Below are 57,671 nucleotides of genomic sequence, written 5' to 3'. Positions count from 1 at the left end.
GTGGCACGTTTAATGGTTACTAAAGATGCTGCAGGTAAAAAGGAGTACCAGTGGCAATATGACCAAGCATGCGCCGATAATGGTTACCAGCACTCTCAAACGGAAATGGCGTTTTCCCAACAAGCGAATGGTCAATATCAATGCTTTTGCCCGATCCCGGTAGAAGAACACTTTTCCGCAGAGCTGTGTTTAATCCTCAATAAAGATCCTGAACCTTATCGCATGTTGATCAACGGATTTGCGAAAATTTACCGTAATTACACGGTGATTTTGCATGAGAGTGAACGCGATAAGCTGACCGGATTACTCAATCGTCGAACGTTAGAAGACCGATTGCGCCACACCTTTGCCATCAATCCCTCGACAGAAGAGAATCACAAACTCTGGATCGCGATGTTGGATATTGACCATTTTAAAGCGATCAATGATCACTTCGGACACATGATTGGTGATGAAATTCTGCTTATGTTCGCTCAGCAGATGCAGCACTATTTCGGACCGTCTTCTCAACTATTTCGCTTTGGTGGTGAAGAGTTCGTGATTATTTTTTCAAGCGGTAATGAGCCACAAATCAAGCAACAGTTGGATGGCTTCCGTCAACAGATCCGACGCCATAACTTCCCGAGAATCGGTGAACTGAGCTTCAGCGCTGGTTTTTGCTCACTCAGGCCGGGTGACTATTTACCTACCATTCTCGACCATGCCGATAAAGCGCTGTATTACGCCAAAGAGCATGGTCGAAATCAGGTGCACTGCTATGAACAGTTGTGTGAGAACGGTAAAATTGCCAGCGCGCAACGGCCATTTTCTGATGACGTTGAACTTTTCTAAAGCGGTGTTTCCCTTCTTAATCTTAACTACCACTCCACACCATTAGATTGTTTGCACCCGAGCTTGCCATGGCCGAATCAGTAGCACAAAGACGCCTAGAGCGTATAGCATTGACCAGCCTAAACAGAGAAACACTCCAGCACACAAAACCAGAGCTAAGCCAGCAAGGTGTTTACTCCACCCCGTCAGGAGTTTGAATGCGGCTAACATCGCCAATAAGTAAACCAACACAAAAATGCCATTCGCCAGTTTGAGGAAGAATTCGAGATCAAGCCCAGTCAAATGGCCAATAAAGCAAGAAGCAAACAGCACCACTCCGACGAGTAACGTTGCGTGGGCAGGAACCCCCCGAATCGAGACGCGAGCGATCGCACTTTCAGGACGATATTCTCGTGCTTGTGCCCACACCATGCGTGCTAAGCTTTGGGTATAAAGGTTCAGACTGGCAAAACAGGCTAAAAAGCCAATCACACTGATCATGATTGCCCAGCGAGTGCCAAACAGTTGGTCACTGAGCCAAGGAATCGCGCCACTATCAAATTGAGGAGTGCCAAAGGCACCAAATTTCAGTACGACGACGGAACACGCCCAGTAGGTCAATCCAGCGACAAAACTGCCGATCAAAATCGCCAATGGAAAATCGCGTTGCGGATTACGAAACTCTTCTCCCATATGGGCAAAAGCCTCAATGCCGACAAAACACCAGAACATGACTGCCAGCGCGGCTCCAATCGAGCTCCATCCTTCCTGTGTTAATGCAGGCATGACCAAATCTTGCGTGGTTACTTCACCACGCCACCAAAAAGCAATCACCAAACTGAAAATGGCCAACGCGATGAGGGTTTGTAAACGGCCTGATGACTTAGTACCCGCCAAATTAACCCCAACTAAGAGCAATATAGTTAGAGTTTGGGTCAGCAGTGGGTTAGCCAAAGGCGCTGGGAGTAAGGCTTGCAGAAAACTTGCGGCGAGCGTGACTGCCGCAGGAACGCCCACAGGAATAACGCTGAGAAACAACCATGCCACTGCACGTTCAAGGCGTGGATTAAATGCTTGGCGCACAAAGTAAGCGGTGCCTCCCGCATTGGGGTAACGTTTACCTAATTGCGCAAAGGTCAAGGCGATCGGGCAAATCGCAACAAACAGCAGCAACCATGCCCAGAGTGAGAATACACCGGCGATCCCTGCGGCAATCGCTGGAACCATAAACAGCCCGGTCCCCATTAACGTCGTGGAAAGTTGAGCAATTCCTGCTCCCAGAGAAATATCCTTTTTCAGTTGATTCACTTTACGCCACCTGCACAGAATTTGAGCTTTAGCATACCGACTTTATGAGCGGCTTTCATCTTCGCGAGACACATTTATATTGGCCGCTGAAAGCACGCGTAGAATCACAGTTACACTATGAAATCGCGACAATAGTTTGAAGTTGTGCCCAAATACTTGACGAAAATGACTTCATCAACCAAACCTTTAATTAGTGATAGCTAAATTAAAGGCAGGTGCATATGTCTCAGCAGACAACGTCATCGTCTCGACGTCAATTCTTAAAACTCGGTGTTACTGCTGGCATGCTGTCAGTGGCTCCGTTCTCTCTTTCAGCACAAACGCTTAATACTACTGCGCATGTCGTGATTATGGGTGTCGGCGCAGCTGGGACAGCAATGGCTAACCGCCTAAGAAAGCGGTTAACCGGAAATAAAATTACGTTGATTGGAGCGCGCAAGGAGCATCTTTATCAACCCGGTTACACAATGATTGCATCTGGTTTATGGGCTCCAGAACGAGTGGTGAGTCAGACTCAGGATTGGTTGCCTAATGGAGTCGATTGGGTGGCTCAAGATGTCAAAGCCGTCAATGCTGAAACCAAAAGCGTCACGTTGGAAGATGGCACTGCACTGAGTTTTGATGTTCTCGTTGTGGCCACAGGCTGTCAGCTGAATTATGACCAGATTGAAGGGTTAACCCCTGACATGATTGGTAGCAATGGTATTGGCAGTGTGTATGCGGGGCCGCAGGGGGCACTTAAAACCAGCCAGCAAATTGATGCTTGGCTGGATAGTGGGAAAGGTCGAGGAATTTTTACCCTGCCCAACACGTTTTTAAAATGCGCGGGCGCGCCGCTGAAGATGACCTTTACTACTTTATCGCGCGTTGAAAAAAGGCCTGAGCCGAATGCCTTCAAAGTAGAATTTTTTACCCCCTACAAAGACCGTGTTTTTTCTGTCCCGCTGTACAATCAATTTGTCGTTGAACGTTGGCAGCAGCAAGGTGTCGATTTGCACTACAGCCGCATTCTTAAAGCCATGGATGTGGCCGCCAAGAAAGCTTATTTCCAACAAGAAGATGGCAGCTTAGTCGAAGAAGCGTACGATTTTATCCATGTTGTGCCCCCGATGTCAGCGCCGACGGCGATCTTAGAATCGGATCTGGTTTGGCAAGAAGGACCCTTTGCTAACAATTGGTTAGAAGTGGATCAGTTCACCCTGCAACATCGCCGTTTCCCCAATATTTTTGGTATTGGAGATGTGATTGGTGTGCCGCTTGGTAAAACCGCCGCCAGTGTTAAGCTGCAAGCACCAGTGATTGAAGCTAACTTGATGGCTTTTCTCAAAGGAGATGAGTTAAAAGCCTCCTACAACGGCTATACCTCCTGCCCACTGATCACCGGAATCGGAAAAGCGATCTTGGCGGAATTTGGTTACAACAATGTGCTATTGCCATCCTTTAGTTTCATTGACCCGACAGAAGAGTCATGGGCGGTTTGGGTAATGGAAGAACAAATGTTGCAGCCGGCGTATAACGCTATGTTGTCTGGTCGAGTTTAGGGGGGCCTATGGATATTCTCAGTATTGCAACGGTGCTTTGGTACACAGTTCAGCCTTATCTCTGGTTGGTGATCCTACTTTTAGCGATTTTTGTGGTGAGTTTATGGGTAGGTAAAGAGAGACCCGCAGCCGATGGTAAAGCGTTGCTCTTAGCGATCGTTATCGGTGTTGCGGTCATGTTGCTTGCACCGACCATAACGGGATCATCGTTGGGGTATGTGGCAACCACCTTTGATATCGTGACTCTAGTGGGCATTGGTGTTGGTGCCACACTTTATACTTGGCTGGTTGTGCGCAAGTGGTTAAGTCATTGAGTTTGAACCGCTATCCAACCTGATTCTTCTTATCATTGTCCTACTTGAAGCAGCAGCGATGTTGGCGTCGTTCACCCCAATGACATAGTGTGTCTATGCTCATTGGGGGCACTCAGTTGCCGCCAACTTGCTAGATTGGCTCGATAAGACCACGTCATTCATCTTCTCTTCCAACCTTTCTTATTCTCGCGGTCGTTTTGAGAATTGTTGTGATTTCGACTGTATTTCCCCTTCATTTGCTTATATTGTTGCTCGCTCAGTCTTTGGTTTTAGGAGCTTGCATGACACTGACAGTGTGGTTATCGCTATTTACGATTTGTATTTTAGGGGCGATGTCGCCGGGGCCGAGTTTGGCAATGGTGGCTAAACACAGTTTGGCAGGGGGACGTAAGAACGGCTTTGCCGCTGCTTGGGCTCATGCGTTCGGGATTGGGGTGTATGCCTTTATTACCCTGATCGGATTGGCCGTCGTACTGCATCAATCTCCTGTGCTGTTTAAAACCATTAGCTATGCGGGTGCCGCCTATCTTGCCTACTTGGGCTGGAACGCTCTGCGTTCAAAAGGTGGGGTCGCGGCTAAGTTAGAGTCGGGCGAGTCGGTCAGCGTATGGCAATCAGCCAGAGAAGGGCTACTGATTTCTCTGCTCAGTCCTAAGATTGCGCTGTTTTTTATCGCGTTATTTAGTCAATACGTCGCGGTAGGCTCGGATTTGACCAGTAAGGCTGCGATTGTCATCACTCCCTTAGTGGTTGATGGTCTTTGGTATAGCTTCATTACTCTGATTTTATCTTCGCCTCGTTTACTCGATAAATTGCGCGCCCGCGCCGTGCTCATCGACAGGCTGTCTGGCCTGGTGCTGATTGCGTTAGCGATCCGAGTGTTGTGGACGGTGTAACTCATTTCATTAGGGTTTGAGCTGACCTCAAACCCTCTCGTCATCTTGTTAACGGCGTGGCGAGATCTCTTCACATTCCCCTTCAATCACATTGGCATGAGGCTGATAAGTCGCGGAAGATTTGAATTGAAACGCGCGTGCTTTGAGCTGTTTTTCTAAACGTTTGCCCGTAATTAACGTTGCGATAGTCAATGGAATCGCGAGCAGCAGACTAAAGATCAAAGCGAACACACCAGTAATCAGTGACAGTAAGGTGATCAGGAATCGGTTCATAATGGTTCCTCCAAGTAACAGAGCCACCTTACCCTGGACCAGATTAATCGAAAATGAACAATGTTCATTTTCACCATAACAGGACAAACTTGACGTATTTCTGACCTAAAGCGGGTGAGTCGATACAAAAAAGCCGCCCACATCAGTTAGGCGGCAAGCTTGAGGGAGAGGTCGGTGTTGCTCATCGCGAAGCGATCAGCGCAGCACGACTTATGGTTGTTATTGTTTGACCCATTCCACCTGTCACGAGACTATCGAGCTTCGCTGCACGCAGTTTGGGTCTGTTGTGGAGACGGTGATTTATTGAGCGGGATAGGTCGGGTAACGCACACCCATCATCTGTTCCATGCAATGTACCACTTGGCAGCTATAGCCAAATTCATTGTCATACCAAACATACAGAACACAACGGCTATCTTGTGCAATCGTTGCTGTGGCATCGACCACACCCGCATAACGTGAACCCACCAGATCGCTGGAAACAATTTCAGTCGACTCGGTGTAATCAATTTGTCCTGAGAGTGGAGAATGGGTAGCCATTTCTCGCAAGTAAGCATTCAGCTCTTGCTTAGTCGTGGCATGAGCTAAATTGAGATTGGCTATCGCCATCGACACATTCGGAGTCGGGACGCGAATCGAATTACCCGTCAGTTTGCCAGTTAACTCAGGAAGCGCTTTAGCAACGGCTTTAGCCGCGCCTGTCTCAGTAAGCACCATATTGAGTGATGCCGCTCGACCACGACGCTCACCTTTGTGGAAGTTATCGATCAGGTTTTGATCATTGGTAAAAGAGTGGACGGTTTCGATGTGTCCAGAAGTAATGCCGAAACGGTCATTCACCGCTTTTAACACCGGAGTAATCGCGTTTGTGGTGCAACTTGCCGCTGAAATAATGGTGTCTTCCGGCTGAATCACCGATTCATTGACCCCAAACACCACGTTTTTAATATCGCCTTTACCCGGCGCAGTAAGCAGAACCTTACTCGCTCCCGGAGAGGCAAGGTGCTGGCTTAAGCCTTCACTGTCGCGCCATACGCCCGTGTTATCCACCACCAAAGCGTTATGAATGCCGTAAGCGGTATAATCGACATCTTGTGGGGAATTCGCATAAATGACGTGGATGAAGTTCCCGTTTGCGATCAGTGCCTTACGCTCTTTATCTATAGTAATACTGCCGTTGAATTGACCATGAACCGAGTCTCGACGGAGTAGACTGGCACGTTTTTCAAGATCGCCCTCTTTTCCACCACGCACAACAATCGCCCGTAGACGCAGCGGATAACCTGCGCCGCTCTTTTCAATCAGTAAGCGGGCGAGTAGACGGCCAATTCGGCCAAATCCATACAGCACCACATCTTTGGGCTCAATAGCCTGAGCGGGTTGGAGTGCGGCGTCTAATGCGGTGTGCAGAAAATCATTCAAACCATGCTCATCGTCATGTTGCTGCCAATACTGGCTGGCAAGTTGGCCAATATCAATTCGGCAGGGGGCTAACTCAAGCGTCGATAACTGCTGCACTAAGGGTAAGGTCTTATCGAGTGCCAAAGGCTCACTTAAATAGCGCCGAGCGACACGGTGAGTCTTAATGATGTCGATCGTGGTCGCATTAATCAGGGTTTTACCGCACAACACGGCTTCAACCCCTTTCTGGCGATAGAGTTGACCAATTAAGGGAGACAGGGTTTCTGCAAGGGTTTGGCTTTTTTGCCAGTCTAGAAAGTAGTTCTCTGGACTCATGGTTGACTTGGGACCTTTCACGTTAGAGTTAATTCCCTCGCTGGGCATCGCCACAGTTTTGGGAGAGTGTTGATACAGATTATTTTTATACACACTTAAGTAGGGGGAGTGTGCACCATCCTATAATGTTTTCTATTCGAAGCCGCAGCAGCATGGGCTAGATTCATTGACCCTGAGCATAGCGTTTATCTATACCCGTTTATCTATCCCCATAGTGATGAACTCACCTGCTGCTTATCTGCAACGCCAAGTGGTTTGGGATATCCGATTTCGGCATACCCAAGCGGATGGTTGTTATTTTTATGTGGCGCGATTGTAAAGTTGTGATCGTTTTTCTGCTAGGAAAAATAATGCATTGATATATCACGTAATAGTAGTGATTTTGATGAGTGTTTGGTCGATTTACTAAGGTTTAGTCAGGGTTGACATTGGCAGAGTTGGCGACTTATTTCGTTCCGATAATGACTAAGTTCAAAGTTTTTTCAGTGAGTAAATTTGCGTTTTGCAATTCAATGCGCAGTGCTTCGCGAAAATTGGCAGAATAAAGTGCTGGAAGGCGATCTTTGTCATCTGCGCATAAGAGAGAAAAAACAGCGGATAACGTGGAAGCGGTGCGCTGCTACAAAAATCAAAAATGGGACAGCGGTGTCCCATTTATAAGTACGATGGTTGCTGGTTATCCCCTTACTACTTGAAGCTTCAGCGGTGTTGGCTGTAACTCCAAGTTGTTTGGGTATATCGCTTCCGTTTATGGATTGCTCGATTCTGAAGGCAGCTCAATCGTATTGATGTGCTTCAGTTCAACCAAAGGTAGCCAATGCACTTTAACCCCAGCTTGTAAGAACATGTCTTGGCTGACTTTGATCTTATCGCCCCAGCGTGACAGAAAATCTTCGGATTGCTCAGGACAATGTACGGCAGAGATCCCAGTTTGGATAATCTTGGCCGCGCAGTTAGGGCAAGGGAAGTGGGTGACGTAAATCTCACAGCCATCCAAATCACGCTTGGCAAACAAAATCGCATTTTCTTCCGCGTGCAGCGTTTTCAAATACTTCATATCACGGTCATCGGTGCTGGCACTGTCAGAGATACCGTGTGGGTAGCCATTGAAGCCAACGGAGACAATCCGGTTTTGTTTGGTGATCACAGCGCCTACCTGCGTGGAAGGATCTTTACTCCACGAGCCAACTAATTCAGCCATTTGGAAAAAACGTTGCGCCCATTTTGAAATCATGTCGTTGTTCCTCATTCATTCGCGACATTGGTCAAGCCATCGAGTACGTAAGCCCAATACATTACTCTCGCTGATACTATCCTGATTTTTGTGATAAGAGTCTATAGCCTTTCTCTACTTGAAGCATTTGTGGTCTTTGCTAGGCAAAGTCGTTTGGAGATCTCTCTGTTGTGAACACGGAGCTTTTCTTGGTTTGAATGAGTGGGAAAACTCTTGCGAGCGGCATCACAGAGTGTGCGAAGGGCGAAAAAGCAGAACCTTCTTGTTTTAGGATTTATCTTGTGCGAGATCTCTTACGTCTGATGTAAGAGATTTTAGCTTTTGATTGCAGACTTTAAATTTGTTTTGTTTTTATGTTATTGATTTATTTTGTTTTCTGTTTGAATTTGCCTATCGACCAGTAATAAAAATGCTCAACAGCGCTTGCTGAAATACGCTCATATCGTAAAGTCAATTCGTCAGCAGGAAGCGGACACGGAACAGGAAAGACCCAAGGATTGGTCATCTTCAGGACGAAGATTTCGATTGTTCAGGATGAATGGTCGGCAAGGAGAGCAAAGGACGTTAGCTGGACGCTTAATAACTAGGATGGTTATAAACGGAGAGTTAATGGACAACTTAAAGGACTAAGCGAGTTCTGTCAGGATGACAGAGGAAGGGACACCGCTAGGAAGGCGATGAAACGGATTGCGCTGAAGGACACAGCAGACTATCAAGGAATAGATGCAGGGAGCACCTATTAGTAGCGGGATTGCTGCGAGTGAGAACTGAACCCCACTAAGCTTAGGCTTAGTGGGGTTTTCTTTTTTAGCTTCGCTTTTGTCTCTTGGCATCTTTCCGTATGCCACTGTGCTAACATACTGGCGGTCATTTACTTTAGTGGGGTTCCGTTATGCAAGCGCAAGTCAAATGGGTTGAAGATTTTCGTTTTATTGGGTTATCTAACTCCGGTCATTCGATTGTAATGGATGGGAACGGTGGAGCGAGTGCTCCAAGTCCAATGGAAATGGTGTTGATGGCCGCAGGTGGATGCAGCTCTGTCGATGTTGTGGATGGCATGAAAAAAGCGGGACAAAAAATCCATGGTTGTACCGCGCAATTGTCTGCTGAGCGTCGTGATACCGCGCCGAAACTGTTCACTCAAGTCAATATCCATTTTGTCGTCAGTGGTGAAGATCTGGATCAAGAGATCGTAGCGCGCGTCACCGCTGATTCTCTAGAGAAATACTGCTCAGTATGTTTAATGCTCGGGAAAGGTGTTGATATGACTCATTCGTGGGAAATCCGCACCGAGTAATCCTTTTCCTGCTTGACGTTGCAGTATGCCTCTCTATCCGTCTCGTGTTCGTCTATGCTGAACGAGGCGGATAAAGAGGTGTTTATCTCTCGCTTATCTTCTCTGTTACTCGTGTTTTAAGCCGTTTGGTTTTATTGATTTTGGGTGTACACCTATGAGTTTTTTCGAAAACATCTCGATCATCATGGCGCTGATTGCTGCCAGTTGTTTCTTTTCTATGTCAGAAATTTCTTTGGCTGCGGCGCGCAAAATTCGTTTGCGGCAGATGGCCGATGAAGGCGATGAGCGTGCCGAGCGGGTGTTAGAGCTGCAAGCTCGGCCAGGCAATTTTTTCACTGTGGTGCAAATTGGCCTCAATGCGGTTGCCATTATGGGCGGTATTGTGGGGGAATCGGCGTTTACTCCTTACATCAGAGCGCTGCTAGAAGGATTGATTCCAGCCAATCTCCTATCACAAGCGAGTTTTGTGCTCTCCTTTATGCTCGTAACCAGTATGTTTATTTTGATTGCGGATTTGATGCCAAAGCGGATTGCGATGGCGATGCCAGAGCGAATTGCCACCAGTTTGGTGGGAGGCATGCTGATTTGCATTACTTTGTTAAAACCGTTTGTTTGGTTCTTCAATGGATTGGCGAACTTGCTGTTTCGCGCCCTCAGTGTACCGACCGAGCGTAATGATGAGATCACCTCTGACGACATTTATGCCGTGATGGATGCTGGCGCAGAAGCGGGCGTGCTGGATAAAGGTGAGCAACAGATGATGGAAAGCGTGTTTGAAATGCAGAGCATTCCAGTGACATCGGCCATGACGGCGCGCGAAAGTTTGGTGTTTCTTAACCTCAGCGACAGTGAGGAAGTGATCAAGCAGAAAATTTCTCAGCATCCGCACAACAAATTCTTGGTCTGTGATGGGCAGTTGGATCAGATTAAAGGTTACGTTGACTCGAAGGCCTTGTTAATTCGAGTAATTAATGGCCAAGGAATGAATCTCAAAGAGAGCAATGTGGTCATTGGATGCCCGATTATTCCCGATACGTTAAGCCTTTCGGAAGCGTTGGAGTACTTCAAAATTAACCGCGTTGATTTTGCGGTGGTGATGAACGAATACGCGCTTGTCGTAGGCGTTGTGACGTTCAACGACTTACAAAGCGCAGTCATGGGCACTTGGGTGCTTGCCGAAGGGGAAGAGCAAATCGTCGCGCGTGATGGCAACTCATGGCTAGTAGACGGGGTGACACCGATCACCGACGTGATGCGCTCCTTTGCGATTGAAGAGTTTCCTCAGCAACAAAACTACGAAACGATCGCAGGATTTATGATGTATATGCTGCGTAAGATCCCGCGTCGTACGGATTCAGTGGTCTATGCCGGCTATAAATTTGAAGTGGTGGACATCGATAATTACAAAGTCGATCAGCTTCTGGTGAGTCGCGTTGAACCTCTCGAACCAATCGTCAAAGAAGAATAGAGGAAACCGATTTGCTCTTATTTGCACTTTTCATTTACTGATGAGTGATTAACCATGTTATCCCCTTACGACTGGAGGCTGTATCGCCAACTGGTTGGGGGATAGCTGAGTAATGGACGTTCATAAATCACGGGGGAATGAAGATGAGCGAATTAGAAAAAATGCTCAAAGGTGAACACTTTGACGGCGCATCCGCGGAAATTGAGGCACTGCGCAGCCAAGCGGGAAGGCTCAAGCTCGAGATCAACCAAAGTCTTGATGAAGCGGAGCGCTATGCACTGCAACGTGAGCTGTTTGGTCATCTCGGTCATAAAAGTTGTGTACAGCCTCCTTTTCACTGTGAGTTTGGCAAAACCATTCGTATTGGCGATCACACCTTCATCAACATGAACGTGGTGATGTTGGATGGTGCCCCCATCACGATTGGCGATCACGTATTAATCGGCCCTAGTACTCAATTTTACACCGCATCGCACTCTTTAGATTATCGTCGTCGCCAAGCGTGGGAAACCATCTGCAAACCGATTGTGATTGAAGATGATGTCTGGATTGGCGGAAATGTCGTCATTAATCAAGGGGTCACGATTGGTGCTCGTTCTGTCGTAGCGGCGAATTCCGTGGTCAATCAGGATGTTCCACCGGATACGTTAGTCGGTGGCACTCCTGCGCGTATTTTGCGCTCACTGAAAGATCCTGCCGAATCAATGGCAGAATGATCGCACGGCTTGGCGTTTTATCCCTCAACTGCTTGACGTGATAGGTAGGGAAGGGGTTACCACTTTGAGGTTTACTGTGAAACAGCAATTCATCACTCATAAACACACCTTGTATGGTGTCGCGGCCATTTTGCTTTGGGGAAGCCTGATGGCATTAACGCGTCGTGTTGCTGAGGAGTTTTCACCGATTGGCGGCGCGGCGCTCATCTACACAGTGAGTACGCTGTTTTTGCTGTTTGCGATGGGGATGCCTCGACTCAAAGCGGGATCGAGTCGCTATATTCTGATTGGCGGTGCGCTGTTCGTGAGTTACGAAATTTGCCTTGCCTTAGCACTCGGTATGGCGAGCGATCGCTTACAAGCGATAGAAATGTCGGTGATTAACTACCTTTGGCCAGCCTTAACCGTATTGATCGCGGTGTTGCTCAGTCAGCGTGCGGTTAGCTTTTGGGTTTACCCGAGCGTGGGTTTGGCTTTCGCTGGTGTCGCGTGGACTATTGTCGCCGAACAAGGCATTTCGCTCGCCGATTTTTCAGCTCGCATCGCTACCAATCCAGCGGTTTATGCTATGGCATTAACGGGCGCTTTTATCTGGGCGATTTACTGCAATGTAACCCAACGTTTAGCACGAGGGCAGAATGCCATCGTACTGTTTTTTGCCGCGACCGCTGCCACACTCTGGCTCCAATACGCTTTGAGTAATGAGCCGGCACTCTCTTTTACTGGGTCGAGCATGGTGACGCTGTTATTAACGGGCATTGTGATGGGAAGTGGTTATGCACTGTGGAATGTGGCCATTTTGCGGGGGAACATGTTGCTGCTGGCAACGCTTTCTTACTTTACGCCGGTTATCTCAACCTTATTTTCATCGCTGATTTTAGGGGTGGTCCTCGGGTTAAGTTTCTGGCAGGGAGTGATCATGGTGACATTCGGTTCGCTGATCTGCTGGTGGGTGACTCGCGAGTCGAGTTCATCAACAGGGGAAGAGCCTGAAACGCCTCCGCCGCTTAAAGAACAAAGTTAACATTCAGCCCGCGAAAGCGGGCTGAGATGAGTTAGCGGGCAACGCTCACCGTGAGCTGTAATTGGTAAGGTAATGCCGCCAAGCTTTGCTGCAAGTGGTTTTCGATACGCTGAATATCTTCTACCTCAACCGAATCATCCTCGGCCGTTTTTAACGCCACTTCGACCCACAGTTCACGTCCGACTTTAGCCACACCGTAAAGCTCAAGTGGTTGTTCGGCGTGCTCTTGCGTGGCTTGAACACTGTGTGATACGGCTTGCTGTATATCGTGGCTTGGAGCCATCAACAATATTTCACGCAGAGCGGATTTCAGCATCCCAAGTGGAAGTTTTATAAAGTAAAACGACATCAACAGCATCATCATCGGATCGGCGTAGACCGAATAATGCGCCCAAGGGGTTAGGTTGATTAACCAAGCGGCAATAAAGCCAACCATGACCACTAAACTCAGCAAGGTATCCATCTGCCACTGTTTGACTTCTGCCGCAATCAGCCCGGAAGGGTGACGTCGGCTTAAGCCTGCCATTTTCCACCAAGCTAAAGCACAACCGGTGACGCTAAACACACCAAATAAGGTGGCGATAGAAGGATCCACTTCGCGTCCGCCACTGAGGAGAGCGGTGAGCGAGGAGTAGAGTGAATAGCTGACAATCAGCAAGATCACTAAGCCTTTTATCGCGATAACCAGGGGTTCTAACACTGCGCGCCCAAAAGGGAAGCGAGCGTCAGACGGTTTTTGAATAAAACGTGATACCGCCAGCGACAATAATGTTAACAGTAAACTCACCAGCGAATAGACACCATCAAAGACAATGACCATAGAGCCGACGAGTAGACCGACTAGCAAACCACTGCCAGCAAAGCCTGATGCGATAAGGGCAGAAAGCGTTAAAACACGCTTTTCATTAAAATTGGATTGAGAACACATCGTTAATTTCCTCGTAGGTTTCGCCGCACATTCTGGCGATTCATGGGGGAATCGCAATGTCGATTTACGTCGATAAGAGGAAGATAAATTTCTATTTTAAAATAAATATAATTAAAACAGATGCTTAATTAACTTTTCCTGTGTCAGTATTTTTGACGCTGAGTGCGGACATGCCTAGAAAGGAGGGGGATGTCTAGAAATCAAACAGATAATCACTCACCTTATCACTGAGCCAGAGAATGGCAGGGTTATCATGCATTCCGATAGGTTGGAATAAGCAGAAGTCTTCTTGCGTGAGACCGTACGTATGTTTAATCACGGTCAGTTGCTGCTCGCGTAAATAGTGACGAATCAATGGCTCAGGCAATACGCCCCATGCATTCTCACTCAAAATTGTATTGAGCATATATTCAAAGCTTGAGAAGCCGATATAGCGACGGGAGAAAGGCTGCAGGTTCGGGTTATCTTTTTCATTAAGATAGACCATGACGGCTTGCATGAATTTACGCAGTTCCTCATCGCTAACTCGTTTTTGTTTAACCAAAGGATGCTGGCTATTACACACCGACATGAGGCGGATTTTACCCAAAGGTTGGTAAGTGATGCGTGGATCGTCCAAGCGCTCATAATCGACGCCGAAAGCGCAGTTGACTTGTTGTGTCGCGACCAAGTTGGCTAAATCGCCACTGGAGGCCAAAACCATATTAAAAGAGGTGTTGGGAAAGAGTTTGTGCAATTGGCTGGCGATATCTTGCCAAAAATGGTCTGGGAGTGAATCATCACGCGCGATCCACATCTCGGCGGCAAATTCACTGCACGCTTGAGCGCAAGTCTGGCGGATACGTGATGCCGTGATGAGTAAACTCTCGCAATCTTTGTAAACGGCTTTGCCCGCTTCGGAAAGGGTTAAGTAGTTACCCGCTCTCACAAACAGCGCCACATTGAGTTCTTTTTCCAGCGCTTTGATCGCCATGCTTAATTTAGTACGATTGCAATCGAGTTGACGCGCGGCTTCAGAGACGGAGCCTGTATTGGCGATAGTGCAAAAAGCTTCGATTTGTGACAGGTTCATAGCAGACCCAAGTGGTTCAAACTTTTGGGATAATAAACAAAATTCAATGTGCTGCCTATCGGCATAAATTCTCGACAAATGAGGTCGAAATGGATTTTCTTAACAAAGAATGCGTTGTAACTCTATGAACTTGACTTCATTTTGGTTTACTCTTGGCAGCATTGCCCGAATACAAGAAGTAATACGGAGGCCATGATGGCACACGACTGGGATGAGTACGCAGCAAATTGGGAAAAAGACCCAGCGACCCATGCTTTTGCGCAAAGCGTATTTGAACATCTGACAAAAATCCTCTCTTTGCAGGGAAAGCATATTTTGGATTTTGGCTGTGGTACAGGCTTGCTAAGTCAGCGGATGTCGCCGCTTGCTCGTGATATTGTTGCGCTGGACTCATCAGAAGCCATGATTGAGGAGCTGGATCGCAAAGAACTACGCAACGTTGAGCCTGTGGTGGATTGCTTAACCCGTGGTTTGGTTGCTCAACATCCAGCCTTTCGTAAACAGTTTGATTTGGTCGTTGCCTCATCGGTATGCGCTTTCTTACCGAATCTTCAAGATGTGACCGATATTATTTTCACGCTAGTGGATGAAGGCGGGTATTTTGTGCATTTTGATTGGTTAGCCGATGGCAAATCGGAAATAGGTTTGAGCACAACTGAGATTGAATCTGTGCTGCGTAATGCGGGGTTCTCTGCCGTGGAGACTCGGGTCGTGTTTGATGTCACCACCGCACAAGGCACACAACCTGTTGTGGTTGGAATTGCTCGTAAGTGATTCATTGATTCATAGAGTTTGTTATAGCCGCTACTTGTACAGCGGCTTTATTTTTTCGCTTTTTGCTATCCCCCTTCCTACTTGAAGCTGCAGCGGTGTTGGCTACGTTCGTTCACCCCAATCACATCGTTTATCTATGCTCATGGGGACTCTCTCACTTGCCGCCTACCTGTAACTCCAAGTTGTTTGGGGATAAATCTTACCGACACTGTTTAATTCATTGGGTTATTACATATCAATTTCGTTAACAATGTGATTTGCATATCTTTTCCAAATCGTAAATTGACCATTTACTTCTTTTCACTAACAAAAATTCAACCTTGCACCTAAACTAATGATTGAATAATCAAAGACGAGACTCAGTTCCCCGAGTACACGTCTCAGTTTCTGTTTATTGACTGACAACTCATGGCTAGGGTTATTAACAAAAATCAAAAACAGAGCAACAAAGGAAAGGGTCAGCGTTTGCTGACCCTTTCCTTTTTCACCCATTTTCATCTCAAGTTAACTGGCTGTTCAGTTGCTGGCATAGCCACCGAATAGCTCGGTCATTCATGCTGGGTTTGTTCCAGACTAAGCTATAAGCCACCTTGCCATATTCAAAGGGTAGGGTTTTTTGCACCAAGCCTTGAGCTTGCATTGCGTGATCCGCCCACATCTTTGAACAGGTGAGCAGCAAGTGTGTCTGCCGACACAAGATGGCTGCTGCACCAAAGTCAGGAGTGGCAACAGCAATACGTCGAGTTTCGTGTTGCTGAGTCAGGTACTTCTCAAAATACGGCTCATTGAGCTCATTATCGAGAATGCCGATGTGCTTATAAGCAAGGTAGGCTTCGACACTGAGTTCAGTGTGAGCGAGAGGATGATCAGCGCTCATCAAACAGACCAGCTCATCCGATTCGATTACCTGCCAAACTAAGTCTTGGGCAAAGGTTGGTGGCTGGCTGATGTCATGTGGCAGAAGAATGCAATCAATCAAGCCACTCTGCAAAGCCTCAAACCCATAATGTTCTTTGGAGTGAATCGTCATGGAGAGCTCGGATGAGCAAGCGGCGAGAATCGCAGTGACTTTGGACGCAAATAGCTCAAATGTACTTTCACGCATCGCTAAACGATAGTGGCCTTGGTATGCCTGAGGATCGAATTCGGTGCAGTGCAATAAGCCATTCATACTGGACAGAACATGATGCACTGTTGGCCCCATTTGCTGTACATAAGGGGTCGGGATCAACTGATTTCCATCCCGGTAAAAAAGGTCGTCATTAAGCAGTTCACGCAATTGAGCGAGTATTTTACTGATACTGGATGGACTTACACACAGTCGAGCGGCGGTTTGGGTAACACTGCGCGTGTTGAGCATGACATGCAGGGCTGTCAGGTGTTTTAAGCTAAATCGGGAGAGGTGAATATAATCCATAAAAAGTCTATGCAGAGAACAGCTGAGCCAAGAATACCACTGTGGCACGAAAATCAAACCGATAAATGTGCCAAGATAACTCGGATTATGCCGTGTAATCAGTTTGTTATCGTATTTTCCGAGTCATGGTTTATGCCGTAAGTAATCTTTCTATTTCCGCTAACACTTGTGGATTGGCGATAGCCCCAAGGTTTTTCACTTCGTCACCATGACACACTTGTTTGACGGCCAGTTCGACCAGCTTGCCCGATTTCGTACGCGGGATTTCGCTGATGGCATAAATGTGAGCAGGAACATGGCGTGGAGAGCAGCGTTCGCGCAGTAAGCTGCGGATTTTCTGCTGCAGCTCCTCATTAAAGGGGACGTTTTGCGCGAGTTGAACGAACAAAATCACCTGTTCATCGCGGTCAATCTGGCGGCCAATGGCAATCGAATCGTGGATCTCAGGTAATGCATTGACTTGCTGATAAATTTCAGCCGTGCCAATCCGAACACCACCCGGGTTCAGAACGGTATCGCTGCGACCGAAGAATAATACACCTCCTTGGTCGGTGATTTCGATTTCATCGCCATGATGCCAAACTCCCGGGTATTTATCCCAATAAGCTTGGTGATAACGGCTGCCATCATCATGCCAAAATCCAATCGGTTGATTGGGGAAACTGTTTCGGCATACCAGCTCTCCACGCTCAGCGACGATGGCCTCTCCATGCTGATTGTAAGCCACGACATCCAAACCTAAGCCCGCACTTTGGCATTCGCCCTGATAAACCGGAGAAATAGGGTTACCAAGCACAAAGCAGCCGCAAATATCCGTGCCACCAGAAATAGAAGCCAGATGCAGATCGGATTTGACATGCTCATACACATAGTCAAATTGCTCAGGATAGAGCACCGAACCGGTCGAACACAGGGTCTTTAAGTGGCTTAATGAGTAAAAATCGCATGGAGAAAACTGATTTTTTTTCAGTGTTTCTAGGTACTTGGCAGAGGTGCCAAACAAGCTGACTTTGGCTTCGTCAACCAGAGCCCATAACGCTCCCGCTTGTGGGTAGAGTGGATGCCCATCATAAATCACTAAGGTTGCGCCACTGGCGAGTGCAGACACATGCCAGTTCCACATCATCCAACCTGTTGTGGTGTAATAGAACACGCGATCTTGTGGCTGGATATCACAGTGTAACTGATGCTCTTTCAAATGGTTGAGTAGCGTACCGCCAACGGAGTGCGTGATGCATTTCGGTTTGCCCGTTGTTCCAGAGGAATACAAAACAAATAGTGGATCGTTAAAACCAATCCGGCGGTATTCGACTCCTCGCGGTTGATAACTGGCGAAAATCGATTGCCAGTCAGAAAAGCTATCATTGAAATTCGGTGTGAAGTTGCGATCTTGCAGATATTCAATTTGACAGGTGTTGACCAGGCTCGGTAGGGCGCTCGCTATCTGAGCATTACGCTCTTGCATGGGAAACGATTTACCGTTAAACGTGTAGCCATTACAACAAAACAGAATTTTCGGTTGAACTTGACCAAAGCGTTCAATCACACTTTCCACGCCAAAATCCGGTGACGTCGAAGTCCAGATTGCCCCCAAACTGGTGGCGGCTAACATGGCAATCACGGTTTCGGGTAAGTGGGGAAGATAGCCAGCCACGACATCACCCTCTCCAACGCCATTTTGTGCCAACCACTGTTGAACGACGGAAACATGATCACACAACTGCTGCCAACTGAATTTCTTGGTATGGCCATTTTCATTTTTAAACCAGAGGGCGATCCCATCGGGATTTTGGAATGCGTATGAGAGTAGGTTTTCTGCGTAGTTGAGCTGAGCTTGTGGAAACCAGATCGAATCACGAGCGGGAACCATGGTTTTACCAAAACGAGGTAGTCCCTCACCAATAATGCAGTTTCCGCGATAGCCGATCACATCGCAAAATTGCCACACCTCAAGCCAGAATTGTCGTGTTTCAGCAACAGACCACTGATGCAACGAAGAATAACTGTCGATCGCTTCACCTTGCATGTTCACATGTGCGATGAACTGTTGCAGGTTAGAAGCGGAAATGCGCTCGTGGCTTGGCGTCCACAATGGTGTAGTCGATGACATAATATTCCCTGTCTAAAAATCAATTCTGACGTGATCACTGTGAACAAGTTTTGTCCTCGCAAGTTCGAAAGTCAACTTGACTGGTCAGGATCAGGCCTATGAAAAATAACTAAAAAGTGCACAATTGTAAAATTATTGTTACATCAGTATTGTCTTAATTGAGCAAGGTCCCATTGGCAGTTCAGATTGGGCTAGGTAGGCTTAATGTAATGAATTTGTTAAGGAGTAGGGCGATGACTCAGTATCACTCTAAACCCATTAGTGAGCATGGTCATATTGATTGGGATCAGGATGAGCATGCTGTTTGGCATGAGCTGATCACTCGCCAGCAAGAGGTGGTGAAAACCAGAGCCTGCCAAGCTTATTTAGATGGTTTGAATATGCTTAATTTGCCGACAGATCGCCTGCCACAATTGCCGGAAATAAACCGAGTATTGCAAACAGAAACCGGTTGGCAAGTTGAGCCTGTTCCGGCATTGATCAGTTTTGATCGCTTCTTTGCCTTACTCGCCGATAAGAAGTTTCCAGTGGCCACGTTTTTGCGGCGTCGAGAGGAGTTTGATTATCTCCAAGAGCCGGATTTCTTCCATGAAGTGTATGGTCACTGCGCTATGCTCACGCACCCTGATTTCGCCGCTTTTACTCATGTTTATGGCCAGTTAGGTGCTAAAGCGACCCCCAAAGAGCGTAGCTACTTAGCGCGTTTGTACTGGTTTACGGTTGAGTTCGGCTTAGTCCAAGAACAGGGACAAACCAAAATTTATGGCGGGGGCATTTTGTCGTCACCGGGTGAAACGCTTTACGCTTCAGAAAGCACAATCCCAAAACGTGAGCCGTTCGATATTATGCAAGTGCTACGCACTCCTTACCGCATTGATATCATGCAGCCGATTTATTATGTGTTGCCGGATCTCAGTCAACTGTATCAACTCAGTCAACGCGATGTGATGGGCTTGGTGTGGCAAGCTATGCAAGACGGGTTACTCCCGCCTCTTTTTCAACCAAAGGAACAACAACATGCTGGATGAATTACGTTGTGAAGCGTGCAGTGCAGACGCTATCGGTTTGACATCAGAAGAGCAGCAACAGCTGCTCAGTGAACTGGATGGTTGGGCATTAATTCACCGAGACGGTATTGCCCAACTTGAAAAGCGGTATCGCTTCAAAAACTTTAAACAAGCGTGGGCATTCTCTAATCAAATTGCTGAATTGGCAGAACAAGAATTTCATCATCCGGCCATTTTATTAGAATGGGGCAACGTGACCGTGACTTGGTGGAGTCATTCCATCAAAGGTCTACACAAAAATGATTTTATCTGTGCTGCGAAGTGTGACGCCTTAACATAATCGTTGGAAAACGCCTTCACACCTTGAATGTTGCAGGCTAAATGGTTTTTAGTTGTTCAGGGATTAAAAAGAAAAAAGCCAATCACAAAAGGGTGATTGGCTGATAAAACAAATGTGAACAATTTCATTCACTAACAACGTCAGTTGGCTAGGTGACCCTCGGCTTAATTAAGGGTCATTCCTATAAATGCACTATCTGTGCCAAGTTTAATAGGCACGTATTTGTGTGGTTTTTGTGCATTTCTTGCGGAGTTGCTGTTCATTTGGTTGCATTGTGCAATTGCAAAATGCAACGGCTCGCAATCCGCTTCAAACCTCTGCTAAATCCATCCCCGTATGGGCCGAAAGATCGAAAATAGCCATTTCTTACGTGAAGCGGTAGCCGTGCTGGCCGCATTCGTTCACACCAATCACACCGTGTATCTGAGCTCTTCGTCATTTGCCCCTACCTGCAACGTCAAGTCGTTTGGGTGTTAATCCGCGAGTTAGCACTGGCTGCCTATCAATTTCATCGGTATTTTAAAATTCATTTTATGTTTCAGTTCAAAGCATTTTTATTCCTTACAAAGGGATTTTTGAGCTTTGGATAGACATTTATTGTGATTAAAGCTTGAAATATCTGCTTGTCCTGCTAGGGTGAAAATAAACATTTGATTTGAACACAAAGGAAACTGTTGTGATGTTTACCGCTACGCCTTGGATGATTTATCCGCAAATCATGCACAAACCTGCGCTGCCGTGGGTATTTCGTCGGCCAACACAGGAAGATGGTTTGTCGATTCATGAGCTCATCGCGCAGTGTGCGCCGCTCGATCAGAATTCAGCTTATTGCAACTTTCTGCAGTCCAGTCATTTTCAAACAACATGTTTGATGGCTGAACAGCAAGAGTTGTTGGTCGGATTTGTTTCTGCGTATCGCAAGCCGGAACAGCAGAACGAGTTGTTTATTTGGCAAGTGGCGGTGCACCCCAGTGCACGCGGTAAAGGTTTAGCCTATCAGATGCTCAAACATCTGCTGGCGCGCGAGGATTTAGCCGACATCACGGTTCTTGAAACCACCATTACGCGCTCCAATCAAGCGTCTTGGCGGCTGTTTCAAAAGCTCGATAGAGAGCAGGGAGAGCAAGGCAGTGTATCCACTTTTTTGGATAAAACCTGTCATTTTGAAGGAGAACACGACACGGAATATCTCTATCGCATACCTCTTCAATCATCGAACTGACCTAAAGGATAACAAATCTGGTTATGGATATTTTTAAACACCACGAATCTCAAGTGCAGTCTTATGCGAATCATTTTCCAGTGCTATTTGGCAATGCCAAAGGCAGTTGGCTTTACAGCCAGCAAGGCGACGCTTATCTGGATTTTCTCTCCGGCGCGGGCGCGCTGAATTATGGCCACAATAATGCTGTCCTCAAACAAGCTCTCCTTGAGTACATCGAACGTGATGGCTTAACTCACGGATTGGATATGCATTCTGAAGCCAAAGCGCAGTTTATTGAGGCGCTGCAAACGCACATTCTTGAGCCGCGTGGATTGAACTACAAACTGCAGTTTACTGGCCCAACCGGAACCAATGCGGTCGAAGCGGCGTTAAAGTTGGCGCGCAAAGTGACGGGCCGTCATAACGTCGTGACATTTACGAATGGTTTCCACGGTTGTTCACTCGGGGCACTTGCCGCGACGGGCAATCAGCATCATCGTCAAGGCGCGGGTTTAGCACTCTCAGGCGTTTATCGTGTGCCTTATGATGGCTACGCGGGCGTTGATGGACTCACTTTGTTTGAAACCATGCTGCAAGATAACTCGTCCGGTTTAGATAAGCCTGCCGCGGTATTACTGGAAACAGTACAAGGCGAGGGAGGTTTGAACGTTGCTTCGGACGCTTGGTTACAACGTTTACAGGCGATCTGCCGTGCTCAGCAAATTTTGTTGATTGTGGATGATATTCAAGCGGGTTGTGGCCGTACGGGGACGTTCTTTAGTTTCGAGCCAAGCGGCATCGAGCCGGATATGGTGACCTTATCGAAATCGCTCAGCGGTTACGGACTACCCATGGCATTAGTGCTGTTTAAGCCCGAGTGGGATCAATGGAAACCGGGAGAGCACAACGGGACTTTTCGTGGCAATAACCATGCTTTTGTCACCGCTACTCGCGCGCTAGAAGCCTACTGGGCGAATGAGGATTTTCAAACCCATATCGCCGCACGCAGTGAGCAAGTGACTCAGGCATTGCAGCAGTGTTTGAGTCGTTATCCGACGTTATTTTCTGGCTTAAAAGGACGCGGCTTAATGCAAGGTCTGGCTTGCCATAATGGGGACATTGCCCGCGATATTGCCGCGCTCTGTTTTCAAAAAGGGTTGATTATTGAAACTGCGGGTGCAGAAGATGAGGTGCTGAAAGTGTTTTGTCCCCTCACCATAACCGAAGCGGATCTCGCGCACGGATTGACCATTATTGAGCGTAGTGCTGCTCGAATAGCACCGCGTGGATTGCAGCAAGCCTCCTGACTCATCCGAAACAAGCACAAAAATAAGGAGAAAACATGATTGTTAGAACGCTAGAGCAGTGCCGCCAAAGTGAACGTCGAGTGGTGGCAGAAAACTGGGAAAGTGTGCGTATGTTATTGAAAGATGACCATATGGGGTTCTCTTTTCATATCACGACCCTCTACGCAAACACCCAGACGCATATTCACTACCGCAACCACCTCGAATCGGTGTACTGCATGTCGGGTGAAGGCGAAATTGAGGTTGTGGGTGGTAAAACGTATCCGATCCAACCAGGAACCTTGTACATCCTAGATCAACATGATGAACACTACTTGCGCGCCTTTTCTAGCGAGATGGTGATGGCGTGCGTCTTTAATCCGCCACTCACTGGACACGAAATTCATGATGCGGAAGGTGTCTATCCGCTGGATAAAAGTGAATTGATATCACAATGTCATAAGGAGAAATGATGTCTTACACCGTAGAGAAAATCGGTGGTACTTCGATGACCGCTTTTGATGCGGTATTGGAAAATATTTTACTCAGGCCCGAGCAGCTCTATGGTCGAGTATTTGTGGTCTCGGCTTATTCGGGCATGACCGATGCCTTACTGGAATGCAAACGCACTGGTGCGCCTGGGATTTACCAAAAAATAGCCAAGCATGATGAGAGTTGGCGTGATGCGGTTTACGCCCTAGAACAGCGCATGCTGCTGATTAACGAAAATATGTTTGCAGATGCAATGACGCGTTTACGCGCGGATAAATTTATTCGTGCTCGTTTAGCCGAAGCCATAGCCTGCATCCAGAACATTTTGCAAACCTGCCAATATGGACAGTTTTCGCTGCGCCAATACTTACCGCAAATACGCGAGTTTCTTGCCTCGCTCGGTGAATCGCACAGCGCTTATAACACAGCACTCAAGCTCAACACACTAGGTGTTAACGCCCGCTTTGTCGATTTGTCTGGTTGGTGCGAAGCGACACAAGGCAACCTCGATCAGGTGATTGAAGAAGCGTTTCGCGATATTGATGTGACGAGTGAGTTGCCGATCGTCACTGGCTACGCTTCTTGCCAAGAAGGGTTGATGCGCACGTATGATCGCGGTTACAGCGAAATGACATTTAGTCGAATTGCGGTGGTCACGGGCGCTCAGCAAGCCATCATCCACAAAGAGTATCACTTGAGCTCGGCCGATCCGCGCCTGGTCGGCGCAGAAAAAGTGCGCCCGATTGGCTTAACCAATTTCGATGTGGCGGATCAACTGGCCAATCTCGGTATGGAGGCGATCCACCCCAACGCGGCAGCAGGGTTAAGACAAAGTAATATCGATTTGCGGATCAAAAATACCTTTGAACCTGACCATTCTGGCACGTTAATTACAGCCTCACATCAGCCGCAGCAAGATAGAGTGGAGATCATTGCAGGACGAGATAAAGTGTTTGCGTTGCATCTGTTTGACCAAAGCATGGTCGGGATGATGGATAAAGTCAGCCATGAATTGATTGAATGGATCCACGCAGCGAAAGTGCAGTTGATTGGTAAAGAGATGAACGCCAACTCAGTCACTTATTATCTGAGTGGCAGCAGCGAGCCACTCAATCACATTCGCTATCAAGCGGAGAAGCGTTATCCGCAAGCGAAAGTCTCAGGGCGAATGGTTGCGCTGATCTCAGCGATCGGTGCGCACATGGAAACCAACAAAGTGCTCGCCCAAGGATTACAAGCGTTACTGGAACGCCAGTTGCAACCCATGGCCGCGCACTCTTCGATGCGTAATGTGAATGTGCAGTTTGTGGTGGATGATGCGGATTACGCAAACGGGGTGTGCGTGCTGCACCAAGCGTTAATGCCCTTTGCACAACCATCGTCAGCGAGAAAAGTGGCGTAAACTCCGTACTTGTTGAATAAAAAGTCGAGCAATAAAAAAGAGGCAGAAAAATCTGCCTCTTAGACCAAGTTCAGCAATCATCAGTGCAAGGTCGGGCTAGGTTGCTGCTGAGCCTGATTGATGTAAACCACCAATACCACAGTAGGGAAAACGCTACGATAAGGTGGCATCAGCACCCTGTCTTGGCAGCGCTGCGGAAAGCTCATACTCATAGGCCAAGCATTGGCCGGATGAGTCTTTGGCTGCGTTTCAACAACACTCAACTGTAAATGAGGCAGTTTCGTCATTTCGCCCTCCTTGCCCTGTTCACCTTACCTACCACTCGCCGATATAAATAGGGTAAGAAAATCGAAGTTCAAGAGGGGAAATAAAAATTTTTTCTAGGGTTTGATGGCGGCTACAACATCACCAAACTGGCGGTGCCGAGGAAGGCAAAAAAGCCGACTACATCGGTCACGGTGGTGAGAATAACCGAACCTGCCAGCGCGGGATCGAGCTTGAATTTGTCCAAAATTATCGGGATCAACACCCCAAATAATGCTGCGGTAATAATGTTGACCACAATTGCCAGCGCAATGGTTGCGCCGATCACCGGCTCTTGGAACCAAAGTGCCGCCATGCCACCGATGATCAGCGCCCAGACTAGGCCGTTGATTGAGCCAATGCCGAGCTCATTTTTCAGTAAGGCAAAACGGTTACCCACGGTGATCTGATTAAGTGCCATCGCGCGTACCATCAAAGTCAAGGTTTGGCTTCCCGCAATGCCACCCATCGAAGCGACAATCGGCATCAGCACCGCTAAAGCGACAACTTGCGAAATTACATTCTCAAATAAGCCAATGGTGATGGAGGCAAGAATGGCGGTCAGAAGGTTAATGCCGAGCCACAACCCGCGTTTTTTCGAGCTTTTGATGACTGGCGCGAACAGATCATCACCTTCATCCATACCGGTACCGGCCATCAGACGTGCTTCATACATTTCACGTTGCACGCTGAGCGCAAAATGCCAGTCAATTTCACCAATCAAGGTTTCATCGTCACTCAGCACTGGCACAATTGGCAAAGTGGTGTGTTCGAGGGCATCCACCGCGTCTGATAAGGTTTGCTGCGCATTGAGCGTCACCAGTTCTTCCATACGCAAGTTTTTGAGCTGAGTTGTTTCTTCGGCTTGCAATACATCACTAAAGCTTACTAAACCACGGAACTTTTTGGCTTTGTTGATGAGGTAAATATATTGAGGGGAGTCGTAGTGATATTTATCCAACAAGACTTTGGCGCGGCGAACACTGATGCTAAAAGGCAAGGTATAAACTTTTCGATCCGCCCAGTGGCCAATTTCGTCATCCGCAAACTCGTTGGCTTGATCGTATAGCTCAAGTTCATCACGGTTAATAAGGCTTAATGCTTCACTGATGATGTCATCGGGTAGCGAGTCTTCCCACTCGATCAGTGACAGGTTATCGAGCTTAGCCAGCGTCAGTTTGAGTTCAATTTCCGACAGCGCGTTAATGACCGAAATCCGCACCTCGGCGCGCATCTCGGTCAGCACATCTATGTGCATCTCCAGTGGCAAACTGCGCCATAAACGTACCCGTTGTTCCACGGGAAACGCTTCTAAAATCAGAGCGATCGAGCCTTCATCTAAGCCATTTTCCACCATCTCACCGAGTAGATGGGTTTGCTCGGATTCTTCGGCGGTGGCAATCAATTCAATTTGTTGAGATAACTCTTGGTATTCGCTCAAAATTACAATCCCTTGGGTAGCTGTTTTCTTTCTGGTTTTTTGACCGCTTTCTCGGGTGCCTTTTGTAAGACAATCACAGGGCGAACAATAAATAAGTTGTTAGGGTAGAGCACGCGGTTGCCTTCAAGGGTTTCCAATTCAACATTCAGCAGCGCCATGTCAATGATCTTGCCTTCAATAAAGTTTGCGCCATCGACGATGCGAACCCAGCAGCCGATCCGACACTGATTTTGCACAAACAGAATTAAGAATGCGGTGACATTACTCAGCAGTGACCAACCGGCAAACAAACCCACCCCGAGCAAGGCAAATAGGGATGAGCCGACCACCAGTAGACCCCGTAACTCAATGCCCCACAAAATCAAGGTCGTAAACAGCATCACGAGAAAGAGTAAGGTGCGGATCAGCCAACGCGCGCGTTTCAAACGGTGAATGTCCACCCGTCCGGTCAGCATACTTTCGAACAGGCGTAAGGTTATCCGTGAAATATGCGGATATAAGACGATGATGAGTATTGTCATCAACCATTTATAGTGGGTTTGTAATAAAGCTAGGTATTCCATCGTGTATCTCACCGTTATGCTCAAATCACCTTAACGGAATTGTATGTAATTACAAAGAACAACCAAGTGAAAACCCGAGTTAACCAGACGAGTTGGTTGAATTGTGCCCATTGTCATAAACAGCACTATACAGAGAATGAATTGATGCGTTCTATTTGTTTGTTTCAGTCTATAAATCTCCCTATTCAATGACATTTTTATTGCAAAGAATCGATGACCGCTTTGCGGCTATGCCTTGTGGCATCAAGGGCGTACAGAAAAATATGAATGAAATGAAGACATTTATGCAAGTTTATGTGTGATAACTAACAGTTGTCCTAACGATAAATTATTATCATTAGACACACCCTGGCTTTTCACCGATAAAGCGCGTGACATCTAGGGTGTCAGGTGTGATTTCAACCGATGAAATCATTGTAATCCTCTCTGTTTTTGTGAGATACGATGTGGAACAACCATCCAAATTAGACCGCGTTCGCGCTGACTACAATGTGCATTACTGGAGCCAAGGCTTTTTTGGCATTGACGATCAAGGCGAAGTGTATGTGTCGCCGAGAAAAGACAAGGCTCATCAAACGCAATTAAGCTCAATTGTTAAACAGCTCGAAGCGCGCGATTTAAATTTGCCTGTGCTTGTACGCTTCCCGCAGATCCTGCATCAACGCGTGCACAACATTTGTGACGCTTTCAATCAGGCGATTGAAGAGTACGACTACCCAAATAAATACCTGCTGGTTTATCCCATCAAAGTGAACCAACAAAAAGAGGTAGTAGATGAAATTCTGGCCAGTCAGGCCGAATTAGAACACAAACAACTCGGCTTAGAAGCGGGCAGTAAGCCTGAACTTCTGGCGGTGTTGGCTATGGCTCAGCAAGCCAGTTCAGTGATTGTATGTAATGGTTACAAAGACAGAGAGTACATTCGTCTGGCACTGATCGGTGAAAAACTGGGTCACAAAGTTTTCATCGTTCTGGAAAAACTGTCAGAGCTGGATCTGGTCCTGAAAGAAGCGAAAAGCCTTGGCGTGAAACCACGTCTGGGTCTGCGTATTCGTCTTGCTTCTCAGGGTGCTGGCAAATGGCAATCGAGCGGCGGTGAAAAATCGAAGTTCGGCCTAGCTGCATCACAAGTGCTCACCGTGATTAACCGCTTGAAAGCGGAAGATCAACTGGAAGCGCTGCAGTTGGTGCATTTCCACCTAGGTTCACAAATGGCGAACATTCGTGATGTGCGTAATGGTGTGAACGAAGCGGTGCGTTTCTACTGTGAACTGCGTGAGCTGGGTGCGCACATCGATTTCTTCGACGTGGGTGGCGGCTTGGCTGTCGACTACGATGGTACTCGTAGCCAGTCATCCAACTCGATGAACTACGGTCTGCACGAATACGCGCGTAACATCGTGAGCACAGTGAGCGATGTGTGTAACCTGTACGGTCAGCCTCGTCCTGTGATCATTTCTGAATCGGGTCGTTCGATCACGGCGCACCATGCGGTATTGATCACCAACGTTATCGGTACGGAAGCCTACTCGCCGGAAGAGATCCCAGCACCGGGTGCGGATGCGCCAATGCTACTGAAAAACATGTGGCGTGGGTTTGAAGAAGTGCAACACGGTACTGATGACCGCGCACTGATTGAAATTTACAACGACACACAGAGCGATCTTTCTGAAGCGCATAGCCAGTTTGCAACGGGTGTATTAAACCTTGAGCACCGTGCATGGGCAGAGCAGTTGTCACTGCGTATCTACCATGAACTGCGTCAGAAGATGAGCAACAAAAACCGCTTCCATCGCCCGATTCTGGATGAGCTGCAAGAGCGTTTAGCAGACAAGTTCTTCGTGAACTTCTCACTGTTCCAGTCGCTGCCGGATGCTTGGGGTATCGATCAAGTGTTCCCAGTGCTGCCGCTTTCTGGTTTGGAAGAGATGAACGATCGCCGCGCAGTAATGCTCGACATCACCTGTGACTCAGACGGTGCGGTTGAACAGTACGTTGAAGGCCAAGGTATTGAAAGTACACTGCCTGTGCCAGCATGGACGAGTGACAAGCCATACCTAATGGGCTTTTTCCTTGTCGGTGCATACCAAGAAATCTTGGGCGATATGCACAACCTGTTTGGTGACACACACAGCGCGGTTGTGAATATTAATGATAATGGCGAGTCTGAAATTGCCTTTATCAATGAAGGTGACACGGTTGAAGATATGATGCGCTACGTTCACATCGATGTAGATAAAATTCGCACCAACTATCGTCAACTGGTTTCTCAACGTGTTGCCAAAGAAGAACAAGAGACCGTTTTGGCGGAACTTGAATTAGGCCTGAGCGGCTATACTTACTTAGAGGATTTCTAAATGAATGATTTGTTTACTAAAACTGATTATTCACTCTACTCAAACGCGATGACGTTTGTCCGTCGTCCCTATGTGCGTAACCCAGTAGATACTAATGCTGATGTCGTGGTGCTTGGCGTGCCTTTGGATATGGCGACGTCCGGTCGTCCGGGGGCTCGTATGGGGCCTGACGCGATTCGTCGTGCTTCGGTTAACCTCGCTTGGGAAGGTAAGAAATTCCCTTGGGATTTCAACCTGTTCAAAAAGATCAACGTGATTGATGCGGGCGATTTGGTTTTTGATTGCGGTGATGCTGAAGATTTCACTTACCGCCTAGAAGCCGCGACCAGCGAAATCCTGAAAAGTGGCAAAACCATGCTGGCACTGGGTGGTGACCACTTCATCACTCTGCCAATCCTGCGTGCTTACGCTAAGCACTTCGGTGAAATGGCGCTGATCCACTTTGATGCACACACGGACACTTACGCGAACGGCAGTGCGTATGACCATGGCACTATGTTCTACCATGCGCCAAAAGAAGGTCTGATCTCGGCTAAGCATTCGGTGCAAGTGGGTATTCGTACGGAATACAAACAAGAAGGCCACGGCTTCAACGTGATTAACGCGATGCAAGCCAACGACATGTCTGTCGAAGAGATTGTGGCGCAAATTCGCCACATCGTGGGTGACAAGCCGGTTTACCTGACTTTCGACATTGACTGTCTGGATCCTGCTTTCGCACCGGGTACGGGTACCCCAGTTTGTGGCGGTTTGAGCTCAGACAAGATCCTGAAAATCATCCGCGCGCTGAAAGGCATTAACCTGATCGGTATGGATGTGGTAGAAGTGTCACCTCCTTACGATCAAAGCGACCTGACTTCACTGGCGGGTGCGACGATCGCTCTGGAACTGCTCTACGTTTGGGCATCCAACAAGAAAGATGAAGAGTAATCTGAGTTAAGCAATGTAAAGGCCTGAGAGATCAGGCCTTTTTTCTATACCCGTCCTACTTGAAGTTGCGGCGGTGCTGGCTACGTTCGTTCACCCCAATCACATAGTCTATCTATGCTCATGAGGATTCACTCACTTGCCTTCGACCAGCAACTCCAAGTTGTTTGGTGATATCGCTTTTCCCAAGCTACTGAGTTGAGGCTTTTAACGCTACATCATTGTAGTTGGTGTAACCGTCCAGCATCACATGGTAAATACCGGGTTGTGCGTTGTTGAATGAGCACGTTTCTCGGTTACCATTTTGGTAAGGGCGACAGTCCCAGTTCGATTTTGAGGGAGCGGAGCCATATTTTACGTACAGATCAACATCGCCTGAACCACCATAAGTTTGAATGGTGAGCGGTTTGTTTTGGGAGAGCTCAAAAGTAAAGCGCTTCTGAGTGCCTCGTGCACCGCTGAGATTGATTTTCGCCGTCCCATCTTGCAAGACAGAATCATCGGGAACTTGAGGTGAGCCTGCATTGGCCATCTCAATGACATAAGCGAGCCCGAGTTTGGTGAATTTAACCGCATGATTACCCGTGGGATCAGAATTCGCTAGAGTATCTTGCGAAGTGTGGATCTTGGGGTTGTAGTCTTTGAATTTAGATTCAAAAGGCATGGCCGCTGAGAAGCCGGCTTTATGCCAAGAGGCATGGTCTGAGCATGCATAGCCGCAGCGATCGTAGCCATAAGTTAGCTCAGGGAGGTATTCATCAATCAGCGTTGTGAGGAACTGGGTTAAATTGCTGTCGGTATAATCGGTAATAAAGACTATATCCTCCGCTGAACCTCGGTAGTTGGTCATATCAAGTTGCAGGACCGATACGACTTTTTTGCCTTGTGCTTTGTATTGATTCGCAAGGTCCTGTGAGCCTCGCAAACCGACCTCTTCCGCCGCATAGGCCATCAATGCAACGGAGCGTTTGGGCCTGAAATTGTTATCACGTAAGACACGAATGATCTCACTCAAACTGGCAATGCCGGAGGCATCATCATCCGCACCGGGGGCAATCGATTGTTCATTGGTGTGTGAGCCTAAAGTTGAATCTAAGTGACCGCCGACAATGACCCATTCATCGGGTTTTTCGCTGCCTTGAATCGTCAAAACGACCGATTTTTGGTTATAACCAGAGTGCTTGATCTGCTCAATCCGGCTCCCCGGTAATGACGAGATGAGAGAGCGCCACTCATTGGCCAGCCAATCAGAGGCCTGTGCCCCCGAGGTGGTGGTATAAAAGCGGTTATTAAAACTGGATAACGCACGGATAGTATTGGTGATTTGGTCTGCACTCACTTGTGGCAGCCAAGCATTGACCAGATCTTGCTGTGAAGGTGCGGGGATCGTGAAATTGGCGATGCTTTCCGGCATCATCAGCGCCGCCATCGCACCTTGTGCTGAGGTGTGTACCATGTAGCCACCGCAGCGATTATGTTGCTCATGCATCGTATGTGAAAGCTCGGCAAGCTCGTCGATAGCGACTTCGCCTATCCATACCTGAGAGCCACTGGCGAATGAATGAGGTAATAAGGATTCGCTCAGCGCAGGATTTAAACTTCCGACGGCATCTGCGCCCATCGAGATCCAGACTTTGTCTTCAGCATTGGCGCTCAACGCTGCCGACATCAAAGCCATGACGAATAGTTTGTTCATAAGATTTTCCCCTCTCCGTGGGTGTGAAGAATCGTTATTGTTTTTCAGTCGCAGTGAGTGTGACCCCAGCAAAACTGCGATACGCACGCAGCATGATGTAGAGATCCTCATTCACTAAGGGCGCAACACAGGTTTCGTTATTTGTCGATTGATAAGGTCGGCAATCGTAGAGGCTTTGGGTTGGTGGCTGGCCCGTTTTTACGTAGAGGTCTGCGTCACCGCTCCCTGAACTTATCGAAATGGTTAAGTTGGTCTTTCGGTTTGAAGCTTTTACCATCAGCAACATCTCTTCACCTTGGGATAGGGCGAGATTATTGAGCGGTTGGTTTGGAATGAGCTCTCTCACTTGAGGTGGCGTTTGGCTAACGGAGCCATTGGGTAAGGTGTGATTAAAAAACGTCGCCACTTTAGGCCAGATCTTACTGATTTTTACCCCTTGATTTTCACACCCGCCGAAATGATGTAACGCAATGGCTTTGTTATCAGAGGTGTTGAGGACGGGGGAGCCCGAAGAGCCGCCAATGGTGTCGCAGAAGTAGCCAGTGTCCGTGTGAGTGCCTCGACCATTGGTTGATGCGATATCTATCTGACATAAGCCAGATCCATTCTTATCACTCTCGATGGCGAGTTCTTTAGGATTGCCAGCCCCATGCTGGGGAATGTATATCTCACTGCCAAAAACAGGCTCTGTGTTGTCCAGCCCTAAGTAACCAAAAGAGGCGATCTTATTGAAATCATCGACCGTGAAGAGGGTATAGTCCAAGGTGTAATCGGTGCTCAATAATTCATTACCCATCACTTTGACGGTCGTGGCGAGTGACCCATTACACGTTGTTCGCTGATAATTGAACCACACTTCCGTTTGCTTGAGTTCAGAGGCTGTGCTGACACAATGATTGTTGGTGAACAGTCGGTTATCAGGGCCTACACGCCAAGCTGTACAAAGGCTGCGTCCATTAATCAATAACCGTGCTACTGGGCTAGACCAAGAGACTTTCTCTGGATGGGAGTCCTGCCAACAGGCGACATCTTTGCGTTCATTGATCCCACAAGTGGACAACAGCTCTGACTCGGCAAGGCTCTCATTTCCGGCCATATAATAGTCGATTTCAAATTGTCCGATTTCACCCTTGGCATTGGGGATTAACTCAATCAACACTTGGTCACCAAAGAGCGATTGAGCAAACCATGACTGCTGACTTTCTGTATATTGCACCACTTCAGTGCCATCTCGAGAGGTCAGTCTGATGGCACTGCCTTGGGGTAAATTCAGCGATTTGAAATGTAATTTAATAAAATCGGCCTTGGGATGTTCTAAGACGGCGCGAGGGGAGGTTAAGGTTTCGGAGGAGAGAGTAAAGATCACCTCATCGGCAATGGTTGGAGCGGTACTCTGAGCGTAACTGAACGATGGGGATAGACAACATAAAGCCAGTGTGGCGGTCACTATTTTACTTTTCATCATGATTCTTTCTGAAAGAACGGTTGTTAATAAAAAGTAAATGCAATTAACCGGTATGCAACAAATTGGATTGATTCGATAAGTAAATAAATTTGAACATAAAACTATAAATAAAGTGCCGCAGACTCGATTCTCTCAGAGGTTTCTCAACGACGCTGGAGTTGTATGTAGGTGGTAAAGTAAGAGGCAAATTAGTATGGATCTAGCCCATAGCGCAGCTGCTTCAAATAGGAAGTGTAAAGCACGAAGAAAGAATGGAGAGGTAACCACTGGGGAATAAAAAATCCCCCAGCGTGAGCTGAGGGATGATGGGTGTCAGAGGGAGGATAACTTAACGTTTATCCCACGCCATTTCCCAATGACTGCCAGTACCCGGTTGGTATTGAGTAGCGTTACTTGTCCATTGCTGGCAGTAGCCAGAGTATGGCCATGGCTTACATTGGTAGATTGCGCCATCACTAGCGAGCACTTTGGTGCCAGCCACGTACTCTTTCAGGCCATTCGGGAACACAAAGTCGTAGTCACCCGGTGTTGGTGGTGTTTGCGGTTCAACCAGCATGAAATCGAGAGTTTGTTGATCTTGCAGATTGCCATCGCGATCTTTGATGCGAGAAACCAGCATGTGGTGTCCAGCTTTGGCTTCACTCAGTTCTAAGGTTACTGATTTCAGCTCGCCATCCGTCATCGCTTGTGACCAACTTGCCAGCGGCTTTTGGTGGTGGTTATAAACCGTCAGCTCTGCGCTCATTTCACCTTGCGCTTCTAAAGTCAGGTCAAGCTGAATCGGTTGCTCGCCAATCTCATACTCTTGCGCTAGACCAGAAACCGTCAGTGAATACTCAGGCTGTGGCGCTTCAATTTGGTAGCCAATTTCAACACTCTTCAAGCCGCTGCCTTCTTTCAGATAAATCGGGTTGGTGCCGTAAACGGGAACAAATTGATCGCCGTTAATCTGACCTGCGCGCAGTTGACTTTGTGTTTGGTTAATCTTAGTTGCTAATGCGTAAGACCATTGATTGGCTTGGGTTAGCGTCTCAGAGTCAATTTTCAGCTCAGTGCGATAAGCTGGGTTTTCCCTCTCGTTATCAAACACGCGAGTGTACACGGTATCGCCAATGCTGAGATCCATACTTGGAATGATTTGACCTGCTGGGTTCCAATCGGGTAACACTGGGCCGTTACCGTCAAATTTCACGTCGATCACGTTGTAGAAGGAAGCTGCGGTATCGCCCACATCCCATACGGCGAGGATGACCTGATACCCTTCGCGCTCAGGCACGATACATTCGTGGCTGACACGTTTTGGTGGCTGCACCATATTTCCTTCAACGACACAGAACGGATTGAGGTCAAATGCATCACGCGACAATGGCTGGTTTGGGTTCCAGTTTGGTTTGGTAATGTAGTATTTCCAATCCTTTGTGACGTGGTTGGCGGTAAACGTCCACTCGAAGGTTTGCGGACCAGCTTGAATTGGGCGTTTTACCCAACGGTCGGCGGTTTGCTCATCCAGCGCTGCCGCCAGTGCCGATTCCGCACTGGCAATTTTGCCATCGCGAGGGCCAGTGACCGGGAAGCCATCTGGGCCTTCGACACTTTGTGGTTCGTATTGAATCGCGCCACAGTGAGTGTTTTTCTCTCCAGTGCCGTTAGCGGCAAATTTACACAAGGTGACACGTCCTTCGGCGACACCGTTTTCCACTGCGGAAACGTAGCCGTGTCCATACGCTAATCCACTGATACCAGAGAGGATCAGGGCAATAGCGGTCATTTTAGGTTGTTTTTTCATCACAGACTCTTCTTTGTTAGCTGACATAGTTTGTCTGGCAAAGCGCCAGACGCAGTTCAGAGTGAATCTGAACTTCAGCACCTTCAGCAACGCATAAGACAAAACGGCATAAACCGAATTGGTAACCCCGCTATCCTAGGTGTAAGAGGACTTTATGAGCTTTCTTGACCGACAGACCGGAGGCTTTGCGTCCCATTTTTCCAAAGGGTTTGCCAAAGTGTGACCGAGAGCAAATTTACTTAAGACCAAGAGAGAAAGCGAAGTCATTACTCAATATGTGGAATCAAGCTCTCACGCTTATTTTTTAGAGTTAAATAACTAATATCTTCATGAAATATATGATGTTTATTCAATATGAAAGGTTGATGCTTTACTCGGTTTCTACCGTGTCAATACAGGTTAACCACTGATCGGAGAGCGGTTTTAAACGTATACCCAAAGTATGAATGGAAGATAATGCATTCTTCTGTCGCGGTATTGATTAAGGAGCACTATGCGCTATTCCGTTGTGCGATTGATATTGGGTGACCAACTCAACCATGCTCATTCTTGGTTTTCTGAGCATAGGGATGATGTTTTATACCTGATTGCAGAGCTGCATCAGGAGCAGGAGTACGTTCGCCATCACATTCAAAAGCAGTGTGCATTTTTTGCGGCCATGCAAGCTTTTGCTGATTATTTAAGTGCAGAAGGGCATCACGTATGGCATCTGGATCTGGATGCCAGCGCGCAATATAACGATTTACCCGATCTGATCGCGCAGATTTGCCAGCAAGTTCAGGCCGATGCTTTCCAATACCAAAGACCTGACGAGTATCGACTGCTTGAGCAAATGGCCAATTTGCGCCTATCCGGCATCACAATAGGGTGCGTTGATACTGAGCACTTCTTGCTACCGTTTGCAGAGATCCCAGAGCAATTTCCCGCAAGCAAAGCCGTGCTGATGGAACACTTTTATCGACGAATGCGTAAGCGTTTTGGTTATTTGATGACGGCGGATGGTAAACCTGAAGGTGGACAGTGGAATTTTGATGCCGACAATCGTAATAAACTGAAAGCGCCAGATCTTCTTCAGTTGCCGACGCCACTCTGTTTTGATAATCCCGTTGCGTCCATCAAGGCGCGATTAGAACGTCATCGGATTCCGTCTATCGGACAAATCGGAGAGTCACTGCTGTGGCCTATCAATCGTGCCCAAGCGATTTCCTTATTGGCGCATTTTTGCCAAATTTGCCTGCCTAATTTTGGTCGCTTTCAAGATGCGATGACGGCGCAGCATCCCCATCGCTGGAGCCTGTATCACAGCCGACTTTCATTTGCGCTCAATAGTAAGCTACTTTCACCTCGCGAAGTGATTGAAGCCACTATTAGTGCTTATCGTGCAGCTCAAGGGCAGATCTCGTTAGCTCAAGTGGAAGGATTTGTGCGACAAATTCTCGGTTGGCGTGAATATGTGCGCGGCATGTATTGGAGCAATATGCCTCACTACCAAACACGCAATCATTTAGGAGCGCAGCGGCCGTTACCAAGCTATTTCTGGAATGGACAAACCAAGATGCGTTGCTTGCAGCAGGCGATCACTCAGTCACTGGATTTTGGCTACGCGCATCATATTCAACGCTTGATGGTGACAGGGAATTTTGCCTTGCTCACCGAGTGTGACCCTGATCAAGTCGATGCCTGGTATTTAGGTATCTATATCGATGCGATTGAATGGGTCGAACTTCCCAATACGCGAGGTATGGCTCTGTTTGCGGATGGCGGATTGATCGCCACCAAACCCTATTCAGCCAGTGGTTCCTACATCAATAAAATGAGTGACTACTGCGCCTCTTGTGCTTATCAAGTGAAACTCAAATCTGGTGAGAAAGCGTGCCCGCTAAATTCGCTTTACTGGCGGTTTATGCTTAAACATCGTGATCGACTCGCCAACAATCCTCGCATCGGAATGCTATACAAAACGTGGGACAAGATGACGAGCGATTCTCAGCAAGCGATCCTGAGCACGGCTGATGCGTATCTGAGCCAGATTGAAAGTTTATAAATGAGGGTTAGAAAGTACCGATTTGGTGCAATATTTGCTTGGCATTCTACAATCCTTCGCAAGTTGCCGATGAGCTTGCTTGGCTAACGTAGCGCAAAAGGATGGAAATAAATGGTGTGTTTGCTCTAATTGTTCAAAAGCTAATAAAATAATGTTTTATTGATAATGCTTTGTTTTTAAACATTTTTGTTGGTTACGGATTACGCATGTACGCCCGAAAGTGATTGCAGCTTACTGTGAAGTACTTCAAAATTAGGTCGTTTCCATTTCTTCTTGGTTAAGAATGAGGTTTTGATGAGAGTCGCTGAGCTTCTGAAGCATCGAGCTGAAAACTTGGTTAAGCACACTGAATTTAAGCAGTGGATGTCTCCGTCTGTGCGCGAGTACTGGGATGATATTTTAAACAAGACCCAAAGCCGCCCACTGTTTGGGTGGGTAAAAGATCTGCATCTGCCTGCCAATGAAGATACGCCGATCCCTGAGCCGATTGAACTCAAACCCGAGGCTCAAGCACTGTATGACGAGTTGCAAACCCAGGTGGGTGAAGTGATCCATACGGGAGATTGGTTACTGGTTGATCAAGAGCGAATCAATCAATTCGGTGCAGTCACTGAAGATATGCAGTGGATTCATACCAATCCGGATCGTGCGGCGTTGGAATCGCCATTCAAAACGACGATTGCGCATGGATTTTTAACACTGGCATTGCTGCCAAAGTTAACCGACAGCGTTGATGAAGAGAAAACCTTGTTTCCAACCGCGAAAATGGTGGTCAATATTGGTTTGAACTCGGTACGTTTCCCTTATCCAGTAAAAGCGGGTAATCGAGTTCGTGCCGTGAGCACTTTGTCGAAAGTTACCCCGATTAAGAAGGGACTTGAGATTGAGCGTGAAATCAAGGTTGAGATTGAGGGCGTTCGTCGTCCGGGTTGTGTTGTAGTGTCAGTGATCCAACTGCACTTCTAACCCATTGTGTCATCAGCATAAATCAACAAGGAGAGCCTATTTGCTCTCCTTGTTCGTTTCTGAAGCACACTGTCTGTGGTAAACCATGAAGAACTATGGTGCAACCATGCAGAAACTCATGCGGTAAGAGTGGTGCTCTTGCGGTTTATTCCACATCACTTGGCATAATGTAGCCGTATTCCACAATCAATTTTTTAGCGCTTTCAGACTTTAAGAAGGCGATGAACTCTTTGGTCTGTTCGTCTGCGTTATCTGAGTAGTGCAAAATTAAGAACGGGCGCGATAATTGGTAAGTGTGCTTAGCTATGTTGTCAGAAGTGGGATCCGTTTTTTCAAACTGAATCGCTTTGACGGATTTATCGACCGAGCCAATAGAGATAAAGCCAACCGCTTGAGTATTGTGGTTGACTAACGTTTTCATCATGCTGTTGCTATTGACGACAAGCGCGGTCGGCGCAACATCAGAAACCTCACGATCTTTGACGGTTTTGGTCAATCCCATCAAGCTTTCAAAGCTGTAGCGAGTACCCGATGAGGCTTCGCGAGTCACGACCGCGATTTTTTGATCGTTACCGCCCACCTGTTTCCAGTTGGTGATTTGGCCTTTGTAAATGCCGTATAACTGCTCTCGCGTAAGATTGGTGACTGGATTGGCTTGGTTGACCACAATCGCTAAACCATCAAAAGCCAGCGTAAAAGTGTGTAGGGTGTTTTGCGCTTCACTTTCCGTGAGATAGCGTGAGGTCATAGCGATATCCGCGACGCCTTTTTTCAAAAGAGAAATCCCAGCGGTAGAACCCACACCTTGAACTGCGACATAAGTCTCGGGGTGTTGTTGGTTATATTTTTCAGCCAGTACGTCCATAATTCTGGCCACTGAGGTGGAACCTGAAATGGTAATTTCACTTGCTTGCACAAAGGGTGTCATCGTTGTGATGGAAAAAAGAAGTGCGCAAACGGCGGCAAGTGCCATCCTGATCATAAATTAGCTCCCATATTGTCAAAAAAATCTTACGCAGTATGCCTGAAACGTATGACAAAAATGTGAAGGCAGCTCTAGGTTAGTGAGTTGATTGGTGAAATTCACTGAGCTTGCACCCATTGCTTATACTCAAATGATGTGGAGATCATGGAATTGCATCGCTCAGATAGCCATACTGAGCAGACTCAGACACCGATGAGGTTAAAAATGATTGTCAATCTTCTCCAGAGACAGCTTGAACGCCGTGCAGAATTGCTTTGCATGAGCCGCAACCAGAGCTTACCTGCTGAGCTGGGCAAGTCGAGCTTTGAGCCCATCGAGCACGGGGTGCAGTTTATTCTGTGCCACTACAAACTCGACTCAACCCGTTGTGACTACGAAAGTTTGGTTGCAAAAATCGTCTGGGAAGAAGCGTCTAAACAGTGGGCGCTCTACGCCTACGATCAACAAAAAGCGCAGAGTGAAGCTTGGATCCCTTATCCATTTTTGGCGCGTAGCGAGGATTTAACTGCCATCATCCGCGAAGTGGAGAAAGATCCGAAAGCGTATTTTTGGGTATAGGCTTGGCACGCTTATGGGGTTATTCGCCAGACGAGAAAAACAAAAGGCATTCCGAAGAATGCCTTTTGAATGATGGAGACTCAAACCAAGCGAATTAAACTTGTGGCTCGTTATTTTCTGCGCCCTCAGCAGGTTGCTCCGCACTGGTTTGCGTTTCTGAAACCAGATCAGCAAACACTTGCGTTGGTTTACCCACTAAGCTGCGGTTTTCTTGATTGACTTCTGTCAGGACGATTTCCAGCACATCACCAAGTTTGTACACCACTTCTTTATCGATCAGAACCGTGCCGTCTTCACCATTACACTCGATACGCTCTTTGTTATCGAGGATCAGAGCTCCCGGAATAAAGGCCATTGCGCCATTTTCGAGTAAGCGAACACGCATGCCCGGACGGTTGATATCAAAGATCTCAGCTTGGAAGCGGGTTTCTTTCGCAGGCTCATCAGCCAGCGTGCGTGCATAGAGCCAATCTGCCACATTACGTTCAGCAATTTTGTGGTGCTTACGGTGCAGAGCCAGTTCTTCACCAACTGTCTCATCCGGCGTTTGCACCGGGGCTTTGCCGAGAATGTGCGCTTTCAGCAGACGGTGGTTAATCATGTCGCCGTATTTACGAATCGGCGAAGTCCATGTTGCGTACACATCAAGGCCCATCGCGAAGTGGGGGAGAGGCTGGTTGCCAATCTCACTGTAGCTTTGGTATTTACGAATACGATTATCGAGGTAGCTGGTTTCTTGCGTGGCTAGCCAGCGGCGCAGAGCGGCAAAGCCTTCTACGGTTGCCAGCGTTTCTGCATCCGCATTGGGTGCGCCGTTGACCGCCATGAGTTCTACTACATCGGCCATTTTTTCAGCTTTAAAACCCGCGTGGGTATTGAATACACCAAAACCAAATGTGGTTTGCAGCGTTTTACCCGCACAGATGTTCGCAGTGATCATCGATTCTTCAACCAAGCGGTTTGCCGTACGGCGCATGTCCGCATGGATCGCCACGACATCGTTATCGGCACTCAGTTCGAAGCGGTAGTCTGGACGATCTGGGAACACTACGGCATGAGTCTCACGCCAGTTCGCACGTGCTTGTGAGAAAGCGTAGAGGTCGCGCACCACTTGGGCGATTTCTTCGCTTGGTTGCCATTGTTCCGAGCTGCCAGTCTCCAACCAGTCAGAAACATGGTCATAAACTAGGCGTGCATGAGATTTGATGTTGGCTGCGAAGAAACGAATATCATCGCCAATCACGCCATCTTTACGGATAGTGACTGAGCAGCATAGCGCTGGACGAACTTGGTTTTCCATCAGAGAGCAAAGCTCATCAGCCAGATCGCGTGGCAACATAGGAATGTTGCGACCCGGCAAATAAATGGTGAAGCCACGCTCACGAGCAACTTTGTCCATTTCATCTTCTGGGGTGATGTAAGCGGTTGGGTCGGCAATCGCGATAGTCAGCGCAAAATCACCGTTTGGCAGTTGCTGAGCGTAAAGCGCGTCGTCCATATCTTTGGTGGATTCACCATCGATGGTCACAAAAGGCAGCGCGGTCAGATCTTCACGAACCAGGTCTGCATCATCTTTCAGTTGCCAATCGTCAATGCCCGCTGGCTCGCTGTTGGGCAGATCGTTTTCTGCTAATGTCACCCACCAAGGGGCAATTTTGTCATTGGCATCGGTGATTTTGTGTGAAATCTGCACAAAGAAACCATCGTCACCTTTCAGCGGGTGGCGCACAAGATGAGCGACCACCCAGTCACCCTCTTGGAAGTCAGCTTCGTTGAGGCCTTTCTTGGTTTTTGCCTTCAGCGACAGCTTTTTCAGTTGTGGATGATCGGGCGCGACGTTGAGTTTGCCTTTAAATAGCTTTACGCGACCAATGAAGCGAGTCAGCGATTGCTCGATGAGTTCAGAAGGCTCAGCCACTTCGCGTTCATTTTCGGTGCGGATGAAAGCCACGACTTTGTCGCCATGTATACACTTCTTCATATAAGGAGGCGGAACAAAGTAGCTGGTTTTGCTATCGACTTCGAGGAAGCCAAAACCTTTGTCACTGGCTTTGATGGTGCCTTCTTTTTTAGGCAGGTTTTCTTGGATTTTTTGCTTAAGCTGCGCGAGGAGCGGATTGTCTTGGAACATCTTTTTTATCTAACCGTTTAAGTTGGGCACACTATAATCATTGAGGGGCTGGATTACTACCGAAAACGTGAGATTGAGCGCCGTTGGCTGTTTATTTATTCGCTGAAATTGTCAGCAATTTTGGTGTTTTAACGGGGTTTTCCGGTCAATGAGACGTCATTTTTCCTTTGCTAAGAAATTTTTGTGATGAAATTCAATTTTTCCTAGCTTTTTTTATGCTTTTAGGGAATAATCCGCGTCCCTTATATGTCCCTAGCGGCTTGATGCGTTTTAATACTTATCCGCATCTGAACGGACTCAGCAATTCATTGGATTGGTTGGAAATGGTAAAGCACGTGGGACCTTGGTTATTTCTTCATTTAGTGGGATCCCCATGCAAGATACTGCAATTCAATTCAGTGATTTAGCACTGAACAGCGCCATCCTTTCTGCCCTAACTGAAATGGGCTTCGTATCACCAACTCCTATCCAAGCAGCAGCAATTCCTGTTCTGCTTGAAGGCCGTGATGCACTGGGTAAAGCGCAAACAGGTACAGGTAAAACAGCGGCATTCTCTTTGCCTCTGCTCAACAAACTTAATCTATCTCAGTACAAGCCACAAGCTATCGTTATGGCGCCAACACGTGAGCTGGCGATTCAGGTAGCAGCTGAGATCAAAAACCTTGGCCAAAACATCAAAGGCCTCAAGGTTCTTGAGATCTACGGTGGTGCTTCAATTCTTGATCAAATGCGCGCTCTGAAATCTGGCGCTCACATCGTTGTGGGTACGCCGGGTCGTGTAAAAGATCTGATCACTCGTGATCGTCTACACCTAGACGAATGTCATACTTTCATCCTTGATGAAGCAGACGAAATGCTGAAAATGGGCTTCGTTGATGACGTAACTTGGATCATGGAACAAGCGCCAGAGTCTGCACAACGCGTATTGTTCTCAGCCACTATGCCGCCAATGGTTAAAGAAATCGTTGAGCGTTTCCTACGTGATCCAGAGTGTGTTGACGTAGCGGGCTCTAACCAAACGGTCGCGAAAGTTGAGCAACAATACTGGGTAGTAAAAGGTGTAGAGAAAGATGAAGCGATGGCTCGTCTGCTTGAAACCGAAGAAACCGATGCTTCTATCGTATTCGTACGTACTCGTCAGGATACTGAGCGTCTAGCGGATTGGCTGTGCGCGCGTGGCTTCAAAGCTGCGGCTCTGCACGGTGATATCCCTCAGTCTCTGCGTGAGCGTACTGTTGATCATATCAAACAAGGTGTGATTGATATTCTGGTTGCGACCGACGTTGTCGCACGTGGTCTGGACGTTCCTCGTATCACTCACGTATACAACTACGATATCCCATTTGATGTGGAATCTTACATCCACCGTATCGGCCGTACTGGTCGTGCTGGACGTAAAGGTAAGGCGATCCTGCTGGTTCGTACTAACCAAATCCGCATGCTACGCACTATCGAGCGTGTCACTCGTTCTTCAATGGAAGAGATCCAACTACCGCACCGCGATAAAGTGGCTGAATCTCGTCTGACTAAGCTGGGTCAAGAACTGGCAGCAGATAAAGAGTTCAGCTCGCTGGAACGTTTTGCTGATTTGGTTGAAAAACTGCAAGCGTCACTGGAAATCGATGCAACGACTCTGGCTGCAATCCTGCTGAAACGTCAGCAAGGCAAGCGTCCACTATTTTATGTTGGCGCTGATCCAATGATCGAAGCGATGGAGCGTGAAAAATCACGTCGTCGTGAGCGTCGTGATGACCGCCGCGATGGTGATCGTCCTGCTCGTCGTGAATTCGGTGGCCGCGATCAAGAAAACCACGATTGGGATACTTACCAACTGCAAGTTGGCCGTGACCAAGGCGTTCAAGTGAAAGACATCGTTGGTGCTCTCGCAAACGAACTGGGTCTGACTAAAGGTTCTATAGGTGCGATCAAACTGGCTCAAGGCCATACGTTTGTTCAGCTACCAAAAGCCATGTCAAATGACGTTTCTAGCAAGCTACGTAAGCTGCGTATCCGCCAGAAAGAAGTGGGTGCTGTAGTGTGTGACTTCGATGACTTCCGCGAATCTCGTGGTGGTGCTCGTCGTGAAGGTGGTCCACGTCGCGAAGGCAACCGTGAAGGCGGTTTCCGTGGTGGTCGTGAAGGCGGCCGCGAAGGTGGTCGTGGCCGTGGTGGCGAAGGCCGTCCTTTCCGTGAAGGTGAGCGTCGTTTTGAGCGCAACCGTAGTGGTGAGAGCAGTGGTAGCTACCGTGGTGAGCGTGGCCATAGCCGTCGTCGTGAAGAAGCATAATTCACACATGTGATTTGAATTGATAAACCCGCAGGTAAAACTGCGGGTTTTTTGTTATCTGCATCGCATAGTTTCATTTCATTGCTACACTTTAAGCGGGTGATAAATAAGCAGAACAATCAATTCAACCAATGAGGTGACGCATGCGCAAATGGCTATGGCTCCTGTTACTGCTGACAACGCGAGTTTCTGCGGTTGAGATTTCGCCGTACATCGTCAATGGTACCAATGCGAATGTCGCAAACTACCCTTCGTTTGCCAGTTTGGCGATTTATATCTCTCCTTATCAATACAGCTCAGGAACCTACTGTGGTGCGACGGTTCTGAATTCACGGTATATCTTGACGGCAGCACATTGTATTTATGGCAATAGCTATACCATGTTGTACACCGTTGTGGTTCCTCAGTTGGAAGATGAAAGCCAGTTCCCCAATGGTAATGTTCAATTTGCTCGTGCCGCGGAATTTTATTATCCCGATAACTATGTCGATTCTTCGGCAGTGTATTGGCCAAATGATATTGCGATCATCAAATTAGAAAGCGACCTTAATGTGAGTAATTTCGTTGGGGTACTCAATAGCTCAATCAATAACAGCTATGACGTGAGTGGAACCTATAAAGCGATTGGTCACGGCTATGTGAATGGTAATGTCGCCGGAGGAACCCGTTTATTAGAGACCACCTTAACCTTTGTTCCGTTTGCGACCTGCTCGGCCTACTATGGAGCTAATTTACAAGCTAGCCAGATCTGTTTCACTGGGCCGAATATAGGAGGATACCGCAACTCCACCTGTTCTGGAGATTCAGGTGGCCCCGTGTATTTAGACAGTGGCTCTGGATATGTGCAAATTGGGATCACCAGTTTTGGACCATCAACCTGTGGTAATCCAGCGCTGCCCGTTACCTCGGTATTCACGGAAGTATCCGATTATTACAGTTGGATATTACGTGTTATGAATGGATTAGAGACACCCAAGTATTACGTTACAGAAAGTAATGGAGTACGGCAGTTGGTTGCAGGAGGGACTACAGTGTCACCCGTTACCAGTAGTGATAGTGGCGGAAGCTCAACTGGCTTAGCCTTGTTAGTATTAGGGTTGCTTATGGTACTGCGTAATAAAAATGGGTTATATCAAGATTGCTGGAAATCATGAACAGATATCCGCTTCCTACTTGAAACTGCAGCGGTGTTGGCTACGTTCGTGTACGACAATCACATCGTTTATCTATGCTCATGGGGGATGAACTCCATTGCCGCCTACCTGCAAAACCAAGTACTTTGGGTATAGTAGTAATAAATAAAGAAGGCGACCAATGGTCGCCTTCTTTATTAAAGAGTGAGAGTTTTGTTCACGATAATCAATTAACGATCCCAGTACGCTTCTTCCAAGCTATCTTCACGCTCAGGTAAAGCCCGTGACAGACGTGGCGAATGTTGAGTCAATACTTCATAGCTGACGCGGTTGGCGTACTTACACACTTGAGAGAGCGAGGAATAGGTCAGGTATGGCTGATCATGTTTGGCTGAATTCGGCACATTACGTTGGTGATACGCGTTTGCCGCCATGTCGTGCAGTAACGCAGAAAGTGCGCCATCGCCAGCACCATTAGTGTTCTTAATCTCCAGCGGGCCGCCTAAGTATGGACCAATGTGAGAGTATACTTTCAGCGGTGTGCGGCAATCTTCTTTACGCATTGCACGGCTGAATTCGTACTTATTAAACTCAGGAATATTACCCGGTAGTAGTGGTAGCTCTGTTTCGCGCTTTGCTGATTCGTCAATATAGCCTGCCATATACAAACCCACAGGGCCTGCCGTACACAGCACTAAATCAACCCATTGCAGCGCTTTATCTGCAGCAAGTAGAGGATCGCGTTCACCCGTCAGCGCAGCGCCTTCTTCTTCATTCATGGCGACAACGGTAACATGCTCTTTCATGTAGTTTTGCCACCACTCGGCATTCCCTTCGATCACATATTTTGTGCCTAAGGTGAGAACCACAGGAATGCTGCGTGCTTTTGCGATTTCAATGGCACGTTGTACCGCTTGTGGCATAGGGTCTTCTGGCTTACCACGCATCAAATACGATGACACAACCAAGGCCGAAGCTTTATCAAACACTTCTTCTGGAATGCTGCCAGGGCGCAGCTTGTTCATGTGCCCTTCATTGATCGCAAACGTACGTTCGCCATCTTCAGAAATCAAGGTGTAGCAGCGACCGATAGGGCCATCCACTGTTTGCAAGTGGTTTAGATTCATCCGCGCTGAAGTACGACATAGGTAGCGATAAGCGTATGAACCCACCTCGATATTTTTCGACATCACACCCAGCAATACCGATTTGCTGTCTGCTAAAACCGAATAGTTGTGCAATGTGTTGCCAATCGTATCTCCCGGATACTGGTGAGTGATCAATCCACGCTCGACCAATTCATGATAGAGAGCATCCGCTTTACTCTCTTCCAGTACCAGTGAATGGCCTTTACTGAGATCGTAGCGGGTAAGAAATTCATCATCAACGCGAGCTTCAATATCGACGATGGTTTGGCCGACGCCGACAATCGTCGGACGATGGAGCTTTGGTGTTTGTTGAATCTGGTTGACGAGTGGATCGCGGGCGTGAGTTGGAAAATAGTGCTTAGATTTGCGCTGACCGGGAAACTTCATTTTGAAAGTGTTAATTGAAAAATTTTCGCGCATCATATCACAGGTGTGACAGATTACTTTCATTTTTATTGCAGCCTGAAGTGATGTAAAGCACGCCTCAGGCTGCGATAGATGAAGCTATTTGTTCTGTGTTTCAGGGAAGGCGTTGTAGGCTTGAGTGCCCCACAGCGGCACGGTAGACAGGCTGTGTTTAAAGCTGCCGGATGTTTCTTTGGTCGAGTAGGAGAGATACATCAGGGTTTGGTTTTTCGCATCAAAAATGCGGCGAATTTTCATCGATTTGAAGAAAATACTTTTGGATTTTTGAAAGACCACTTCGCCTGAAGAGGATTTATCAATTTGCGCGATCATTTCTGGCGTAATTTCACCCGTTTGGCGACAAGAAATCGAGGAGTCTGATGGGTCGGCCAAGCTTAGGTCGGCTTCAATACTGGCTACATGGCAAGTCACGCCCGTTACAACAGGATCGGTCAAATTGTTGATTTTAATATCTTTCAAGGTAAACATGCCGAGACTGACATCACCGACTTCTGAGCGATCACAACCACTCAAAACGAAAGCGAAGGAAAGAAGCAAAGCAGTGCGAATAGAATTGAGCATAATCAGGTTCCGTTTACGTTAATTGTGTTTACCCTGCCAACTTGCAACGGCAGCGCGCGTGAGCATCGTTTAGCTTCAAGCTGTATTTGGATATCACCTTCCTACCTGATATTGGGATGCTTATCACGCCAACGTCAGGTTATTTGGGTTTACATCATACTGATTTTCTGACGATAGTGCAGCCTCATGGCTAAGACCAAGATACGCAATTGCTCATCAAAAGGGATTAAAGCTTGTTCCGTGTGGGCTTGATGAGTATGCTGCGTTTACTGCGACGCTTATTGATTAGGTGTTGCTTCACCAACCAAGAAGAAGTCCCCTATGATTTACTCTCCCTCACCTGTGGTTGCGGCCAAAAATCAGTGGTTATCGAGTCAAGTGGATGTCGAATTCCCGACTGCTGAAAGTTTAGAGGGGCGCGATATTTACCATGCGTTAAGCCGACACACTGAAGTTTCGTTGTTTCAACCGCAGGCCTGTGATGCGCCATTACTGCAAGAGATTTATTTGGTGGATTTTCATCGTTTAACTGTCTGGTTCGCTCTCTTGCAGGCAACGCGTAGCTCAACCCAGCATGATCAAGAACGTTTGGTTGAGTTTTTTACCCAAATTATTTACTCACCACCATGCCAACTATTCCTCGGATTTCATCTTGGTGAACCCGTTGCGGCCGGTATGGTGACGGAGCATGAGCACATGGTTCTGCTTTCCGATCTGGTTGTGAAAACCAACCCTCTATTTGACACTCGCGAAGCATTTGCTCAAGCGCTGTATGCGAAATGGCAAGCCATCACCGCGAGTGATGCGACCCCTTACATCGAACTTTGAGCCACTTTCTGTTCGTAAAAGAGTGACTTCGGTAGAAGTTATGCACGTTTGTGCATGGTTTTCTGCCATTCTGTTAACTCCATCCTTTTTAGTGCCACAGTGAGATATACACTGCTAATGGGGATGGAGGAATAAGTAATGACTGAATCCAGAGTAAAGTGTGTCATTTTTGACTGCGAAGGAACCTTAGTAGACAGCGAACGTTTGTGCTGTGAAGCTCTGGTACAAGTGTTTGGCGAACTTGGGGTGGCCTTAAGCTACCAGCAGGTCGCTGAGCATTTCTCGGGTGGCAAAATCGCCGACATTCTCCATGCGGCTTGCCAACTGGCGAAGATAACAGCGGATATTGATTTGCTTGAGCAGCGTTACCGCTCGATTGTCGCGGCAACGTTTCGGCGCAAACTTTCTCCGATGGGGGGCGCGAGGGCATTACTCAATTACTTGAAGCGTAACCAGATTGAATTTTGTGTGGCGTCAAACGCGCCACGAGAAAAAATCGCGATGACCCTGACTCTCGCCGGTCTTGAGCACTATTTTGAAGGGCGGATTTTTTCTGCTTTTGATGCGAACAGTTGGAAACCTGAGCCGGATCTCATCCGTTATTGTGCAATGAACATGGGTTTTACATTGGATGAGTGCATTTATGTTGACGACACACCGAAGGGCGTAGAAGCAGGATTAAATGCTGAAGTGCTGACCTTTCAATTGAGCCCACTGAATCCTCAACATCGCAGCCATTCTCAGCAAGTGATTGTGCTGAGCAATCTACTTCAACTTGCGGAGTATTTGAGTGGTAGCGTGATGCGCCAATCTGCGTAAGCCGATCCTTTCTCGACTCACTTTCGTCAGTTGCTTTCGTTTTTTCCGTTTCTTTTGGCGCTTGGAGATGTGCTGAAATTAGTGGAGGCTTGACGCACCTTGTTCACTCACATTGCTACCATCACGGCGGTTACGACCGCATTTTCCATCTTTTGACAGAGAAATAATGCGGTTTCGATAACGAACGAGCTTCCATTATTGACGAGTTTTGATTCCGGTGTGGACAAAGCGATGTGTGAGATTCGCTTTAGCCGCCAGCATGGGCTGAATGCTGGTCAGAGTGTTGGTGTGAAAGCCACATTTCGCGCAGTAAAATTTCTCTTTGTCGGCAGAAATAAAGAATTCATCGTGTTGGCAGAGAGGGCAGCAGTCGATGGTTTCTTCTGCAATGGTTTCTTCGACAAGTCGGTTATTCATAGTTTTATTCTCAGCAGCAAAAAAGGAGTGTTGCTCAGCGCTGTAGGCGACGCTAGGCTTGTGATTTCATTTTATATTTGCCTTTAGCATAAACACTTTCTAAAAGTTTGTTGGTGAGCTTTTCTGTCTTTGTTCCAAAATTGAGATGCAATTCATAGAAAATACATGCACAAATTGTCATCGATCATACTCTTATCGAGTTCTGTCAGAACCTGTGCATGCGATTGCGCAATAAAAGAAACAACTAGGAACATGCGGCCTTAGCCTCTGGCTCGCTGCCACGCAAGTAGGCAAAGTGCGGTGATGGCACCTAAGGTATCGCACAGCATATCTTTCTGAGCATCCCAAATATCCCCTTGTGAGCCCAAAAATGCGATCCCTTCTTCGCCGCCAGCGAGCGCGGCGTACCACCACTCGATAATTTCGTAAGCCGCTGCAAGACTCATCAAGCTAAATAGTGCAAAGCTGTAAGCTAGCCAAGGTTTCGTTTGTTGCTTACGTAACAGCCATTCCGCAATAGGGTAAGCATAAAGACCGATGGAAAAGTGGGCGACGCGATCGAATTGATTGCGTGTAGAGCCGATCAAGGTATTGAACCAGTCAAAAGGGACTTCAGCGAAGGTGTATTTTGCGCCTATGGTATGCAAGCAGAGCCAAACAAACATCAAGACATAGGCGGTCGTGCTCATTGACCAGCGCAATGAGACCCACCAAATTGTGGCCAGAACCAGAATGGCGGGGATGATTTCGGCAAACCAAACAGCACGTGAAGTAGGCGCTATGGCTGAAAAAACAAAAATTAAGCTGTAAAAAAGGGTCAATCCGATGAGAGGTCGCGACAAGGGCATAGTGAATCTCCGTCAATGGAACGGGCACTATCCTGCCATCATTATGAACATTGTTCAATTCCCAAATGTTCAGAGCTAAGGTTGCGTCAGAAATCTGGCTTTTACAGTGTCAGAAAAACAGCCTGCAAGCCTTATGCGCATTGAGCTTCACACAATCAAGATTTGCCATTTCGCCGCCGTGACAAATGGGTTAGATTGATCTTGAATTAGAGTATTTCATGGGAATGGAAGCCTTATGTCAGACAGTCACCAGCTTGCTGCAACGTTTCAGACTTATATGGAAAATCCGCTGTTGTGGCCGATTTTTGAGGTTCTGAAACGCCAGCCTTCAGGATGGAAAGTGCATACCTTAGCCGCTCACTTGAGTGAGTTAGGCATCATGCCGGTCTTAGACCCTCAGCCGGAAAAAGATCTGTTCAAGCGAAATTTCCTCATCATGAATGCGCTCTATCAGCTCCAAGAAACCTTGCACCCAGAAAAATGGCTGCAAGTGGAAGCGATGAACATCATTTTAACTCCGATGATGCGTAGTGAATTCCACGACATTGATGTCAATGATCCTTTGCGAGATTACTACACTCAGTGGATGAACTATGAAGCGAATGAGGGGGAAGTGAAGCGTTTGCTCAATGAATTCTGGACGCGATATCGACACTCAGTGGGCAGCCATAATGGTAAGGATTTAACCCGAGGACAAGCTCTGCGTCTGTTTGAATTAACCGAAGAGGCGAGCGCCGTTGAGATCCGTAAAACGTGGCGTAAGCTGGCTTTGCGTTGGCATCCCGATCGAGAAAATGGCAATGCCGAACGTTTTCGGATCTTATGTGAAGCGTGGAATGTGCTCAGACAAGACTCTTTAGTTTAAAAAAGACTCTTTAAGTTAAAAGTGAAAAAACGAGAAAAACGAATAACGAAAAGGTCATGCAGCCCTTTGTCCGTTGCATGACCATTGAAGCCTGTTTTCTAGGGATTTCTTCCAACTTGAAGCTGCTGCACCAAGTGGTTTTGCCCCTGCGCGGGATTAGGCTTTAAATTGTGCTTTTCGCATCCGGTTTAGGGCTGCCATTGCATCTAAAATTCGCGGCTTAGCTAAATCACCGTGGTTTGGCATGGCTTGATACCAGTCACCTTCAAGCATTTTAGTCATGGCTTTGGCTGGGTTGTCTGTCCAACCTGGCAGTTGTGCCAGTTGGAACCACAGCCAACCAATGGCATTCACTTCACTTGAACTTTGCAACTGCTCCAGTGCGGAAATGTCCGTGAACTCTTTACCAAAACGCAGAGCATCCAAGCCTTTAGCCGACACACGGAATTTGCCATCCAGCAGCAGTTTTTGCAAAGTGGCACAGTTGATAGCTCGTGGTGTAAAGGTCGCGAGTGGGGTTTCACACTCATTACGACGCAGCGTTGGGTGCTGGGCAATCACTTCACGCGCTTTTTCTGTTACGTCGACGGGTTGGTAGTCATGCATCTGAATGACGGTATCGGCTACATCCAGATAGTCACCAGAGCCCCCCATCACCACCAGTGTCGAGATGCCAAGATCATCACGTAACTGACCGATACGATCCACCAGCGGCGTGATCGGCTCTTCACCTTTGCTGACCAGTGCCTGCATGCGCTCATCACGGATCATAAAGTTGGTAGCAGAAGTGTCTTCATCAATCAGCAAAGTTGTGACGCCCGCTTCAATCGACTCTTGTAGCCAAGCCGACTGCGAGGTAGAGCCAGAAGCATCTTGCGTGCTGAAATCGGTCGTGTCTTTACCCATAGGTAAATGATTGATGTAGTTCGATAGATTGAGATTGTGTACACAACGGCCTTCTTCAGCGCGGATCTTCATCGCTTTAACATCAGTGACCATGCGCTCACGACCATCACCCGGAATATGGTTGTAGACCGAACGCTCAAGCGCGGTCAGCAAGGTTGATTTACCATGGAACCCACCGCCCACGATCAAGGTAATCCCTTGTGGAATACCCATACCCACCAGTTCACCTTGGTTAGGCGTTGAGAGGGTGACTTCGAGAGATTTTGGGGCGATGAAAGGAACCGCCTCTTTCATTGGCAGATCGCAGTTACCGGCTAATCGTGGCAATACACTGCCGTTAGCGACGAAAGCGACAAGACCGAGATCGTCCAGTTGAGCGCGCATCGCTTCCTGATCTTCTACGATTTCACAATGATGCAGTAGTGCGGCTTTATCTAACTCGCGTTCAAGCGTGGCACGGCGAATGTATTTCGGCAGGTGAAAGGTTAAGATATTCAGCGCTTTTTTCGCCAGAATATCGCGTCCTTCCGCTGGCATACTCATGCGAAAACGCAGTTCGATGCCGTGTTCGTTAAACAGAACAGAGGTACTATCGAGAACCGTTTGGCCGCTAATCGCGATCGATAAGCTGTTGTCTTGTTTGGCGAACTCTGCAAAAGCACGAGCGATAAAATCACGCGCAGCCATTTGATAAGCAGGGGATTTCTCTTTCAGCCAATCTAAACCCGTCAACGACCAAGCGCGCGTAGCACGCAGGCGAGAGGCTGAAGCATATGGATCAGACTGAATGTGATCGATGAACAGAGTAAAGTCGCCAAAGTCGTACTGACCTTTGATCTGCTGATAAGCACGATAGTTCTGCTTTTCGAGTTTCTTGAGTGTTGCAATTAGTCGATCCATCTCGATTATCGCTCATAGGGAAAGAAAAAGAGGAGCGCGATTATAGGTAGCGCCCACTGAAGAGTAAAGGAATGATAAGCCAATCTCTTTATGCTCGACAACCACAGAGCAGGAGATACCTTCGATTACGCCTGAGCGTGGCTTTCGAGCTTGAGGGTAAACACTTCACTGGGCATAGGTTTGCCATATAAAAAGCCTTGGCCGACATCGCAACCCTGTTCCAGAATGAACTGCTCTTGCTGCGTCGACTCAATACCTTCCACCACCACGTTTAAGTTCAGTTTTTTCGCTACATGCAGCATAGAACGCACGATTTCTTGATCGCTTTCACTGTGTTCGATCTGCTCCATAAAACTTTTATCAATCTTGATGCCATCAAATGGAAATTTTTTTAGATACTGAAACGAAGCGTACCCCGTACCAAAATCATCGAGTGATAATGTCACGCCTAATGTGTGTAGTCGGTTGAGAATATCACTCGCGGTCGGTTCATCGACGATCAGGCCACTTTCGGTGATTTCCAGTTCCAACTGATGCGCAGGGAAGCGATACAGCGCCAGCAGATCTCGAATCTGCTCGACAAAGCCACTGTTTTTGAGCTGTACGGAAGAGACATTGATCGCGATACAAAAGGTTGGGCACACCGCTAACCAATCACTGGCGGCTTTTAAAGCTTGGTGCAAAACAAAATGCCCCACTTCAAAGATAAGACCATTTTGCTCTGCCATATGAATCAAGGTTTCATTGGAAAATTCACCCAACACCGGATGCTTCCAACGCAACAATGCCTCAGCACCGACCCAGCGCTGAGTTTTCATGCTGACTTTAGGTTGGAAGTAGAGCAGCAGATCGTTGTTGCGCACCGCTTGCAGTAAATAGTTTTCCAATTGATTTTGCCGCGCATGGTTATCGGCTAATGCGGGAGAGTGAAAAAACACTTTGTATCCCGAATCCTTACACGCCAACATGCTGCTGACGGCATGGCGCAGTAGCTGCTGCGGATCGCGTGTTTCACGGCTAAGGGCCACACCAATATAAGGGTTGAGGTGAACGGGCAGCCCCTCCGTCACAAATTGCGCTTGCCCAGCGTGAATTAAACGATGGCAAAGCTGATTTAATTGGGTGTCGAGCGGATGGGCTTTTAAGATCAGCGTCAAATTGGTCGAGTTAGGGCGAGCGGTCAGTAATTCCCCCTCCGTCACCGGACCAAGTCGTTCACGTAACTGCTTTAGCACATCATCCCAAAGGTGATAACCCAGCCGCGCCTGTAATTGGCGGGCATTGGCAAAACCGATATGAATCACAGCGAGTTCTTCGTGTTCCGCTAATTGAGCCAGCTGCATCGCGAGCTGCTGCTCCAATGCCGTGCGATTCAGAAAGCCAGTCCCAAGGTCGTGACTGCGCTGATACTCAATCTGCTGTTCTGCGGCACGGCGTTTATCGATCTCCTGATGGAGAGATTGGTTCAGCGAGGCGATGCTTTGCATTTTATGACGAACTTTGAAGTGCAAATCTTGGTTCATTTGCAACAGCGTTTCGCGTTGGTAAAGGGTTTTAAGCTGAGCTTCAATCGATTCAGCAAAGGTTTTTATCAATTGCTGATCGGTACTAAGAAACTGGCGAGTTTGACGATCGGTGACACACAAAGATCCAAAAAGCTCACCGTTTGGCCATTGCAATGGTACGCCACAGTAAGCGCGCATGCCCAATTCTAGATCTGGGTTATCCTTCCACAATGGGTCGAGGTCGGCGTTACTGACCAACAATAACTGGCGAGTATTGACCACAGTTTCACAATACAAGCCTGTGCCTAATCGTTCGGTCATGCCGACTTGGTATGGATTGTCAATGCCGACACTGGTACAAAACACATCAAGATCGTGATGGCGTAAACGCATGATCAGGGTGGCTGAGACTTTCAGCACTTCGGCCAGCAGGTTGAGCATCTGCTGCCAATTTGCCTGCATGCTAGAAGGGATCGGGATCGAGTGTGAAAGGATCGGTGCCATTAAGTGGTCCTTGATTGCGGCATGGATTTTGGGTGTGACTAGAGCGACTGCCTGTCTGAAGTCACATCTTTACTTCAGTGGTCAGTCACTCTAACAAATGCCGATCAGAATGGCAGAGCGAATTGAGTTAGCTTGTGTGAATTCTCAAATCTAAAACAACGGGGCGTGTCACTTTTTATTAATAAAATTATGCATATCAACAGATTGGCTATAATCGATCTGGTCAAATTCAAACCCGTTAAGCTGCATAAACTCACGTTTAAAGCCCGCATAATCGCCTAACTGCTGAAAATTGCTGGCATTCATTTGTTGTAAACGTTCACGAACTTGTACTTGCGTATCGGGGTTCATCTCCCAATCATCCATACGGATCAAACGCTCGCTATCGAGTGGAATTCGTGAATGGCCATACAGCTTGTCGCTAAACAGGCGCTGCATCTGTTCAATGCAACCTTCATGGGTGCCTTTATTTTTCATTACTTGGTACAGCGCGAGTAAGTAAGGACTCAAACCGGGAATAAATACGCTGGCTTTTGTCACTAACGCCTTACAAACAACGGCATACGCACCGCCATCAAAGTTAGCGAGTTTCAGATTCAGAGCATGACTCGTTTGGTGTAAATCGATTTTAGCGCGGCCTAAAGTACCATCCAGATAGATAGGGTGAGTAACGTCAGGGCCCATGTAAGAAAACGCGATCGTTTTGCACCCTTCGGCGAGTGATTCGGCATTGATCAAGGTATCAATCCAGTTTTCCCAATCATCGCCGCCCATGACGCGTAACGTCCCTTCAATTTCCTCTTCGCTGGCCGGTTGCAAGGTGGTTTCCATCCACGTGTCATTTTCAAGCAAGAGGGTTGCACCAGAGACTGCTTCACCAATCGGCTTAATCGCGGATCGCCAAAATTCAGGGTCAGCCTTTTCGCTTCTGGGCTTGCGGCGCATGCCACTGGCAATGCTGTAAATGATGAGATCCACTTCCCCTTCAAAATAGGTTTCTATCGCTTCAATCACTTGCTCACGCATGTCGACGGAAAAAACATCGCCTTCGAGATTGACCGCGATGCGACCTGCTTGCTCGGCATGCTGTTTAAAAAAGAGATTGTTGTAGTAACCTGCACTGCCGGTTTGTGTTTCACACGGAGCACGTTCAAAGGAGACCCCAATCGTATCGGCTTGCGCGCCACCAAAGGTCAGCGCAATCCTTGCCGCGAGCCCAAATCCCGACGATGCTCCGAGGATCAGAACGCGTTTTGGACCTGACTTGATCGGATTCGCCTGTTTTACGTACTGGATCTGTTGTAGGACGGCTTGTTCGCAGCCATAAGGATGGGCGCTGCGCGCCACAACGCCCTGAATGATTGGCTTGATGTGCATAGGGTCACCTATTCTCTAGTTAAGGGCTCAAAAATAACGTAAAGCTGAGTAAATTTTATTGAGCTAAACCAGTAAATCGGTGGATGGTGTTACAAATGTGCGGCAAGGTGTTCGGCCACAAACTTGGCTATCCAAGGCTGCGCTTCAGGTTTGGGGTGTAAACCATCTGCCATCATCCATTCTGGTTTGAGGATCACTTGCTCAAGAAAGAACGGGATAAGCGGGATAGAAAACTGCTCAGCTAGGCTAGGATAGATCTGGTAAAACGCATCGCTGTACCGTTTGCCATAGTTAGGTGGGATACGGATCTGCATTAAGATGACTTTTGCGTTTTGAGCTTGGATCTGTTCAATCATGGTGGTGAGGTTATGAGCGACCGTTTGCGGTGGGAAACCACGTAAACCGTCGTTGGCTCCTAATTCTATCAGTACGGTATCGGGCTGATGTTGGCTCAGAAGAGAGGGCAGGCGGGCGAGCCCGTTGCCTGTGGTATCACCAGAAATGCTCCCGTTAACGACGGTAACGGTTTGACCCTGTTCCACTAGCTCGTCGGCCAGTAAACTTGGCCAAGCTTGTTCGATGGGCATTTCGTACCCTGCGCTTAAACTGTCGCCGAGTACCAATAACGTTTTACTGCTGGCTGCAGCAGAAAAGAGAACAACAAACAAAAAGGAAAGTAGTCGAGTCATGCAAACATCCATCATTTCAGCGCAATCACTATCCAAATTAGTCTCCACTAATCAGGAGCATTTAACAATCCTTAAACAGGTGAATCTCTCGATTAAAGCGGGAGAAAGTGTGGCGATTGTCGGCGCATCAGGCGCGGGAAAATCGACGCTGATGACGCTACTGGCGGGGTTAGATACGCCAAGTGAAGGGGAAGTGTATCTGTTGGGGAAACCGCTTTCACAACTGGATGATGAAGCTCGCGCCGCACTGCGCAGTGAATCCGTTGGGTTTGTGTTCCAAAGTTTTCTGCTTATTCCTAGCCTGTCGGCGCTGGAAAATGTCACTCTGCCTTGTTTGTTAAAAGGTGAGGCGGAGGATCGCGAGCGCGCCCAGAAGCTGCTCAAAGCGGTCGGTTTGGAGCATCGAATGCACCATTCGCCCGCACAATTGTCGGGTGGAGAGCAGCAACGCGTAGCGATTGCTCGCGCATTTATGATAAGCCCCCAAGTGCTGTTTGCTGATGAGCCAACGGGCAATTTGGATCAAGAAACAGCTGCAAAAGTGATTGATTTACTGTTTGAACTGAACCGTGAACACGGCACTACA

At 47.6% G+C, this 57,671-nt stretch carries 51 protein-coding genes and 1 riboswitch (1 of these 52 running past the window's edge); of the genes, 26 read left to right on the top strand and 25 right to left on the bottom strand.

Annotated features, from left to right (window positions below; all coding sequences use genetic code 11):
- Positions 1-831: the 3' portion of a GGDEF domain-containing protein gene (locus GOU96_RS01660; protein WP_000998614.1), read on the top strand. Its footprint begins 150 nt before the window's first position; 831 of the gene's 981 nt are visible here — the last part of the coding sequence; its start codon lies off the left edge, out of view; its stop codon occupies positions 829-831.
- 42 nt (positions 832-873) lie between these two features.
- Here the strand turns inward: GOU96_RS01660 and yjeH are convergent, their stop codons facing one another.
- Positions 874-2,118 (bottom strand): L-methionine/branched-chain amino acid transporter, encoded by a 1,245-nt coding sequence (yjeH, locus tag GOU96_RS01655; RefSeq protein ID WP_094392596.1) that lies wholly within the window; start codon positions 2,116-2,118, stop codon positions 874-876.
- 221 nt (positions 2,119-2,339) lie between these two features.
- Here yjeH and GOU96_RS01650 point away from each other — a divergent pair, with 221 nt between their 5' ends.
- The 3 genes from GOU96_RS01650 (at position 2,340) to GOU96_RS01640 (ending at position 4,869) form a co-directional block, all read left to right on the top strand.
- Positions 2,340-3,659, top strand: coding sequence for an NAD(P)/FAD-dependent oxidoreductase (locus tag GOU96_RS01650; protein WP_267781086.1), 1,320 nt, complete (start codon positions 2,340-2,342; stop codon positions 3,657-3,659).
- Positions 3,660-3,667: 8 nt separating this feature from the next.
- Entirely contained in the window at positions 3,668-3,973 is a 306-nt protein-coding gene (locus GOU96_RS01645) for a hypothetical protein (RefSeq protein ID WP_000353820.1), read from the top strand.
- Positions 3,974-4,254: 281 nt separating this feature from the next.
- The gene (locus tag GOU96_RS01640) at positions 4,255-4,869 is read left to right on the top strand and encodes a LysE family translocator (protein ID WP_000176953.1); all 615 of its coding nucleotides are present in this window, start codon (positions 4,255-4,257) and stop codon (positions 4,867-4,869) included.
- 48 nt (positions 4,870-4,917) lie between these two features.
- On the opposite strand, the gene GOU96_RS01635 is transcribed toward GOU96_RS01640, so the two are convergent.
- The 3 genes from GOU96_RS01635 to GOU96_RS01625 all read right to left on the bottom strand — a co-directional run bounded on the left by GOU96_RS01635 (position 4,918) and on the right by GOU96_RS01625 (position 8,113).
- On the bottom strand, positions 4,918-5,142 hold the full coding sequence (locus tag GOU96_RS01635; protein ID WP_042988366.1) for a hypothetical protein: 225 nt from the start codon (positions 5,140-5,142) through the stop codon (positions 4,918-4,920).
- Between the two features lie 300 nt (positions 5,143-5,442).
- Positions 5,443-6,879 (bottom strand): glyceraldehyde-3-phosphate dehydrogenase, encoded by a 1,437-nt coding sequence (locus GOU96_RS01630; RefSeq protein WP_000074419.1) that lies wholly within the window; start codon positions 6,877-6,879, stop codon positions 5,443-5,445.
- 748 nt (positions 6,880-7,627) lie between these two features.
- Positions 7,628-8,113 carry a dCMP deaminase family protein gene (locus GOU96_RS01625; RefSeq protein ID WP_000624159.1) on the bottom strand — a complete coding sequence of 162 codons (486 nt, stop codon included), beginning with the start codon at positions 8,111-8,113 and terminating at the stop codon, positions 7,628-7,630.
- An 892-nt stretch (positions 8,114-9,005) separates the two neighbouring features.
- Here GOU96_RS01625 and GOU96_RS01620 point away from each other — a divergent pair.
- From GOU96_RS01620 to yddG, 4 genes are all read left to right on the top strand, one after another.
- Positions 9,006-9,410 carry an OsmC family protein gene (locus GOU96_RS01620; RefSeq protein ID WP_001148882.1) on the top strand — a complete coding sequence of 135 codons (405 nt, stop codon included), beginning with the start codon at positions 9,006-9,008 and terminating at the stop codon, positions 9,408-9,410.
- A gap of 154 nt (positions 9,411-9,564) precedes the next feature.
- Complete coding sequence (locus GOU96_RS01615) at positions 9,565-10,878, top strand: hemolysin family protein (protein ID WP_000007485.1); 1,314 nt, start codon at positions 9,565-9,567, stop codon at positions 10,876-10,878.
- A gap of 143 nt (positions 10,879-11,021) precedes the next feature.
- Positions 11,022-11,594, top strand: a complete 573-nt coding sequence (locus tag GOU96_RS01610) for a sugar O-acetyltransferase (RefSeq protein WP_001292091.1) — start codon at positions 11,022-11,024, stop codon at positions 11,592-11,594.
- A gap of 76 nt (positions 11,595-11,670) precedes the next feature.
- Positions 11,671-12,618: an aromatic amino acid DMT transporter YddG gene (gene yddG / locus GOU96_RS01605; RefSeq protein WP_000813133.1), complete on the top strand. Its 948-nt coding sequence runs from the start codon at positions 11,671-11,673 to the stop codon at positions 12,616-12,618.
- 31 nt (positions 12,619-12,649) lie between these two features.
- Here the strand turns inward: yddG and GOU96_RS01600 are convergent, their stop codons facing one another.
- Both GOU96_RS01600 and GOU96_RS01595 read right to left on the bottom strand, forming a co-directional pair.
- On the bottom strand, positions 12,650-13,546 hold the full coding sequence (locus GOU96_RS01600; RefSeq protein ID WP_000337249.1) for a cation diffusion facilitator family transporter: 897 nt from the start codon (positions 13,544-13,546) through the stop codon (positions 12,650-12,652).
- 193 nt (positions 13,547-13,739) lie between these two features.
- On the bottom strand, positions 13,740-14,618 hold the full coding sequence (locus tag GOU96_RS01595; protein WP_001054352.1) for a LysR family transcriptional regulator: 879 nt from the start codon (positions 14,616-14,618) through the stop codon (positions 13,740-13,742).
- A gap of 195 nt (positions 14,619-14,813) precedes the next feature.
- On the opposite strand from GOU96_RS01595, the gene GOU96_RS01590 reads away from it, so the two are divergent.
- Positions 14,814-15,392, top strand: coding sequence for a class I SAM-dependent DNA methyltransferase (locus GOU96_RS01590; protein ID WP_069213445.1), 579 nt, complete (start codon positions 14,814-14,816; stop codon positions 15,390-15,392).
- Between the two features lie 303 nt (positions 15,393-15,695).
- On the opposite strand, the gene GOU96_RS01585 is transcribed toward GOU96_RS01590, so the two are convergent.
- The 3 genes from GOU96_RS01585 to GOU96_RS01575 all read right to left on the bottom strand — a co-directional run bounded on the left by GOU96_RS01585 (position 15,696) and on the right by GOU96_RS01575 (position 18,919).
- The gene (locus GOU96_RS01585) at positions 15,696-15,890 is read right to left on the bottom strand and encodes a hypothetical protein (protein WP_001882642.1); all 195 of its coding nucleotides are present in this window, start codon (positions 15,888-15,890) and stop codon (positions 15,696-15,698) included.
- Between the two features lies 1 nt (position 15,891).
- Positions 15,892-16,809: a LysR family transcriptional regulator gene (locus GOU96_RS01580; protein WP_181743283.1), complete on the bottom strand. Its 918-nt coding sequence runs from the start codon at positions 16,807-16,809 to the stop codon at positions 15,892-15,894.
- 130 nt (positions 16,810-16,939) lie between these two features.
- Positions 16,940-18,919 carry an acetoacetate--CoA ligase gene (locus GOU96_RS01575; protein WP_134987624.1) on the bottom strand — a complete coding sequence of 660 codons (1,980 nt, stop codon included), beginning with the start codon at positions 18,917-18,919 and terminating at the stop codon, positions 16,940-16,942.
- 233 nt (positions 18,920-19,152) lie between these two features.
- Between GOU96_RS01575 and phhA the strand changes: the two genes are divergently transcribed.
- From phhA to GOU96_RS01545, 6 genes are all read left to right on the top strand, one after another.
- Complete coding sequence (gene phhA / locus GOU96_RS01570) at positions 19,153-19,947, top strand: phenylalanine 4-monooxygenase (protein ID WP_134987623.1); 795 nt, start codon at positions 19,153-19,155, stop codon at positions 19,945-19,947.
- Positions 19,937-20,266 (top strand): 4a-hydroxytetrahydrobiopterin dehydratase, encoded by a 330-nt coding sequence (locus tag GOU96_RS01565; RefSeq protein WP_000883441.1) that lies wholly within the window; start codon positions 19,937-19,939, stop codon positions 20,264-20,266. Before phhA ends, GOU96_RS01565 begins: the two co-directional genes overlap by 11 nt.
- 679 nt (positions 20,267-20,945) lie before the next feature.
- Positions 20,946-21,488 carry a diaminobutyrate acetyltransferase gene (ectA, locus tag GOU96_RS01560; protein WP_185835272.1) on the top strand — a complete coding sequence of 181 codons (543 nt, stop codon included), beginning with the start codon at positions 20,946-20,948 and terminating at the stop codon, positions 21,486-21,488.
- Positions 21,489-21,511: 23 nt separating this feature from the next.
- On the top strand, positions 21,512-22,777 hold the full coding sequence (ectB, locus tag GOU96_RS01555) for a diaminobutyrate--2-oxoglutarate transaminase (RefSeq protein WP_258502369.1): 1,266 nt from the start codon (positions 21,512-21,514) through the stop codon (positions 22,775-22,777).
- Positions 22,778-22,812: 35 nt separating this feature from the next.
- Positions 22,813-23,229, top strand: coding sequence for an ectoine synthase (locus GOU96_RS01550; RefSeq protein WP_000637105.1), 417 nt, complete (start codon positions 22,813-22,815; stop codon positions 23,227-23,229).
- Positions 23,229-24,650: an aspartate kinase gene (locus GOU96_RS01545; protein ID WP_033928066.1), complete on the top strand. Its 1,422-nt coding sequence runs from the start codon at positions 23,229-23,231 to the stop codon at positions 24,648-24,650. Before GOU96_RS01550 ends, GOU96_RS01545 begins: the two co-directional genes overlap by 1 nt.
- A gap of 80 nt (positions 24,651-24,730) precedes the next feature.
- On the opposite strand, the gene GOU96_RS01540 is transcribed toward GOU96_RS01545, so the two are convergent.
- The 3 genes from GOU96_RS01540 to GOU96_RS01530 form a co-directional block, all read right to left on the bottom strand.
- Positions 24,731-24,937 carry a hypothetical protein gene (locus GOU96_RS01540; RefSeq protein ID WP_248522048.1) on the bottom strand — a complete coding sequence of 69 codons (207 nt, stop codon included), beginning with the start codon at positions 24,935-24,937 and terminating at the stop codon, positions 24,731-24,733.
- 110 nt (positions 24,938-25,047) lie between these two features.
- Complete coding sequence (locus tag GOU96_RS01535) at positions 25,048-26,394, bottom strand: magnesium transporter (RefSeq protein ID WP_114822802.1); 1,347 nt, start codon at positions 26,392-26,394, stop codon at positions 25,048-25,050.
- 2 nt (positions 26,395-26,396) lie between these two features.
- Positions 26,397-26,957, bottom strand: coding sequence for a mechanosensitive ion channel domain-containing protein (locus GOU96_RS01530; protein WP_000456055.1), 561 nt, complete (start codon positions 26,955-26,957; stop codon positions 26,397-26,399).
- Between the two features lie 446 nt (positions 26,958-27,403).
- On the opposite strand from GOU96_RS01530, the gene speA reads away from it, so the two are divergent.
- Both speA and speB read left to right on the top strand, forming a co-directional pair.
- The gene (gene speA / locus GOU96_RS01525; RefSeq protein ID WP_001927142.1) at positions 27,404-29,314 is read left to right on the top strand and encodes an arginine decarboxylase; all 1,911 of its coding nucleotides are present in this window, start codon (positions 27,404-27,406) and stop codon (positions 29,312-29,314) included.
- Entirely contained in the window at positions 29,315-30,244 is a 930-nt protein-coding gene (speB, locus tag GOU96_RS01520; RefSeq protein ID WP_000998707.1) for an agmatinase, read from the top strand.
- A gap of 187 nt (positions 30,245-30,431) precedes the next feature.
- Here speB and GOU96_RS01515 read toward each other — a convergent pair whose 3' ends face one another.
- The 3 genes from GOU96_RS01515 to gbpA all read right to left on the bottom strand — a co-directional run bounded on the left by GOU96_RS01515 (position 30,432) and on the right by gbpA (position 35,188).
- The gene (locus tag GOU96_RS01515; protein WP_042988355.1) at positions 30,432-31,937 is read right to left on the bottom strand and encodes a M28 family metallopeptidase; all 1,506 of its coding nucleotides are present in this window, start codon (positions 31,935-31,937) and stop codon (positions 30,432-30,434) included.
- A gap of 34 nt (positions 31,938-31,971) precedes the next feature.
- Positions 31,972-33,399 (bottom strand): serine protease, encoded by a 1,428-nt coding sequence (locus tag GOU96_RS01510; RefSeq protein ID WP_258502385.1) that lies wholly within the window; start codon positions 33,397-33,399, stop codon positions 31,972-31,974.
- A gap of 331 nt (positions 33,400-33,730) precedes the next feature.
- Positions 33,731-35,188 (bottom strand): N-acetylglucosamine-binding protein GbpA, encoded by a 1,458-nt coding sequence (gene gbpA, locus GOU96_RS01505; protein WP_114773922.1) that lies wholly within the window; start codon positions 35,186-35,188, stop codon positions 33,731-33,733.
- Between the two features lie 117 nt (positions 35,189-35,305).
- Positions 35,306-35,412: riboswitch (cyclic di-GMP riboswitch) on the bottom strand.
- A 269-nt stretch (positions 35,413-35,681) separates the two neighbouring features.
- Between gbpA and GOU96_RS01500 the strand changes: the two genes are divergently transcribed.
- Positions 35,682-37,232 carry a cryptochrome/photolyase family protein gene (locus GOU96_RS01500; protein ID WP_267781085.1) on the top strand — a complete coding sequence of 517 codons (1,551 nt, stop codon included), beginning with the start codon at positions 35,682-35,684 and terminating at the stop codon, positions 37,230-37,232.
- A 294-nt stretch (positions 37,233-37,526) separates the two neighbouring features.
- Positions 37,527-38,198: a MaoC family dehydratase gene (locus GOU96_RS01495; RefSeq protein WP_001261563.1), complete on the top strand. Its 672-nt coding sequence runs from the start codon at positions 37,527-37,529 to the stop codon at positions 38,196-38,198.
- 145 nt (positions 38,199-38,343) lie between these two features.
- Here GOU96_RS01495 and GOU96_RS01490 read toward each other — a convergent pair whose 3' ends face one another.
- On the bottom strand, positions 38,344-39,180 hold the full coding sequence (locus tag GOU96_RS01490; protein WP_000620570.1) for a phosphate ABC transporter substrate-binding protein PstS family protein: 837 nt from the start codon (positions 39,178-39,180) through the stop codon (positions 38,344-38,346).
- A 207-nt stretch (positions 39,181-39,387) separates the two neighbouring features.
- Here GOU96_RS01490 and GOU96_RS01485 point away from each other — a divergent pair, with 207 nt between their 5' ends.
- Positions 39,388-39,741, top strand: a complete 354-nt coding sequence (locus tag GOU96_RS01485) for a DUF3024 domain-containing protein (protein ID WP_000636799.1) — start codon at positions 39,388-39,390, stop codon at positions 39,739-39,741.
- Between the two features lie 94 nt (positions 39,742-39,835).
- Here the strand turns inward: GOU96_RS01485 and rnb are convergent, their stop codons facing one another.
- Positions 39,836-41,872: an exoribonuclease II gene (rnb, locus tag GOU96_RS01480; protein WP_095473155.1), complete on the bottom strand. Its 2,037-nt coding sequence runs from the start codon at positions 41,870-41,872 to the stop codon at positions 39,836-39,838.
- A 373-nt stretch (positions 41,873-42,245) separates the two neighbouring features.
- Between rnb and GOU96_RS01475 the strand changes: the two genes are divergently transcribed.
- Entirely contained in the window at positions 42,246-44,159 is a 1,914-nt protein-coding gene (locus GOU96_RS01475; protein ID WP_267781084.1) for a DEAD/DEAH box helicase, read from the top strand.
- 143 nt (positions 44,160-44,302) lie between these two features.
- Positions 44,303-45,313, top strand: a complete 1,011-nt coding sequence (gene vesA / locus GOU96_RS01470) for a GlyGly-anchored extracellular serine protease VesA (protein ID WP_059260238.1) — start codon at positions 44,303-44,305, stop codon at positions 45,311-45,313.
- 209 nt (positions 45,314-45,522) lie between these two features.
- Here the strand turns inward: vesA and GOU96_RS01465 are convergent, their stop codons facing one another.
- Positions 45,523-46,827: an inosine/guanosine kinase gene (locus GOU96_RS01465; protein ID WP_267781083.1), complete on the bottom strand. Its 1,305-nt coding sequence runs from the start codon at positions 46,825-46,827 to the stop codon at positions 45,523-45,525.
- Positions 46,828-46,944: 117 nt separating this feature from the next.
- Positions 46,945-47,427, bottom strand: coding sequence for a CreA family protein (locus tag GOU96_RS01460; protein ID WP_000935051.1), 483 nt, complete (start codon positions 47,425-47,427; stop codon positions 46,945-46,947).
- A 321-nt stretch (positions 47,428-47,748) separates the two neighbouring features.
- On the opposite strand from GOU96_RS01460, the gene GOU96_RS01455 reads away from it, so the two are divergent.
- Together GOU96_RS01455 and GOU96_RS01450 are read left to right on the top strand one after the other, a co-directional pair.
- Positions 47,749-48,255 (top strand): hypothetical protein, encoded by a 507-nt coding sequence (locus GOU96_RS01455; RefSeq protein WP_000640593.1) that lies wholly within the window; start codon positions 47,749-47,751, stop codon positions 48,253-48,255.
- A 138-nt stretch (positions 48,256-48,393) separates the two neighbouring features.
- On the top strand, positions 48,394-49,074 hold the full coding sequence (locus GOU96_RS01450) for an HAD family hydrolase (RefSeq protein ID WP_000140419.1): 681 nt from the start codon (positions 48,394-48,396) through the stop codon (positions 49,072-49,074).
- A 195-nt stretch (positions 49,075-49,269) separates the two neighbouring features.
- On the opposite strand, the gene GOU96_RS01445 is transcribed toward GOU96_RS01450, so the two are convergent.
- Positions 49,270-49,491 (bottom strand): transcription initiation factor TFIIIB, encoded by a 222-nt coding sequence (locus GOU96_RS01445; protein ID WP_001065259.1) that lies wholly within the window; start codon positions 49,489-49,491, stop codon positions 49,270-49,272.
- A 260-nt stretch (positions 49,492-49,751) separates the two neighbouring features.
- Positions 49,752-50,339, bottom strand: coding sequence for a DUF2238 domain-containing protein (locus tag GOU96_RS01440; protein WP_001131372.1), 588 nt, complete (start codon positions 50,337-50,339; stop codon positions 49,752-49,754).
- Between the two features lie 235 nt (positions 50,340-50,574).
- On the opposite strand from GOU96_RS01440, the gene GOU96_RS01435 reads away from it, so the two are divergent.
- Positions 50,575-51,204 carry a DNA-J related domain-containing protein gene (locus GOU96_RS01435; protein WP_001284008.1) on the top strand — a complete coding sequence of 210 codons (630 nt, stop codon included), beginning with the start codon at positions 50,575-50,577 and terminating at the stop codon, positions 51,202-51,204.
- A 156-nt stretch (positions 51,205-51,360) separates the two neighbouring features.
- Here the strand turns inward: GOU96_RS01435 and GOU96_RS01430 are convergent, their stop codons facing one another.
- The 4 genes from GOU96_RS01430 to tesA form a co-directional block, all read right to left on the bottom strand.
- Entirely contained in the window at positions 51,361-53,010 is a 1,650-nt protein-coding gene (locus GOU96_RS01430) for an ABC-ATPase domain-containing protein (protein WP_114771945.1), read from the bottom strand.
- 125 nt (positions 53,011-53,135) lie between these two features.
- The gene (locus tag GOU96_RS01425) at positions 53,136-55,019 is read right to left on the bottom strand and encodes a GGDEF and EAL domain-containing protein (RefSeq protein WP_119788388.1); all 1,884 of its coding nucleotides are present in this window, start codon (positions 55,017-55,019) and stop codon (positions 53,136-53,138) included.
- A 168-nt stretch (positions 55,020-55,187) separates the two neighbouring features.
- Entirely contained in the window at positions 55,188-56,396 is a 1,209-nt protein-coding gene (gene fabV / locus GOU96_RS01420) for an enoyl-ACP reductase FabV (RefSeq protein WP_267781082.1), read from the bottom strand.
- Positions 56,397-56,485: 89 nt separating this feature from the next.
- Complete coding sequence (gene tesA / locus GOU96_RS01415) at positions 56,486-57,085, bottom strand: multifunctional acyl-CoA thioesterase I/protease I/lysophospholipase L1 (protein WP_069213431.1); 600 nt, start codon at positions 57,083-57,085, stop codon at positions 56,486-56,488.
- On the opposite strand from tesA, the gene GOU96_RS01410 reads away from it, so the two are divergent.
- The coding region (locus GOU96_RS01410) for an ABC transporter ATP-binding protein (RefSeq protein ID WP_324701941.1) at positions 57,084-57,671 on the top strand (588 nt) is incomplete at its 3' end. The genes tesA and GOU96_RS01410 overlap by 2 nt on opposite strands.

This window comes from Vibrio sp. R-1, assembly GCF_035615595.1.
Lineage (GTDB): Bacteria > Pseudomonadota > Gammaproteobacteria > Enterobacterales > Vibrionaceae > Vibrio > Vibrio cholerae.
This window is presented reverse-complemented; position numbering and strand designations above follow the sequence as displayed.

Coding starts and splice junctions, on each gene's coding strand:
- GOU96_RS01650 (WP_267781086.1), top strand. CDS start 2,340: ATGTCTCAGCAGACAACGTCATCGTCTCGACGTCAATTCTTAAAACTC.
- GOU96_RS01645 (WP_000353820.1), top strand. CDS start 3,668: ATGGATATTCTCAGTATTGCAACGGTGCTTTGGTACACAGTTCAGCCT.
- GOU96_RS01640 (WP_000176953.1), top strand. CDS start 4,255: ATGACACTGACAGTGTGGTTATCGCTATTTACGATTTGTATTTTAGGG.
- GOU96_RS01635 (WP_042988366.1), bottom strand. CDS start 5,142: ATGAACCGATTCCTGATCACCTTACTGTCACTGATTACTGGTGTGTTC.
- GOU96_RS01630 (WP_000074419.1), bottom strand. CDS start 6,879: ATGAGTCCAGAGAACTACTTTCTAGACTGGCAAAAAAGCCAAACCCTT.
- GOU96_RS01625 (WP_000624159.1), bottom strand. CDS start 8,113: ATGATTTCAAAATGGGCGCAACGTTTTTTCCAAATGGCTGAATTAGTT.
- GOU96_RS01620 (WP_001148882.1), top strand. CDS start 9,006: ATGCAAGCGCAAGTCAAATGGGTTGAAGATTTTCGTTTTATTGGGTTA.
- GOU96_RS01615 (WP_000007485.1), top strand. CDS start 9,565: ATGAGTTTTTTCGAAAACATCTCGATCATCATGGCGCTGATTGCTGCC.
- GOU96_RS01610 (WP_001292091.1), top strand. CDS start 11,022: ATGAGCGAATTAGAAAAAATGCTCAAAGGTGAACACTTTGACGGCGCA.
- GOU96_RS01600 (WP_000337249.1), bottom strand. CDS start 13,546: ATGTGTTCTCAATCCAATTTTAATGAAAAGCGTGTTTTAACGCTTTCT.
- GOU96_RS01595 (WP_001054352.1), bottom strand. CDS start 14,618: ATGAACCTGTCACAAATCGAAGCTTTTTGCACTATCGCCAATACAGGC.
- GOU96_RS01590 (WP_069213445.1), top strand. CDS start 14,814: ATGGCACACGACTGGGATGAGTACGCAGCAAATTGGGAAAAAGACCCA.
- GOU96_RS01585 (WP_001882642.1), bottom strand. CDS start 15,890: ATGAAAATGGGTGAAAAAGGAAAGGGTCAGCAAACGCTGACCCTTTCC.
- GOU96_RS01580 (WP_181743283.1), bottom strand. CDS start 16,809: ATGGATTATATTCACCTCTCCCGATTTAGCTTAAAACACCTGACAGCC.
- GOU96_RS01575 (WP_134987624.1), bottom strand. CDS start 18,919: ATGTCATCGACTACACCATTGTGGACGCCAAGCCACGAGCGCATTTCC.
- phhA (WP_134987623.1), top strand. CDS start 19,153: ATGACTCAGTATCACTCTAAACCCATTAGTGAGCATGGTCATATTGAT.
- GOU96_RS01565 (WP_000883441.1), top strand. CDS start 19,937: ATGCTGGATGAATTACGTTGTGAAGCGTGCAGTGCAGACGCTATCGGT.
- ectA (WP_185835272.1), top strand. CDS start 20,946: ATGTTTACCGCTACGCCTTGGATGATTTATCCGCAAATCATGCACAAA.
- ectB (WP_258502369.1), top strand. CDS start 21,512: ATGGATATTTTTAAACACCACGAATCTCAAGTGCAGTCTTATGCGAAT.
- GOU96_RS01550 (WP_000637105.1), top strand. CDS start 22,813: ATGATTGTTAGAACGCTAGAGCAGTGCCGCCAAAGTGAACGTCGAGTG.
- GOU96_RS01545 (WP_033928066.1), top strand. CDS start 23,229: ATGTCTTACACCGTAGAGAAAATCGGTGGTACTTCGATGACCGCTTTT.
- GOU96_RS01540 (WP_248522048.1), bottom strand. CDS start 24,937: ATGACGAAACTGCCTCATTTACAGTTGAGTGTTGTTGAAACGCAGCCA.
- GOU96_RS01530 (WP_000456055.1), bottom strand. CDS start 26,957: ATGGAATACCTAGCTTTATTACAAACCCACTATAAATGGTTGATGACA.
- speB (WP_000998707.1), top strand. CDS start 29,315: ATGAATGATTTGTTTACTAAAACTGATTATTCACTCTACTCAAACGCG.
- GOU96_RS01515 (WP_042988355.1), bottom strand. CDS start 31,937: ATGAACAAACTATTCGTCATGGCTTTGATGTCGGCAGCGTTGAGCGCC.
- GOU96_RS01510 (WP_258502385.1), bottom strand. CDS start 33,399: ATGAAAAGTAAAATAGTGACCGCCACACTGGCTTTATGTTGTCTATCC.
- gbpA (WP_114773922.1), bottom strand. CDS start 35,188: ATGAAAAAACAACCTAAAATGACCGCTATTGCCCTGATCCTCTCTGGT.
- GOU96_RS01500 (WP_267781085.1), top strand. CDS start 35,682: ATGCGCTATTCCGTTGTGCGATTGATATTGGGTGACCAACTCAACCAT.
- GOU96_RS01495 (WP_001261563.1), top strand. CDS start 37,527: ATGAGAGTCGCTGAGCTTCTGAAGCATCGAGCTGAAAACTTGGTTAAG.
- GOU96_RS01490 (WP_000620570.1), bottom strand. CDS start 39,180: ATGATCAGGATGGCACTTGCCGCCGTTTGCGCACTTCTTTTTTCCATC.
- GOU96_RS01485 (WP_000636799.1), top strand. CDS start 39,388: ATGATTGTCAATCTTCTCCAGAGACAGCTTGAACGCCGTGCAGAATTG.
- rnb (WP_095473155.1), bottom strand. CDS start 41,872: ATGTTCCAAGACAATCCGCTCCTCGCGCAGCTTAAGCAAAAAATCCAA.
- GOU96_RS01475 (WP_267781084.1), top strand. CDS start 42,246: ATGCAAGATACTGCAATTCAATTCAGTGATTTAGCACTGAACAGCGCC.
- vesA (WP_059260238.1), top strand. CDS start 44,303: ATGCGCAAATGGCTATGGCTCCTGTTACTGCTGACAACGCGAGTTTCT.
- GOU96_RS01465 (WP_267781083.1), bottom strand. CDS start 46,827: ATGAAGTTTCCCGGTCAGCGCAAATCTAAGCACTATTTTCCAACTCAC.
- GOU96_RS01460 (WP_000935051.1), bottom strand. CDS start 47,427: ATGCTCAATTCTATTCGCACTGCTTTGCTTCTTTCCTTCGCTTTCGTT.
- GOU96_RS01455 (WP_000640593.1), top strand. CDS start 47,749: ATGATTTACTCTCCCTCACCTGTGGTTGCGGCCAAAAATCAGTGGTTA.
- GOU96_RS01450 (WP_000140419.1), top strand. CDS start 48,394: ATGACTGAATCCAGAGTAAAGTGTGTCATTTTTGACTGCGAAGGAACC.
- GOU96_RS01445 (WP_001065259.1), bottom strand. CDS start 49,491: ATGAATAACCGACTTGTCGAAGAAACCATTGCAGAAGAAACCATCGAC.
- GOU96_RS01440 (WP_001131372.1), bottom strand. CDS start 50,339: ATGCCCTTGTCGCGACCTCTCATCGGATTGACCCTTTTTTACAGCTTA.
- GOU96_RS01435 (WP_001284008.1), top strand. CDS start 50,575: ATGTCAGACAGTCACCAGCTTGCTGCAACGTTTCAGACTTATATGGAA.
- GOU96_RS01430 (WP_114771945.1), bottom strand. CDS start 53,010: ATGGATCGACTAATTGCAACACTCAAGAAACTCGAAAAGCAGAACTAT.
- GOU96_RS01425 (WP_119788388.1), bottom strand. CDS start 55,019: ATGGCACCGATCCTTTCACACTCGATCCCGATCCCTTCTAGCATGCAG.
- fabV (WP_267781082.1), bottom strand. CDS start 56,396: ATGCACATCAAGCCAATCATTCAGGGCGTTGTGGCGCGCAGCGCCCAT.
- tesA (WP_069213431.1), bottom strand. CDS start 57,085: ATGACTCGACTACTTTCCTTTTTGTTTGTTGTTCTCTTTTCTGCTGCA.